Genomic DNA, 57,671 nt, shown 5'->3' on the forward strand with positions numbered 1-57,671 from the left:
TTTTCTTCAAAATGGTTGTCATTGTTGCCCTTCAGCTTTTTCGATAGTGTTTTTTGAGGAAACTCCAGTTATAAAAAAGGCTTATTTAAAATGATTCAAGGTTGTGCTTTTTAGAAATTTAAACCGGAAATGCATATTAGTGATTTGTTTATAGTAGTAAACGTTGTTTAAACATACCCGACCCAAGGCTTGTTCACAGTCTTTCATTAAAACCATCCCTGGGATGACGTTTAAGTTTTTGGTATGATAGCTTGCTCCGATTTATTGGGGGAACTTGCATGAATGATTTTATGCATTTACTTTTCTGACCATATTTGTTATTGTCCGTTTCAGAAAAATTCATTTCTTCTGTCTTCTACCTGTATAGCTTACCACCTTCCTATTCTTACTATCACCCTTCTTACCTTTCTACCTCTGGCCCGTGCTCTCTGCTCTCTGCCCTCTGCTTTATCGTTATTGTCTGCGTGATTTGTTAAAACCGTCGATGGCCTTTTTAACAGAGCCATAACGGATGAGCAGGTCCTGGGCAGTTTCCTGGTCCAGATTAAGCTCTTCCATGAGCATGTGGGTTCCGCGTTTGATGAGCTTCTGGTTGTTGAGCTGCATATTGACCATCTTGTTCCCCTTCACTTTCCCGAGTTTGATCATCAGTGTAGTCGTAATCATGTTAAGGATCATTTTCTGGGCGGTACCGGCTTTAAGACGAGTACTTCCGGTAATGAATTCCGGCCCTACTATTGCCTCGATGGGAAATTCGGCAACCTTAGCAATATCGGAATCCGGGTTGCAGGTTATACAACCTGTGAGGATGCCGTTTTTTCTGGCTTTGCGTATCCCGCCGATGACATAGGGCGTCGTTCCTGAAGCAGCTATGCCTATTACTGTATCGAGTTTGCTGATGTTGTATTTTTTCAATTCTTCCCACGCCATGTGGGGATCGTCTTCTGCATCTTCTACGGCTTTTCTGAGAGCAACGTCGCCTCCTGCAATGAGTCCGATAACCAACGTATCGGGGACCCCGAAAGTAGGCGGTAATTCCGAAGCATCGAGGACCCCGAGACGACCACTGGTTCCTGCTCCAAGATAGAAAAGGCGTCCTCCCTGCTTCATCCTGTCTATGATGCGTACTATTAATTGTTCGATTTGAGGAAGTGCCTCCCTTACTGCGATATGCACTTTGGCATCCTCTTCATTCATGCTTCTTATCAGGTCGGCTACTTCCATTTTTTCCAGGTCTTTGAATCTTGACGGTGATTCAGTAATGTTAAGCGTGAATTTGTTCTTATCAGACATTTTATTGTTGTTTTATTAAAGTCAAAAATTGTACTTTGGCCCTATTGCCGGACGTGATAATCTATCAGGCCGGGCATCGGATCTTTAATGATCTTTCCGGGTGTAAGGTTTCTGAATTTCAGACTTTCTTTCAATATCTTATGAAAGTAAAAGGCAATACTTCCGGTGAAATGTACCGGCAGGGACCGGGCTTTTTTATATTGTAAAACATTTCGTACCAGGAATTCATCAAAAGCATTCCTAACCAGTGCATAGAGAGAGGGATGTGAGATGTGATCGGAAATGAATTTGGTAAAGCCGGCCGCGTACCGGTTAGGGAAAGGTTGTTTGTATATATGATCCAGAATTTCGGTAGCACTGGTCTTAAAAGTGTCAAAGAACAGCTGGGTTATATCGCCTGGAAGTTGATTCTTCAGGATATCTGACAGCAACTTTTTCCCGATTACTGCTCCGCTGCCTTCATCTCCGAGGATGAATCCCAGGGGCGGTACACTTTCTATAATACGTGTGCCATCATAATGACAAGAATTGGAACCGGTGCCCAGAATACACGCTATTCCTTCGTTGTCCGCGCAAAGCGCGTGGGCGGCAGCCATCAGGTCACTCTGCACTTCGGGATGACCGGTTTCAAAAAACCGGACTAATGCATTACGGGCTGTCTTGTTGATCTCGGGGTTGGCACAACCCGCGCTGTAAAAGAAGATTGAATCAAACTTACGTCGGTTATCATTAAATTCTTCCTTTAATGTTCTGATTATGGTCTCTTCGTCTTGATAATACGGGTTGATCCCCCTGGTTTGGATAAATTTCTTTTCTCCATTCTCCTTGTCGAGAAGACACCACGTGGTTTTTGTCGATCCGCTGTCGGCAATTAGTATCATAATGCGAAAGATATATTATACTTTTGAATGGCAAAGGTACTAAAAAATGTTTAGTTTTTCATATCATATAAGATGTATTACAAATTTTTGTTTCTTTAAAAATTGTTTCTAATTTTGAACTCCGATTAAAGATCTAATTTAACCTGATATATTCATAAATTTTCGTAATGCGCAACGTAATAGAAATTTCATGAATAGACCGGGGTAGTCTTTTTTAAAAAAGAATCAGGCATGCGAAGTGGTTTAGTTTCTAAAGTGTTGTTGATGTTTTTTGTTTTCTTCCCTGGAATTGAAAACATTGCTTTTTCACAATTGAACCCAAAGGAGAAGAGAATGGCCGAAAAGGTGATGGAGGACATTTCTCCCTCCTCCGATTTGTTTAGAGGATGGAACTATCTGGGCCGAATGGAGGTTGATTCTGTTGCGGTTGACCAGGACAATGAACGTGTGGAGATTTATTTCTCGCCGCATGTTGTAAGAATTCCGGTCAGGCATGTCTGGCTTAACCATCTTAAGTATAACATACGGAACAATCTGAGAAGGCGTTTCAGGGATTACAGCATTGAATTTTATTGCAACGGGCGTCCCATGGAAGATTATATCCCGTTGTATTATTATAATGGTGTCCCCGACTCGTTGCGGATGAAATCACACTCTCTTCGCCAGCCTCTGGCAGAGAAAATATCAGAACCGGATTTTCCGGCAGGACTGAGCAACAATAACATTGCTTTGTGGGCCAGCCATGGTTATTATTACGAGGCCAAACTCGACCGCTGGGAATGGCAACGGGCCCGTTTGTTCGGAACGGTCGAAGATATTTATCCTTTTATGTTTACAAGGAATTTTCTTGTCCCAATGCTTGAAGATGCGGGCGCTACTGTTTTTCTTTCCCGTGAGCGTGATATACAGGTGAATGAAGTAATTGTTGATAATGACCGCTCTACGGGTGACAGTGAATTAGTGGTGAACGATGGAAATGGTCAATGGATTGAGAGCGACCGAACGGGGTTTGCTCCAAAGGATACACTCTTTCCCGGGGAAAATCCTTTTACCTCGGGCGCTTACCTGAAAATGGAGGTATCGCGCGAGGCAAGTGGAACTTTGCAATATATCCCCGAAATTCCTGAAAAGGGTGAATATGCCGTTTATATTTCCTGGGGAAAAGAAGCAAACGCTCTGACCAATGTTCCCTGTATTGTGAATCATTCCGGCGGACAGACCCGTTTTTCTTTGAATCAACAGATGGGATACGCCACCTGGGTCTATCTGGGTACATTTCATTTTCAGGCCGGAAGGAATCCCGGTCGGGGTTCTGTAACAATCGTTACGCCTAAAAACTCCATAGGTGTGGTTTCGGCCGATGCTGTTCGTTTTGGTGGAGGCATGGGCAATGTAGCCCGCCGGCCTGCAGGGGCTTATATTCCGAGGCAGTGGTCGCTGAAAGACGGACAAACCGATTCTCACAGGGTTGAGATTAAAGACTTCGTAAGATATACATACAAATTGAGCGGCAAGCCCCGCTGGATGGAAGCCGGCCGATATCAGCTTCAGTACGCGGGAATGCCCGACTCCATTGTTTATAGTCTTAACGACAATGAAAACGACTACAACGATGATTACCAATCACGTGGCGAATGGGTCAACTACCTGATGGGGCGTCCCAATGGCCCTACTGGTACAGGAGAAGAAGTAGAGGGTCTGAATATTCCCGTTGATCTGGCTTTTGCCTTTCATACCGATGCAGGCACTACACCAGGTGACTCTGTTATTGGTACCCTCGGAATATACAGTAGTGAACGCGATGACGGAATGTTTCCGGATGGCACTTCCAGACTCGCCAGCCGCGATCTGACCGATATGATTCAGTCACAAATTGTATCCGACGTCAGGCTGGGTTTTAAGGCCGACTGGACCCGACGTGCCATGTGGGACAGACAATATTCGGAGGCGTGGCGACCCAATGTTCCAACTATGTTGCTGGAACTCTTGTCGCATCAAAATCCGGCCGATATGAAATACGGTCTTGACCCGCGTTTTCAGTTTGCCGTTGCCAGAGCCATCTATAAGGGTATGGCTCGTTTTCTGGCAGCACGAGAGGGCAGACAGGTGATTATAAAACCGCTTCCGCCCGATAATATGGCACTGGAAATTGTGGATGGCAAAAAAATTAAAATCAGCTGGAGTCCGGTCAAAGACCCATTGGAGCCTTCGGCTGTCCCAAGCGGATACAAAGTTTACCAAAGAATTGACAACAACGGCTTTGATAATGGTATTTATACTACCGATACATCACTGGTAATAGAGGTGGATGAATATGAAACCATTTACAGTTTTAAAGTAAGCGCTTTGAATGAAGGTGGTCAGAGCTTCCCCGGCGAAACCCTTGCTGTTTCTTTAAACCAGAATTCCGATGATCCGGTTCTTATTGTCAATGGTTTCGACAGGGTGGCACCTCCTGCATTTGCCGATGGTAATATAACAGGTGTTGCCTGGTGGGAAGACGAAGGTGTGCCCTGGCACAGGGATATGAGTCATGTTGGCCGGCAATACGACTACGACCGTTCCTCTCCATGGCTCGACGATGACAGCCCCGGCAATGGTGCCAGCTATGCTGATATGGAAGGTAAAGTTATTCCCGGAAATAATTTTGATTTTGTTTTTTGTCACGGACAAGCCATCCGGGATGCCGGATATTCTTTCGTTTCCGTTAGCGATGAGGTGTTCGCCAAAAGCGACTTTAATGTTACTCCCTATTTTGCAGTCGATTTGATCTATGGTGAAGAACGAGGAACGCCGGCCTTGTTTAACCGGCAGCATAAAGATTACCGGGTCTTAACTCCCGGTGTTCAGGAAAATCTGGAAAGGTTTGTCTCCAAAGGTGGGAACGTTCTGATTTCGGGTGCTTACATCGGTACCGACGCGGTTGAAAACAACGATACTGTGGCCATCGGTTTTGCCGAAGCATATCTGCATTACCGCTGGATGACCAATCATGCCGACAATACAGGTGAACTGATGGTGACAGACAAAGCCTCAGCTCTTTTCATGCCATCTCTCAGCTATAATGCCGGATATCATCCTCATATTTACAAGGTGGAAGCACCAGATGGCATTGAACCGGCGGGCGATGGTGCATTCCGGATATTCAGGTATACCGCCGGTAAAGTAAGTGCCGGTGTGGCTTATTCGGGAAGCTACCGGAGCGTTGCCCTGGGGTTCCCGTTTGAGGCAGTGCCCGACAAAGAAGAACGAAACAAATTGATGAAGGATATATTGAAATTTTTCCAAAGGGATTAATTCGTGCCTGTCTGTAAAGTCGGGAAAAGTTGTATCAAATCTGTCTGTTCAGAAAGTACCGGTTGCATGGCTTGCGCGGGAAGATAGGTTTAAGCGGACCAGACCTTTTTGGTTCTTTTTGGGGCAATGCCAAAAAGAACAATGGAAAATAAATTTGAAACCGGCTGCTGACTTTTTCAGCAGCCACTACTTTTATCGTAAATGAGTATTTTGGCGGTAACCGTAACACAGCAAATGGTATTTTATGGACAGACACTAATGCACAACAGATTGTTAGACGGCAATTGGCTGGTCGGTCGATTGGTCCTTTTTCAGAGTTCGTAAGTACTACCCGACATTTTGATTGATAAAAAAAACAACCAGATTATATGAGCAAAATTGCATGTTTTTTACCGGTGGCCGAAAAGGCTGATCTGAAACAAACCATTAATGAACTGAAAGCTTCTGATGAGGTTTCGGAAATTAATGTAATGATAACTCCCGAAAACCGTGAAGTTGTTCTGCCTGACGGGGTGAAGTCCATTGAAATACCCGCCCTTAATTCGACTGCCATGGTAGGGGAGATTGCAGGCCACAGCAATAATGCAGATTTTATTTTATTGTACACCAAATCTTTACCCCTGAAAATTGGCGATTTTTCGTTGGCACGCATGGTTCAGGCAGCTGAATATACCCGGGCCGGGATGGTTTATTCCGACTATTATGCGCTGAAAGAGGGAAAAATGATCAATCACCCTGTGATTGATTATCAGGATGGGAGTTTACGCGATGATTTCAATTTCGGCTCTCTTCTTCTTTTTTCTGCTCCGGCGGTCAAAGAAGCAGTCGGGAGGATGAACGAAGACTTTAGATTTGCCGGTCTTTATGACCTGCGGCTGAAAATATCACAAAATCATAAACTCTTCCGTTTGCCGGAATTTTTGTATACCGAAATGGAAACCGATACCCGCCGTTCCGGTGAAAAGATTTTTGATTACGTGGACCCCAAAAACAGGGAAGTCCAGGTAGAGATGGAGAAAGCCTGTACGCTGCACCTGAAGGAGATTGGCGGATACCTTGAACCTCGGTTTGAAGCGGTGAAATTCGAAGAAGCTGATTTCCCGGTCGAGGCCTCGGTGATTATTCCCGTGCGAAACAGGGCGAAAACCATTGAGGACGCGGTTCGATCTGTTTTCAGGCAAAAAGCTGCCTTCAGCTTTAACTTAATTATTGTGGATAACCATTCGGACGACGGGACTACCGATATCCTCAAAAAGCTCTCAGGAGAGGACGCCCGTTTGTTACATCTGATTCCGGAAAGTAAAGACCTTGGTATCGGTGGATGCTGGAATATGGCGATTATGCATGAATCGTGCGGTAAATTTGCCATCCAGCTCGACAGTGATGACCTTTATGCCGATGATAAAGTAATACAAACCATTGTGGATGCCTTTTATGAGCAAAACTGTGCAATGGTGATCGGGTCTTACCAAATGGTTAACTTCAAGCTGGAAGAGATACCTCCCGGACTTATCGACCATAAGGAATGGACGCCCGAAAACGGACGTAACAATGCGCTGCGAATTAACGGACTGGGAGCGCCCCGGGCCTTTTATACACCCGTATTGCGAAAGATAAAAGTGCCTAATGTAAGCTATGGGGAAGATTATGCAGTGGGTCTGGCAGTGTCGCGCGATTATCAGATTGGACGAATATACAAAACGCTTTACTTATGTCGGCGCTGGGAAGATAATTCCGATGCATCACTTGATATTGTAAAGATGAATAATCACAATTTTTATAAAGACAGAGTGAGAACAATGGAATTGTGGGCGCGAATAGAAAAAACCAAAAACGAACATGATCAACCAAATAACTGAAAACAAGACGTTACAGGAAAAGGTAAATGATTTGATTGATGATCAGCTTGTTAACTGGCCGTTGGCTCGTGACAATTATGCCGGTTTAAAGGAGGTAAAAACCCGGACGCTGCACATGCGTCCTTCAACGGAAATGCGGGTACAGTTCAATCCGGGACGTATCCGATCTTCGGCGGCTAAAGTGGATCCAAAATCAATCAAAGAACGGAAATGTTTTTTATGTTCCGGAAATTTGCCTGCCGAACAAAAAGGCGTTGATGTCGGGGATTATAAGGTTCTGGTTAATCCTTACCCTATTTTTTCGAGGCATCTGACCATCCCTCACAGGGAACATATTGACCAGCGAATTGAAGGACGACTTGGTGATATGTTGATAATTGCCCGTGAGCTTCCAGACTTTGTGCTGTTTTACAATGGACCGAGGTGCGGAGCGAGTGCCCCTGATCACCTTCATTTTCAGGCCGGCAATAAAGGGTTCCTTCCCATTGAAGAGGAATATCGTTTGCACCCCGGGAAATCGTTGCTGTTGGACAGAAAAGACATTAAAGTACACAGCGTGGAGAATTATTTCAGAAAGACGCTTGTTATTGAAAGCAACAATGAAAAACTGCTGGAAAACTGGTTTTTGAGAGTTTTCCGCTTTTTAGGGAAACTTCAAAAATATGAACAGGAACCTATGCTGAACATTCTTTGCTCATGGGAACATGATTTTTGGAGGGTTATTGTTTTCCCGCGCAGAGAACATCGTCCCCGTCAGTTTTATGCCAAAGGCGCAGAACAGGTATTGTTAAGTCCGGCATCAGTCGATTTTGGAGGCGTACTGATCACTCCACGAGAAGAAGATTTTGAAAAACTGAATAACGATTTAGTCGCCGATATTTTCCATCAGGTTACGCTGGATGAGGAGTCGTGGCACCTGGTGAAACTCATTTTTAATACCTGATACTATGCAACCAAATATTGAAGTAGGGGTGTTGTTTGCCCCCGAATTTTCGTTTCAGCTTGAAGGCCCGTTCCGTTTAAGGGCTTCCGGTGAAATATATGAAGGTAAAGGTCATGCTTCCTGCCACAACGGGGAGCTCAGGATTTTGATCAACAACCGGAATATCAGCGCCGAACTACCTGTTGAACTGGAACCTGTTGATTACGAAAAGAGCAGTTTCGAACTGAAGGATGTGGTCATAGGCATTAATTTCCATTGGGAGCGTAAAGAAGACCAGCGTTTTAAAGGAACATTGCGCATCATCAGAGAAGAGGGTCATCTCACAGCCGTTAATCGCCTGCCTTTGGAAGATTATCTGGTGAGTGTCATATCTTCCGAGATGAGTGCAACTTCGTCGCCTCAGTTGCTGAGAGCCCACGCGGTAATATCGCGCAGCTGGCTGATAGCGCAGAAAGAGAAGGAACAAAAGCTGAAAGAAACGGGCAATTATGAAACTGTTATGGAGAGTCCGGGTGAGCGGATAAAATGGTACGACCGTGAAGACCATCTTAACTTTGATGTGTGTGCCGACGATCATTGTCAGCGCTATCAGGGCATTACACGGGCATCGACCAAAGAAGTGGAGGCGGCTGTTGCCGATACTTTTGGTGAAGTGCTGGTTTACAATAACGCAATATGTGATGCCCGGTTCTCCAAGGCCTGTGGCGGTATTTCCGAATTGTTCGAAAATGTGTGGGAACCGGTAAATCATCCGTATCTGACCAAAGTGATTGACAATGATGTGCCCCCGGAAGGTTACAAACTCGATTTGAAGGATGAAGAAGCTGCGCGGGAGTGGATTACCGGTAACCCGCCTGCATTCTGTAATACCCGGGACAAAGATGTGCTTTCTCAGGTGTTGAACGATTACGACCAGGAAACGGCCGATTTTTACAGGTGGAAGGTGACGCTTACTCAGCAAAAGGTAAGGGAATTACTGAAGAAGAAAGCGAATATTGACCTTGGGGAAATTCTTAACATGGTGCCTGTTGAACGTGGTGAATCGGGACGTCTTATCCGCCTTAAAATTGTCGGAACAGAAGGAGAACTAACCATTGGTAAAGAGCTGGAGATACGTAAGGCGCTTTCGGAGTCTCACTTGTACAGCTCTGCTTTTATCGTTGAGAAGGAAGGCGAAGAAGGGCAGGTTCCGTCGTCATTCACACTCATCGGAGCAGGCTGGGGACATGGTGTTGGTCTCTGTCAGATTGGCGCCGCCGTTATGGGTGCTAAGGGGTATTCCTATCAGGAAATATTGAAGCATTATTTCAGGGGTGCTCAACTGGAAAAACGTTATTAATTCTACCTGATATGCAAGATAAAAGGTTGAATATGAGGAAACGGAGGGGCTGAACAGCGCTTTGTTATTGTTACATCCCGGCAGGAAAGATAAATTTTACAGCCGCCTTGCTGAAATAATTGACGAACTTCGCAAGCGTGGTTATTGTTTTGAGAAATTATAGAGATGTCGTTTCATCCGTATATAATTTATCTTTTAAGGTCGGATGGAACTCGCATGCAAGAGTTTTATACATGTTCTTTTGTGACAAACTTTGTCATGCTCGTTTCATTCTTTTCTCCCAATGTTGAATTCTAATATCTAATATCTAATCGTCTAATAATCTAATATATGGGTTCAAAAAACCGTTCACCCTGGAGTTGGGTACCGACACTGTACTTTGCAGAAGGCATTCCGTACGTTATTGTGATGACCGTTTCGGTTATTATGTATAAGCGGCTTGGAATATCCAATGCCGATATCGCGCTCTACACCAGTTGGCTCTATTTGCCATGGGTCATAAAGCCACTGTGGAGCCCCGTGGTCGACCTGTTAAAGACCAAACGTTGGTGGATCATAATGATGCAATTGTTGGTTGGTGCCGGTCTGGCAGGTGTCGCTTTCACCATTCCTGTACCCGATTTTTTTCAGTACACCCTGGCATTTTTCTGGTTGCTGGCTTTTAGTTCGGCTACGCATGATATCGCTGCCGATGGATTTTATATGCTGGCGCTCGACGAGCACAAGCAGGCTTACTTTATTGGTATCAGGAGCACTTTTTATCGTGTGGCTATGATTACGGGTCAGGGGTTGCTCATTATTCTGGCAGGCTTTTTCGAAACCTATACCGGTCTCGATCCTGTTGAGTTTAACGTCTATGCACGTCCCGATCTTCCAGCGAAGATAGAGATTCCCGAATTCAAAAGGTCCGTGGAATCCGATGAAATGGCTTTTGTGCTAACAAACGAAGAGATTCATATTCCGACTCAAAAGGTCTCTCCCGAAATAATTGACAGCATTAAACAATGGGCTGTGAATCAAAACCTGAAAAACGGCTTCGTGATTCCCGAAGCAAAGAAAGAGACGAAAGCGGAGACCGGATGGTTTGCAACCCACGTATCAGGGCCTTTGAAAGAAAAGTTGAGGGCAGCCTTTGGGCGCGATGATGTGGTGGAAACATCACTCCGTCCGGGAAATATAGGGCTTGTTGGAGTCCGTCTAACCAGGTCACCTGAGGAAGAAGAGGAAGTTGCTTTGAATACGGGAATCAGAAGAGGTGATGAAAGTATTAAACTGATAGAGGGGGAGCGCATTGTAGTAGATAAATCGAACTGGCAGAAGACAGCCTGGATCGTTATTCAGCTCGATCCAAAACTGGAAGAGCATTCTTCGGCTTATTATGAAGGCCGGTCGGGTAATATTCCGCTGGCCTGGATGATCACCTTTTTTATTCTGGCCGGTTTGTTTCTCATTTTCTTTGTCTACCACCGGTTCATTTTGCCGCGTCCCGACTCCGACAAGGCAGTTGTTCAGGGTGATGGAGAGAATATGTTTACAGAGTTCTTCGCTACTTTTAAATCCTTTTTCGTGAAAGAAAATATAGGTCCGGCACTGGCATTCTTGCTGTTGTTCAGGCTTGGGGAGTCGCAGATAGTGAAGCTGGCCTCGCCATTTATGCTGGATCCCCGCGAAATAGGAGGCCTGGGACTCACAACAGGCGATGTGGGGCTGATTTACGGGACAATAGGCATTCTCGCATTGACGCTGGGCGGAATTTTAGGCGGATTATTGGCTTCAAAACACGGCCTTAAATACTGGATTTGGCCCATGGCTTTTGCCATGAATATTCCCAATGTAGTATTTGTATATCTTTCGTATGTTACCCCCCAAAGTATGTGGCTCATTTCAGGAGCGGTGGCCCTTGAACAGTTTGGCTACGGGTTTGGGTTTACCGCATATATGCTGTATATGATTTACTTTTCCGACGGTAGTCATAAGACAGCTCATTATGCCATTTGTACCGGCTTGATGGCCCTGGGAATGATGATCCCCGGAATGATTTCAGGATGGATTCAGGAAATTGTTGGCTACCAGAATTTCTTTATCTGGGTGTTGATTTGTACCATTCCAGGGTTTATTATTATTAAGTTTCTGAAGATCGATCCTACTTTCGGCATTAAGAAAAAAAATGAAGAGCAATAGAGATTGAGGTTGAGGCTGAGGTTGAGGCTGAGGCTAAGGTTGAGAGGTACCACAGATATGACAAACAAGTATTTAATCATATCTTACTCGGTGAAAACCTGCGCCACTCGGCTCTGTCGCTTGCTTATAAGAATCCGGGGTGAACCTCAATCTCAACCTCAACCTCAACCTCAACCTTTACCTTAGCCTCAACCTCAGCCTCAGCCTCAGCCTTAGCTTTAACTTCAGTCTCAAAAATTAATTGTATGTTACGAAAAATATCCATACTTTCAATTCTGATGCTTCTTGCTGTTTCGATACAGGCAAGAGAGTATCCCAAGCGTGAAATGCGCGCCATCTGGATTGCCACTGTTGCCAATATTGACTGGCCTTCAAAACCCGGTCTGTCGGTGGCTATGCAGCAAGATGAACTGACCGGACTTTTCGACCTGGCCAAAGAGTATAACCTGAACACGGTGATTTTTCAGGTTCGACCGGCCACGGATGCATTTTTCCCTTCTGATTTGGAACCCTGGTCGCAATGGCTGACAGGTGAACAGGGGAAAGCACCCGATCCGTTCTACGATCCTTTGCAATTTGCCATTGATGAGTGTCGCAAGCGGGGCTTGGAACTTCATCTGTGGCTCAATCCTTACCGGGCAGTAGTTGATACAGCCACGGCTTCCATTTCCGATGGTCACCCCGTTAACAAGCATCCCGAATGGTTCGTGACGTACGGCAAAGCCCGTTATTTCAATCCAGGTCTCCCCGAAACAAGAAATCATGTGGCCACTGTAGTGGCTGATCTCCTGAAACGTTATGATGTGGATGCCCTGCATTTCGACGATTATTTTTATCCCTACCGGATTGCTGGTGAGGAATTCCCCGACCAGGAGGCTTTTGAGAAATATCCGCGTGGTTTCGCCGCAGATGAAAAGGACGACTGGCGACGTGAAAATGTCGATATGATCATTAAACAATTGCATGATACCATTGAGGCCGTAAGACCAGCCGTAGCTTTTGGTATCAGTCCTTTTGGCGTCTGGCGTAACCAGTCTGATGATCCGAGCGGATCGGCAACCAGAGCCGGGCAAACCAACTACGACGATTTGTATGCCAATATTCTGAAATGGCAGGAAGAGGGTTGGATTGATTACATTACGCCACAAATTTACTGGCACATCGGGAAGGAAGTAGCCGATTATGCCGTCATTGCCGAGTGGTGGAGTAAAAATGTACTGGGCTGCCGGCTTTATGTCGGTCAGGGTTTTTATCGTATCAGCCGCGATTCAAACGACCGGGAATGGCGGTCATCAAGGCAGATTATTAAGCAAATTAAGCTGAACCGTACCTATCCGAATATTGATGGCAGCATGTTCTTCAGCGGAAAATCTCTCAGTAACAATCCCCGGCGCTTGAAAGAGAAACTGCTCAGGCGTCCCTTCCGTTATGAGGCACTGGCGCCGGTTAATCCGAGAGTCGAACAGATCATGCCCGGTGTGCCCCGGAATCCCGTGATTGAGCTCGATCGAGACTCGATTCGAATGAATTGGGAATCAGGAAGAAATAATGAGGTTTTTGTAATCTACAAATTTAAATATGGTAAAGTTGCCAGTACCGAAAATGCTGAAAATATTTTTGCCGTTACCGGAGAGAACGCACTGACGGTCGAAGTCACCCGTAAAACCAATCCGCGTAAGTATTATTTTGTAATTTCGGCGCTGAGTCCGACCAATATCGAATCGGTGGTTGAATATTTTAAAGATATCAGCCTGGCAGAATGAGGCAGAGGCAGAGGCAGAGGCAGAGGTAAAGGTTGAGGTTGAGGTTGAGGATGAGGTAAAGGTTGAGGTTGAGGCTGAGGCTAAGGTTGAGAGGTACCACAGATATGACAAACAAGTATTTAATCATATCTTACTCGGTGAAAACCTGCGCCACTCGGCTCTGTTGCTTGCTTACAAGAATCCGTGGTGAACCTCAATCTCAACCTCAACCTCAGCCTTAACCTCAACCTTAGCCTCAGCCTTAGCCTCAGCCTTAGCCTTAGCCTCAGCCTCAACCTCAACCTTAATCTTAGCCTCAATCTTTCAGCATGTTCCAAAAAGAAAAATACAGATGAGCACAACTCTTGTATTATTCGTTATTCTCGGTTTTTTTACCGCGCTTTTTCTTATTTCGTGGTTTTCATCACGCAACAGCGACAGCGAAACATTTTTTACCGGCAACCGTCAATCGCCGTGGTACCTGGTGGCGTTCGGGATGATTGGTGCCACAATATCCGGTGTTACATTTATTTCAGTTCCCGGAGAGGTCGGGAACAGCGCATGGAGTTATTTCCAGTTTATTTTGGGAAATTTTGTCGGCTACTGGATTATTGCACTGGTTTTGTTGCCTCTTTATTACAAGCGAAACCTGGTATCCATTTATACTTATCTTGATCAGAGGTTTGGTCTTCGTTCGTACAAAACTGGTTCTTTTTTCTTCATACTTTCCCAGACAATCGGGGCTTCTTTCCGGCTTTACCTCGTTGCCGGGGTACTGCAAATATCATTTTTCGATGCGCTGGGCGTTCCTTTCTGGGTTACCGTGCTTACCACCATAACACTTATATGGCTGTATACTTTTAAAGCAGGAATTAAAACCGTGGTATGGACCGATACTTTGCAGACATTGTTTATACTTGTTTCAGTAATTGTGACGATAGTGGTTGTACTTAACCAGTTGGATATGGGATTTGGCGAGATGGTTGCAACCATTGGCAATCATCCGTATAGTAAAGTGTTCGACTGGGACTGGCAATCGGGAACTAATTTCTTCAAACAGTTTATTGCAGGTATTGGGATCACGATAGTGATGACAGGTCTGGATCAGAACATGATGCAGAAAAATTTGACCTGTAAGAACCAGAAAGAAGCTCAGAAGAATCTTTTTTGGTTTAGTTTCTCTTTTGTAGCTACTAATTTGTTGTTTTTGGGATTAGGTGTATTGCTCTATTATTATGCCGAACAAATGGGAATAAGTATACCGGAACGGTCGGATGACCTGTTCCCGTTGCTGGCCATCAAATATTTCGGAACTGCTGTTGGTGTTACTTTTCTGCTGGGGATCACGGCTGCCGCTTATTCCAGTGCCGATTCGGCATTGACGGCACTGACCACAGCTTTTTGTATCGATTTTCTGAAGGTTGATCCCAAACTGCCTTCCACTGAGAAGACCCGGATAAAGGTGCATATCACTTTTTCTTTCATCATGTTTCTGGTGATTGTTTTGTTCCGCATCATTAATGATGAGAGTGTTGTAAACTCTGTTTTTACTGCGGCGGGTTACACTTACGGCCCCTTGCTGGGGTTGTTCACTTTCGGAATTTTGACAAAGAGAAGCACCCGCGACCGGTACGTTCCTTACATCAGTGTTTTGTCACCGGTTTTGTGTTATATTATCAGCAGCAACTCCGAAAGATGGCTCGGTGGTTACCAGTTTGGATTTGAATTATTACTTTTAAATGGTTTTTTGGTGTTTATGGGATTGTGGGCTTTCTCTAAGAAAAAGGACTAAACGCGGAGTCGCAAAGACGTAGCGATGAGTTTTAATTGATTGTTGAGAAAAAGCTTTTTTCAGAGATGCAGATTTCTCAATCTCACAATCGGGGAGAGTTGGTAAAAGTTAGGATTCAAGGGGTCGATAATAGTACGAGAGTACCGACAGAGTCCGTGATCCCGTATTTTTGTCCGTTTCCGTTTTGTATATTAAATGCAGTATATCAGGATTGTATGAATAATCTTAAATCTAGAAATCTAACGATCTATTAATTGATTTGATTTATGAAAAAATCTGAAAGATACCTGGCACTTGACGTCCTTCGGGGTATGACCATCGCTTTGATGATAACGGTAAATACGCCGGGCAGCTGGCAGTATGTTTATGCACCGCTTCGCCATTCCAGCTGGCACGGGTGCACACCTACCGATCTGGTTTTTCCTTTCTTTCTTTTTGTGGTTGGTGTTTCCATGTTTTTCTCTTTTGCCAAATACGGCAATACGCTCAATAAAGCATCTTTTAACCGTCTGGGAAGACGGACTTTGCTGATTTTTGCCATCGGACTTTTTCTGAATTCATTTCCGCAATGGATGACTGATTACAGTTCGCTCCGTATTATGGGGGTGCTTCAAAGAATAGCCCTGGCTTATGGATTTGCTTCACTGATAGTGCTTTCCATGAAAAGAAAGTACATCCCGTATCTGGGATTAGCCATTTTGCTGGTTTACTGGGGAATTTTGGCCTGGTTTGGCGGCGACGATCCTTATAGTCTGGAAGGCAATGTCACTATTCCGTTCGATGCAGCCATTCTGGGAGAACAGCATCTCTACACCGGATTTGGTATCCCGTTTGACCCGGAGGGACTGCTGAGTACTATCCCCGCCGTTGTTACCGTTTTGCTGGGATATCTGACGGGCGTTTTTATCAGTAATACCGAAAAAGCCAAATTACCTGCAAGGCTTGCATTGTATGGTGTTCTGGTTACCATTATAGGCCGGCTCTGGGGATTTGTATTTCCAATCAATAAGCCGCTCTGGACAAGCTCTTATGTTCTTTATACTGCCGGACTGGCCGCTTTGGTTTTTGCTTTGTTGATATTCATTATCGATGTTAAAGGGTACAAAAAGTGGACGTCCTTCTTTGTGGTTTTCGGGATGAACCCGCTGTTTATTTATGCCCTGTCAGGACTGTGGGCGCGTACATTGGGCATGCTCATTAAATTTGAAACCGCCGACGGTACGGTGGTAAGAGGCAGTACCTGGCTCTACCAGCATATTTTTGTCCCCCTGGCAGGTAATATGAACGGTTCATTGCTGTATGCCTTGACGCATGTCTTTTTCTTCTGGCTCATTGGATATATCCTGTATAAAAAACGAATCTTCATTAAAGTATAAATGAAACGAGCATGGCAAGGTTTGCTACAAAAAAACTTGTATAAAACTCATTGCCTAATACAAAAACCCAAACAACCACAACGGTATCTTATGCAAGTGCCCGATTTCTATTTCATCGGCTGCGACAAAGGCGTTTTCAAGATGCTTAACCTGTTTATTTGTTTTTCCACGACCACCTATCTCAAATACATAATCGGCAAATGCGAAATCGCCTTTGGAAGTATATTTAATAGGGCCCAAAATTCCCAGCTGATTAATAAAAAAGCTCTCTCTGACATTTCCGATATTGGGGTTTTCATCAGCTAAAGCATATTGCAGATTGGGGTGGTGCATATAGATTTTCTCTGGCTTTTGCAATGCTCCGATGCCTTTGGTATTTGCATACAGGCATTTGATGACACGGATGTCTTCCAGGTAACGAATGAAATGCACCAGACTGTTCCGACTAATGCCAATGCGTTCACTCAATTTGGAAATATTGGGTTTGAAGGGAGCCGATTCCGATATAATATGTAGCAGCAATCGGATATTCTCCACACTGCCAAAACTGATATCATACGATGAAGGCAAATCAATGTTTAATGCCAGAGAAATGGTTTCGGACAACTTTTGCGGGTAAAGAGTAGGCGCTTCTTTGAAATAGGGGTAGTAACCATGTTCCAGAAACTTCCGGAAATGTGCAAGGGGACGGATAGAATCAGCAATTTCCAGGGCATATCGGGTATGCGAATCAATCAATGCTTTAAAATCGATCGGTTCAAATGTTGTTCCCTGTGTGAAATTCAGAAATTCCCGGTAGGATAAACCGTAAAGCTCATACATCACAGCCCGCCGGCTTAGATCTCCTTTGGCCTGATTCAAATGAACAAGTGATGAGCCGGTAAAAATGATCTTCAAATCGGGCTGATCATCATAAATGTTTTTCAATTCCTGCGACCAGTTTTGATAGCGGTGGACTTCATCCAAAAGCAGATACTTCCCGCCTTGAATGACAAATTGCTCTGCAAAGTCGACAAGGTTGTTTTCCGTAAAAAACAAATCATCCAGGCTCACATAAAGCGTTTGATTGTCCTGGGGGAGATGTTCTTTGGCATATTGAAGCAATAGCGTGGTTTTTCCGGCTCCACGGGCCCCTTTTATGCCGATCAGGCGACTGTTCCAGTCAATTTTTTCAGCAAGGTACCGCTTGAATTGAGTTGGTACCTGATGCAGTTTCTGATATGATTTTTGAAAAAGCTTTTCCAATTTTTTTGCTCTAATTGCTCAACAAATATAATAAATTTTGCTTTCTATAAAAAGCATATAGAGGTTGATGGTTTTTTACTATTTAATTCTTTTCAAAATTTCAGAGAATCCAATTTCCGAAACTCTTCATAAATGAGTACGGTATAAAAAGCATATTTTTTTCAAAATCATGGCGTTTTAAATTTTTGTATCAGAGTTAACTTATTGTTAATGAGGATTCATTCGTATAAAATTTATTTATTAAGGTCGAATGGAACTCGCATGATTAATTTTATACATGTTCTTTTGTGACAACCCTTGTCATGCTCGTTTCATCAGTATAAAAAAAGTCTAAGTCATTGGTCTGATTGAACTCGCTATGAATCGCGGGATCGGCGTCAGCCAATTTCATTCATGTCTTTTTGAAAATTTGGTCATCCAAAATCCATGTTCGTTTCAAAAATTTAAAACGGAACTTCCTATCTTAAAGAAAATAAATATCCCTTAAACCCCTTTTCTGTCAAGGGATGCGCCATATTATCAGGCTGATTCCTTCTTAGCTACATTTAGTTTTATATCCAGTGCATCCAATATTTCTTTTTGATGATTCGATAAGTTATGTGGGCGTACTTTTATTTTGGTTCCTTTAAAATCATATTCTATATATTGTATTTTATCAAGGCTTTCAATAGCAAATTTTCGGGTATAGTTTAAACTGGCTATTTTATCTGAAATATATTTGGTTATCATATACGCCAGCATCACAACAAATACGTGGCCCTTTGTCCTATCCTCTTTTCTTACAAATATTGGTCTAAGCTCTTCAATTGTGGTCTTCATGGTCCTAAATGCAAATTCAACCAATCCTAAATCTTTGTATCTATCATGGGCCTCTTTTGTGTTTAGTTCTTCTTTTGGGACTCCCGTTTTAACCACATAACAGCCATCTAACTCCCCTTGTTTTTCTTTTGCTTCCTCATCTATAGATATAGAGAACCCTCTTTCGTTCACATCTACCGTGACGATGTTTTTTAGTTTTAATTTTACCAGCTCATTGTTTATATCTCTTTGCGCAACATTAATTTGTGCTTTTGGATGTTCTTTTAAGTATTTGTTTTTATTAGTCACAAAATCCATCAACCTTTTAATTCGGTCTTCTCTATTTCGTTTTAATTCTATTGCCCTATACTTGTTTTTCCGCAATATGTACCTCACATTATTTTCGCCAGCTACTTCTACCAATTCGTCTTCAAATAAAGATAGCTGCAATACCCCTTTATTTATTAATGATTTAATCTGCTCTTTGGTAATTGTTGTGAGATAATCCCATTTATACTGGTTTGATATGATTTCATCAATCTGGCTTGATTTTATCATTCCTTTATCCCCAACAAAAATAACTCGCTCTACACCAAATACTTCTTTGAGTTTTTTAAGTTGTGACGAAACTGTTTTTGTGTCACCGGTATTCCCTTTGAATACCTCTATGGTAATTGGGTATCCATAGCTGTCGAGCATCAGCCCTACAACTATTTGCATCTTGCCTTTTTTCTTGTCCCTATTATATCCGTATGTGGCCAGTTCGTTTTTTGTCCCCTCCAAATAGGATGAAGTTACATCGTATAAAAATATATTCTTTATTTTTTCTGTTTGATAACGGTGTCTGAAAATTTTCTTTTCTATTTTTTCCTGATTAGCGCTTAACCAATCCAGGTTATCGTATAAGCTATCTTCATTGAAACTGGACACATTGTAAACATTCTCAATATCCTGATTAATCACCCATTCGTTGGCAATGTAATTCCTTGACTGTTGCGTAATTATACGCCCTGCAATTTGCACCATTGCCAGTTTTGCTTGTTTAGAACTGCCTAAGGCCTGATATATTCCCAGTCGGTTGGCCACTTGTTTGATTACTTCAATTGCACCGAATGATTTGCCATTAGAAAGATTCAAGTCCTCTATTGCCGTAATAGCTTTACCTTTAATTAATTTTTCCAAATCATTTACAAGATGTTCTGGCCATTTTGTTAAAGAGGTAATGCTTCTATGTTTAACTTTTTCACCCTCCCTATAATTTTCCATCAGAACAACTGATTGGTAAACCTTATTTTTTGTCTTACGGTATGTTCTTTGAATAAACATATAGCTAAATTTATGTCTTAGCCACAAATATAATAATTTAAAAAATTATATGCAAATGTTTTATAGAATTTTTGTATTAATTCTTTCTTAGCCACACATATTTGAGCAAAAAAAACTCTTAAACTTAGCCTGGCAGTGGGAGTGCTGTGATTTGCCGATAAAATTAGACAGGAAGTTCCGGTAAAAAGGCCAATTTACTGTTTCAGGGGATTTCCTCCAAAATGGAAGATTTCCGGGCCCGTCGTATTACGGCTTTTTTAGATATGTTGGATACGGGTGTCCGATCTCGTATCGAAAATATGAAAAATTCCCTTTCGCGCAAAAGCGATGAAATTGACCACTATTTTGATTTGTTGCCTGAAACTTCTACGGCCCGGCAAACTTATTTTTATCTGAAAGAAAATGCCAATTTTCGTGATTTGAAAAAGTGGGTAAACGACAATTTGTATCCCGGTCATATTGATGTCAATATTATGACCAAACTCGATAAAGAGAATTTTGCCGGCGGAGAGCAGTTGCCCGTTGAATTTAACGATGCCCATGCGGCCTTACGGGGATTTGCTAAAAGTAAATTGCAATCATCACTGGTTTTATCGGCAGGGATGAACACAAGGCTGTTTTCTTACCTGGAAAATTGGGACGATTTTTATCCCGATTCTGAAGGGAATCTGAAGAAGAAAATTACCATAAAAGTTAGCGATTACCGGTCGGCCGTAGTTCAGGGAAAACTGCTGGCCAAAAAGGGTATCTGGGTATCGGAATTCCGCATCGAATCGGGACTTAATTGCGGCGGTCATGCTTTTGCTTCGCAAGGGAACCTAATAGGGCCTGTCCTTGAAGAATTTAAAAATAACAGGGGAAAGCTAATTGCCGATCAGTTTGAGGTGTTTCAGACTGCCTTGAATCAAAAAGGACGCGTTTATCCATCAGAAGCTCCAACGGTTAGAATTTCTGCGCAGGGAGGGATAGGCACTGCTGCAGAGCATGACTTTTTGCTTAATTATTATCAGCTTGACTCAGTTGGTTGGGGGACTCCTTTTCTGCTTGTGCCGGAAGCTGTAAGCATTGACGATGACACCATTTATCGCCTTTCGATGGCACGAGAGAATGATTTGTATTTAAGCAATATTTCTCCATTGGGTGTTCCCTTCAATAATTTGAGAAATAATACCAAAGATGCTGAAAGAGACCTGAAAATCAATCAAAATAAACCGGGGAGTGGCTGTGTTAAACAATATTGCTCCCTTAGCAAAGAATTTGAAGGTCGTCCTCAATGTACTGCTTCTCGTAGTTATCAGAGAAAAAAAATCCTGACTTTGGAGGCGTCTTCAAATGATCGTGATTCTCTTAAAAAAGCCATTGCCGATGTAACAGAGAAATCGTGCATTTGTACTGGTCTTGGAACTTCCGCTTTGTTGGCTAACGATATTTCCACCGAAGCAGAAGGCCCAGGCGTTTCTGTTTGTCCCGGACCCAATATGGCTTATTTCAGCAAAAAATCCTCCCTTAAAGAGATGATTGGACATATTTATGGCCAAAACAATCTAATGGAACGGAACGACAGGCCCGATTTATTTGTTAAAGAGTTGTCCTTAAATCTGGATTACTATATTAAGGAAACAGAAACTTCAACGGTTGGCAATGAAAGAGCCGAAAATCAAAACAAAAAAATTCATGCTGCTCTCGAAAAAGGAATTGAATATTATCGTCAGCTTTTTTCATTGCACCATCAACAATTAAAAATTTCATTGAACGACTCTCTTAATCAGCTCGATAAGCTGGAAAATCGACTAAATGTGGGGAGTTTTGTTTGATGTAATAATAAGGATGTTTCCAACTCTGCCCGTTTTTCACTTTTCAGACACCCTCCGTGTCTTCATAAAAACATAAAAATCTTTGTGCCTTTGCGTCTCCGCGTTTAAGTATTCCTTAATACAAAAAGCTCTTTTCAGCCTTTTTTCTGAACGCTTCAACATCTTTTGTCCAGATACCGATCATATCATCTACGCGGAAATTTTGGCTGAAAGCCTTTCGTACCTTGTCGGTTCCGCAAACTTTATCGAACATATCCAGCCGGTCAGGATTACACAATTCAAACACATTTTTGTCTGGATTCATCCGGTAAGCCTCCTGCAGAACGTAAAACTGAATTAACGAAAGTGGTGCTTTTTCAATGTCGGTCAGGTGAACCTGAACCCCTTCAATTTCTTCGCCTTTGTAAGTGCTGTAGTATGGCTTAAAAAAAACCGGCCGGAAGATGACACCCGGCAGTTCGAGTTTGTTCAGGTGCTTTGCCAGTTGGTCTGCGTTGAGCCAGTCGGTCCCGAATAGCTGAAACGGTAAAGTATATCCAACACCTATATTATAAACATACAATTCGCCCAGGATACCGGACACCGGGTAGTAGTAGGCCGAATGTGCATGAGGAATATGAGGTGACGACGGAACCCAGGGCAGTCCGGTTTCTTCAAAGTTCATGTCGCGCTTCCAGCCTTCCATCTTAACCACGGATAGCTCGCATTGCAGTCCGCCGGGCAGCAGATTATTGTTGTTGATGTAAGTGGCCAGCTCACCAACGGTGAAGCCATGAACATAAGTAATGGGAAACTGACTGACAAATGATGTGAATTCCGGCTCGGTCAGAGGGCCTTCAAATTTATTACCTCCCAGAGGATTTGGGCGATCCAGAACGACCAATTCAGTGTTGTTTTCGGCAGCAGCTTCCATGGCCAGCCCGAGCGTGCTAATGTAGGTATAGGAACGGGAGCCTATATCCTGAATGTCATATACCAGCACATCAATGTCTTTCAGCATTTCCGGGGTTGGTTTTCTTGTTTTTCCGTACAGGCTGAAAACCGGTATTCCTGTTGCCGGGTCGGTCAGATTATCAATCTTTTCTCCGGCAGCCACATTGCCTCTCACGCCGTGTTCGGGGCCGTACAGGGCCACCAGATCAACCTGAGGTGCATTAAAGAGAATGTCAATGGTAGAGTTGAGCCGGGCATCCACTCCTGTCGGGTTTGTGATCAGTCCGACCTTCTTTCCGGCCAATGATTCGAAATTTTGATTTTTTAAAACTTCAATACCTGTTTTTACCTGGGCATGGGTGATTGAAAACAGGGTTACAAAAATAATTAGTGTTATTTTTTTCATTGTTGATATCTTTTTGCAGGGGGTGATTTGCAAAAAAATGAATTTTTACTCAAAAATGATGTTAAAAATACCCCCTTTGTTTAATTTGATGTTGTGTTTGTAAAAAACGAATTGTAAGTTTGTAAGATGTAATACAAGAACAAATGTAAACAAGTTTTTATAAAATATCATTTTTTGTCGGATGATAATATGTAATATAATTGAGTGCAGTCTAAAAAGCATCTCTGTTGTCAAAATCAAGGCGTTTTAAATTTTTTGTACCGGAGTTAACTTGTTGTTAATGAGGATTCAAAGATCTAAAACAACAACGAGTTTGGCAACAAAGATGCTTTTTAGACTGGGCTCATAATTAAAAAGGTAAGTTACTGGGGACTATTTCTTATGGTGTGTGTTTCATGCAATAATAATAAAAAATCTGATGAAGTGCTAATCTGCCATCTAAGCAGATTATATAATGCCCGTGAATTTTCGGAACTCAAGGAAGCGATTGCGCAAGTCAGAGAGAGCCTGTTGCGCCGGAGATCAGATATTTTGTTGGCAGTCTGATAGATTACATGAGACGATGCCAAAGCGAGTATTTCCCTGCCAAGAATGATATTGCTGAAAGGCTTGAGCGTGAAGGTATTCCCCGCACGCTGGCAAAGCGTATGGATGCTGCATCCCGGACATGTAAACCTGCACGACTGGGGCCAGGTATGGTACGACGCAGTAGGATGGGTGCTCGTGGATGTTTCTTTTAAGCTGCAAAAAAGCGATGATCAGCGTATCAGGAAATTTTACATATCAGGAATTGATGCATACCGGTTTATCAGATTACGGCCTCCGGTTTTGTTGCCTGAAACGATGGTACCGGAGCGAACCATGGGACTTTCAGAGAGGCGAGGCAGAGTGGAAAAACGGAAACCTGTACTTTGGTGTCTGGACATACAATATGGATGTTAAAGGTTTGTAAGTAGGCGATTTGATTTTTAGTCAAAAAAAGGAGCATGGGGCAAAGGGAGAGAATTTGGTTAATAGTCGGGTAGTAATATAGCCGCGGAGCTGCAACAGTGTTCCTCATCTGAAAGAGGTTATTAGAACGTAGCCTGAAAGGCGCCTGTATTTATAGCATATATGCACAAAATAAACATTGACGCCGAAGGTGACGCACATTATTAATTAAAGGCGTAAAATACAGAATTATAGAATCGATCAATTGTATCCGGGAGAATCAATATTTGTATCTGTGGATTGTAAAAAAAATATTTTTTTTCTCGCCATTTAAAATTTAACATTTACAATTAAATATCTGTAAAATAGCTTTTTAATATGATTGTTTTTTCAATTTTCACATGTAATACATGTTATATGATATAAAACAATTAAAAAATGTTTGTGCTTTAAAAATTTAACATTAATTTTGAACTCGGTAAGATGTAATACAAAAATACGCTTGTTATTAAAAAAATAGTATGAAGGCATTCATTTTTGGCATAATAATCTCTTTGTCAGTGCTTTTTTTGGGGTGTGCAGGCGACCGGAAGATAGATGAAGTTATTTCCCGGTTTCAGGATGAAAATGTGGGAGACTTACGGGAGAATGTTTTTGATATTTCCTTCGAACGTGTTGGAGGTAAAACATTTATCCTGTCAGGGGAAATTGATGACCGGACCCTGAAATCAGCGTTGATGGACACTTTGATTGCAAACGGATTTTATATACAGGACAGTGTCGTGGTTTTGCCACATAATGTATCTGCACCCTTTGGTATTATCGATCTGAGTGTGGCCACCATGCGCTCATCAGCTTCTCATACAGCCTCCATGGTAAGCCAGGCTTTGATGGGAATGCCGGTCAGAGTGCTTAAAGAAAAAGGAGGGTGGGTCTACATTCAGACCCCCGACCGGTACCTGGGATGGTGCGAAAGGGCAGCCGTTCAGTTTACCGATTCGGCCGGATGGAAGGCCTGGAAAAAAGTTCCGAAAGTAATGGTAACAAGTCGTTGTTCGGTCATCAGAGATAAAGCGACCGGTGATGTTGTTGGTGATCTGGTTGCCGGCTGTCTGATCGACGCGACCGGCCGGAAAAATGATAAGGTTTTTGTAGCAACGCCTGCCGGTACTACAGGTTTTGTCAATGCATCGGATATTGTACCGTTTGATGAGGTGCATTTTCCCGATTCGGCAGATGTTCAGAAACTAAAAAAAAGGGCATTAAGTCTTCTTAGAACCCCTTATTTATGGGGAGGGATATCTGTTCGTGCCCTTGATTGCAGCGGATTTACCAAAACGGTTTACCGGCTTCAGGGAATTGTTCTGGCAAGGGACGCATCGCTGCAGGCCCGGTATGGAGAAGAAATACCTGTTGATCATGGCCTTGAGGTGTTCAAAACAGGCGATTTGCTCTTTTTTGTTCCCCGCAAAGGAAGTGACCGGATTACGCACGTGGGATTATACATTGGCAATTCGGAGTTTATACATGAGGCCGGAAAAGTGAAGATAAACAGTCTTGACAGTACCAGATTGAATTATAGCCGCTACAGGGCAAACACACTGGTGAAAGCCAGACGGATCAACGGCTGTCGGGAAGCTGAAGGTATCGTTCACTTATTGAAGCATCCCTGGTATGCAGAACCATAAAATTACTGATTATGGGGAAAAACAAGAACAGACGTGATTTTTTGAAAACAGCCGGATTCATCGCCGGGTCTGCATTTCTGGCTACCGGAATGAACGGGTGCAATAGTTTCGGCAACAGAAAAAAAACAACGGTGGGCAAGAAAATGATATTAAAATTCAAACCATACGAATTACAGCTTAAACACGCTTTTACTCTTGCTGCGGGCAGCAGAACCACTACGCCGGTGATGCTTACCGAAATCGAATATGACGGAATAACGGGCTACGGTGAGGCATCTATGCCACCATATCTTGGAGAGAGTCACGAGTCGGTGCGGAAATTCCTCTCGAAAGCAGACCTCAGCCGGTTTAATGACCCCTTCCTGATTGCCGACATTCTCGAATATATAGATGGTTTGGCTCCCGGCAATTATGCTGCCAAAGCATCGGTGGATATTGCTCTGCATGATTTAGTCGGTAAGCTGATGCAACAGCCCTGGTACCGCATTTGGGGATTCAACCCCGAAAATACACCGGATACCTCTTTTACGATAGGCATTGATAAACCTGATGTTGTCAAAGAAAAAACCCGTGAGGCGGCTGCTTATAATATACTGAAGGTAAAACTGGGCGGCGGTAACGATCGCGAAATGATTGAAAATGTGCGGGCTGTTACCGATAAACCAATTTGTGTGGATGTGAATCAGGGATGGAAAGACCGTGAGGAAGCTCTCGAAATGATACACTGGCTCAAGGAGCAAGGTGTTGTGTTTGTGGAGCAACCAATGCCGAAAACGGCAGTTGACGACATTGCCCGGCTTACCCGGGATAGTCCGCTGCCCGTTATTGCCGACGAGGCGGTTCAAACCGTGGACGATATCAGTAAAGTATTCGGCATTTACAGTGGCGTTAATATCAAACTGATGAAATGCGGCGGAATGCGTGCTGCTCATCAAATGGCACTTACCGCTAAAGGACTTGGCATGAAAGTAATGTTTGGCTGTATGACCGAAACATCCTGTGCCGTGACTGCCGCAGCACAGCTTTCACCCCTGGCCGACTGGGCCGATCTGGACGGAAATCTCCTGATCAGCAACGATGTGTTCGACGGGCTGAAAGTGGTCGACGGACGCGTTGTACTGCCCGACAGACCCGGAATAGGGGTGGTGAAGGAGAAAGGGGTGGTAGATATGAAAAAGAAAATAAAGCAATAATAATTTTTAAATGAAATTTTAAATAATTGTGACGAGTCCGGTATAAAAAGCATATTTTTGATAAAATCAAGGCGTTTTAAATTTTTTATGAGGAGTTAACCCGTTGTTAATGAGAATTCAACGTTACAAAATTTGTCTAAATTATTGGTCTGATTGAACTCCCGATGAGATGAATTGTAAGAACGGCGTTAGCCAATTTTGTTCATGCCTTTTTGAAAATTTGGTTTTCCAAAATTCATGTTCGTTAAAAAAAATAAAAACAAAAATGAGTTTAGCAACAAAGATGTTTTTTAGATCGGGCTCTATGACCTTAATAAATAATTGTTTGTCAGTGGTTAAATCAAATTTTTTTTGAGATGAAAGAAAAGCTAAAAAGAATTTCAAGAATGAAAACGATGAATTGGTTTTCGTTGATTTTGTTATTCTGTCTTTTGGGATTTTTTACTCAAGTTCGGGCAGAATCAGCGTTTAATGAGTCGACGATAAAAGAATCATCCGGAAACACGTTGTCGGAAGATTTTTATCGTTTTTCTCAACCTCAAACTATTCAGGTAACAGGAACGGTTACCGATTCCAAAGGAGAGAGCCTTCCTGGTGTGAATATTGTGGAAAAAGGAACCACCAATGGTGTAATAACAGACATGGACGGGAGGTATAGTATAGAGGTTGGCCCCCAGTCTGTATTGGTTTTTTCCTTTATTGGTTTTGCTTCCAAGGAGGTGGAGGTGAATGGCCAGCGGGAAATTAACGTTGTTTTGGAAGAAGAGGCCCTGTTTATTGATGAGGTTGTTGTTACGGCAATGGGTGTGCGGTCCGAGAAAAAACGACTGAATTTTGCTGTACAATCCGTCAATTCAGATGAAATCATCAATGAGCATCAGGCTAGTTTTGTGGATGCTCTTGAAGGAAAAATTTCAGGGTTGAGTGTTTCTTCTACGGGAGGTTCACCTTCTGCTTCATCTCAAATGCTAATCCGTGGGATCTCCTCCATTAATCCGGCGCAAAACAATGAACCTATCTTTATTCTAAACGGGATGCATGTTTCCGGTGGTGCTTCACAAGCATCGGACTTAAATCCCAATGATATTGAAAATATTACTGTGCTAAAGGGAGCTGCAGCTGCAGCACTTTACGGACAGGAAGCTGCCAACGGTGCTATCATCGTCACCACAAAATCAGGGGAAAAAGGTGATGTGAGTGTCACGTTTAGTACCACACTTCAGATGGATGAAGCTGCCAACGTTCCTGAAATCCAGAATATGTATCTTCGAGGGGGACTGGGCGTTTATCGTGAAGAAGCTCTTGGTGGCTGGGGACCTTTAGCTCCCGAAGGAACTACCACCTATGATAATGTGGGAAATTTTCTGCAGACAGGATTTTATCAAAAATATGACTTGTCAGTCTCAGGGGGGAGTGACAAGCTAACAGCCTATGGTTCGGTCACCTATTCAGATCATGAAGGTGTGATTCCCGATGATTACCTGGATAAATGGGGGGTGTTGTTTAAAACTGATTACAACGTAACGGAATCTTTGAAATTGTCCTTTATGGCTGATCTTGTTCAGAGAGAATCAAGAGGGCCAGGATCATCATCTATGTCAAGAGCCTATCAGTGGCCAATTGATGATGATATGTCCAATTATAAAAACCCCGATGGGTCGATCCGATGGTTATATGTTGATTCGAATAACCGCTACAATTCTCCAATGAATCCGTATTGGTGGAGATATGAAGATTCAGGAGTCAGTAAATCTAACAGAAGTTTATTACAGGGAACAGTATCCTGGAATCCATTGGATGGTTTGGAACTAACCGGGCGCGTGGGCTATGATCTCACAAACTCAGAGAGCCAGAGTATTTCTACCCCAAGATGGGAACTTGAAGACGGAAAGCAGCCTACATCTGAGGATTATCCTTACTTAGGTTCTTTTTTCTACAATGATGGAAAAAGTACCGTTCTCAATGGTGGTATAATGGCCCGATATGAAGTAGATTTGTCTGAAGATTTTGGTCTGGCGGCTTTGGCAGGAGCAGATCTGAAAACAGAAGAAGGCAGATCTGTTGGAATGGGGGGATATAATTTTATTGTTCCTGAATTTTATAGCATCAACAACCTTGAGGACATTCGACGTGAGAATGTAACCATGCAGCGACGTGAAAAAAATATTTTTGGTTTTTATGGTGAGTTGAATTTCGATTATAAAAATTTGGCTTATTTGTCCGTAACAGGGCGTAACGACCATTCGTCCACATTACCAAAAGATAATCGTTCATACTTTTATCCCTCTGTTAGTGGTGGATTAATCTTTTCAGAGCTGTTTGGATTAACTTCTTCGACGCTTAATTATGGTAAGCTTCGTGGAAACTGGGCTAAGGTTGGTAAAGATGCACCATTGTACAGATTGAATAAATGGTTTGTCCAAAAACCATTTCCTGATGGAGGATATGGGGTAGATCCTACCCGAAGCAGCAATCCGGAACTTGAACCTGAATTTACAACTTCATGGGAGATTGGTGCCGATGTCAGATTGTTTAATGACATAACGCGTCTGGATGTTGCTTTTTATGGGACAACTGTCGAGAACCAGATTGTAGAGGTTCGGGTTTCTCCTGCCTCCGGAAATATTCTTCAAACCAGAAACGAGGGGACCATCACCAATAAGGGAATTGAAGTATCCTGGGATCAGACATTGATTGAAAGAGGTGGCTTCTCATGGAACATGATTACCAATTTCGGTCGAAATAAAGGAACCGTTGATGATCTGCCAGATGAGTTAGTGGAGGTTTATCATTATGCCGGTCAGGTTGGTGACATCCGTCCAACTGCTTATTTAAATGGGTCTACTATGGCTTTGTCGGGTAAAGATTATTTACGGAATGATGAGGGGAAAATCATTGTTGATGAAGATGGTTTGCCAAAGATCAATGCTTCAAGCTCTCTTCTTATTGGAAACAGGGAACCTGATTTTACAATTGGTTGGCGTCATCAATTTTCATATAAAAATTGGTCTTTTTCGGCTATGCTCAATTTCCGCAAAGGAGGAGATGTTGTTAACGGCACACTGCGAAGTTTGATTAGTGGAGGGCAGGCCGAAATGTTGGAAGATTATCGGAATCGTTTGGTGCTGATTGATGGTGTTGTGGAGCAAACGGATGGTTCTTTTAGAAAAAATGATCAGCCTGTTGTTTTTGACCAGCAATTTTACAACAACTATGTAGGGCCTGTTGGTTCTAATTTTGTTGAAGATGGGTCATTTTTCCGGTTAGGATATGTAACCCTGGGTTATGACATGAGTGATATTGTAAAAAACGTTGGAATTAAAGGGCTTAGATTTTCGTTGACAGGAAGGAATTTGTTTTTGATTTCCAATTATTCAGGATCGGATCCTGTTGTTAATTATACCGGAACTTCTGGCGGAACAGGCACCTATGGTATTGATTATTTGAATGTGCCAAATACACGTTCATTTTCATTCAACCTGACTGCTGATTTTTAGAAAATAACTTTTAAGTTTTCAATTTGATATTAGGAAAGAAAAAAATAATCTCATGAAAAGTATAAAACATATTTTATTGGTAGTTATGCTTTTGAGCTTGCTTCCTGGATGTGAGGATTATCTTAGCGATAATCGTGATCCGGACGCGGTGGATGTAGTACCTCCGGATCAGATAATGCCTGTTGTATTATTTTATTCTGCGCTTCAAAATTATGACCATAGTGAATACGGAACTTATCTGAGTCAGAATATTACAACTGCAGGTAGAAGTCAAACAGGTGCTTATGCTTATAGAAGTGGATGGGAATTTCTGGGTATGAACAGACATCCTCAATGGAGGCGTCATTATTATGACATCGGTTCCAATGCCAATGAACTCATTTCGCTGGCAAAGGAAGAAAATTCTGTTAATTATGTTGCGGTTACCAGATTGATTCGTCTGTTGTCCACTCAAATGACAACCGATGTTTTTGGTGACATGCCTCGCACTGAAGCCTATAAGTCATCTTCTCCAAAATACGATACCCAGGAAAGTATCTATGAATGGATGAATACAGAAGTAGATGACCTTATTGAACTTTTCAACTCGGAGGAGGTTTCTCAGCCAACCAACAGGAATATGGATTTTAGTGTAGACCGGATTTTTGGTGGGGATATGGAGCGTTGGAAACAAGTGGCCTATGCTCTCAAAGCCCGGATTTTGCTTAGACAGATTCCTAATATTACTCAGGAAGCCGGAGTGGCACAAGAAATTTTGAATGCAGCGGAAACTGCCCTTAGCGGATGGCATGATCCGATTTATAATTTCGAAGGGGGGTCAAGTGTTGAAAAAAATTGTATGTGGGGAAGAACAAACAGTCCTATTAATGGCTGGGAAAGTAGAGCAAACGATTTGGGTGGTGCAATTCCTACAAAATTTTTCCTTGAAGAGGTGATGGATTACGATGCTGAAACGGATACATGTCCGGATCCCCGCTTGCCATTTCTGATGGAAAAGAGAGGTGAAGCTTCAGTTGATGAGGTTGATGAGTGGAAAACTCGATACGAAAACCCGGAAAACCCCGAGGACGCTATTGACTATGCTACCTTCAAAACTCTGATTGACGGGGTAGAGGAATGGACTTATATGTCTCTTGAGAGCAATATCGGAATGCCCGCCACTCACAAGATTGAATGGTATCCTAATTTGTATGATAATGTATTGACAACGGATACATCTTCAATTATTTTGATTACTAAAGGAGAACTTCATTTTATTGCTTCTGAGGCTGCCTTTTGGGCTGGCCAAAAACCTCTGGCTGTAACGCACATGAAAGAGGGAATAAGATACCATATGAACCGGATGGGTGTTCCGGCAGATCGGATTCAGGCTTATTTGAATAATCCGAATGTTGTGCCGGGGGATGCTAATATAACATTGAGTGATATCATGATCGAAAAGTATAAGGCCTTGTTTTTACAGCCTGAGTTGTGGAATGATATGAGAAGGTATGGATATAGTAATGATTTAAATAACAGGCGGTATAAGAATACGGTTATTTATCCCGGACTTAGAAGACCCCATAATCTTTATGATGCCTATTGGAGTCAGGAAGGAGAGTGGATTCAAAGGTTAAACTATGATCCTGAAACGGAGGAAAAATATAATCGTGATGAATTGATCCGGTTAGGGGCATTCAGAAATCCTGAGTGGTTAAAGCAACCAATGATCTGGGCACCCCAGAACTAACTTGCTGTTTGTAATAAAAAAGATTGAGATGAAACGAGCATAGCAATGATTGCCACAACAAAAATATGTATAAACCCTTGCATGCGAGTTCCGTTCGAGCTTAATAAATAAATTTTATACGAATGAAAAAGAAAATATTATATAACTTGATCGTCTTGGGTGGAATTATAGGGGCTACTACCTCCTGTGAGACTTATGATTTGGTCGATGAAATCGCTCAAACCGGCCACATTGCACCCAATGTTTATATGGAAGTACCTACCGGAAATGTTACGGCTGGCGATTCTGCCGACTTTTCGGTGCAATATTGGTCCGTGGATCGCTCCTTTACGGATCTTTCCCTTTGGTATGCACTGGATGTTAATTTTAAATTTGAATTGACTTCTGTTTATAATCAGGAGTACTCATTTGTACTGGACTCTGCTGAGCGTGTGAGAGATTTTTATAAAGTATTAACTTATGAACATTCTCAAAGCTACTATGACACCGAGAAGAAAGCCTATGAAATAAATGGGAAAATTCCTGTTAGTTATACTTTATCTTCAAATGAAATCAATTATCCTGATTCTTACGATCAGGAATTGATAGAAAGTCTTATTCCGGCATCTGTTTTTGCCCGGTTTTACGAAGGACTTTTTGAAACTCTGGAATATGAAACATTAAAGGAAATCCTGGTTGTTGATTTTGCTATTTTAGATCAGGAGACTTTTGACTCGTATTTTATTATTACTGTTATAGAACCGGAGGAAGAGGAGGGTGAACCCGAATATATTTATGAAATGAAGGAGGAAACCGCTACTGAATTATTGAGTTACCTTAAGCAGGTGCCTGTTTCTGACTTGATTTTTAATGAAGCAGTTCCGGAATATGGCATAAAGTATTCTAAAGGATATAAAATTACCTCGAAGTTCAGAGTGATAAACGGAGAGGGTATTGAAAATTATTCAGAAGAGAAAATAATAACAGTATTGTAAAAAAAGGAACCATGAATAATACAAAAGTTTTAATAACAGTACTTTGGGGACTTTTTCTTTTGGTCTCTCTTCCCGGTTGTGAAAGTGACGATATTGAGGCGGTTGATTTTGCCCCCGAAGCGGTTGACTTTGTTTACGAGTCACCATCAGTTATTCACTATGTTGTAGGCGAAGAAATTTCGTTCATCAACAAATCTATAGTAGAAGGTCAATGGCATTGGGATTTTGGTGATGGAAGCACTTCTACTGAAAGAGATCCGGTACATAAATACAGTGAACCCGGAACTTACACCGTGATATTATCGGTAAATGAAGGCGAGTTTGTTGTTTCTAAGAAGCTAATGATCAGTGACATTGTGCCTGTTGTTTCTTATTCTTCAGAAGATTCGGTCATTGTCTATCAGCAATCCGAAGTGAAATTTGATGTTTTATTGGAAAATCCCGAGGATAAAGAAGTTTCTTATAAATGGAACTTCCCGTCAGGTGCTTTCGGTGAAGGGATTGATGAAAATGGTGTTTCAACCTTGGCTGAACCAACTGCAACTTTTGGAACCATTGGCAGCCAAAATGTAACTCTGACTATTACTCTTGGGGATAAAACCCTTGCTCCTAAAAGTGTTAATGTTAAAGTTCATTACGATAAACCAGCCAAGACTCTTTACTATGCAGTAAAAGATGGGAATATAATGGCCAAAAAACTGGTTGGGCCTGAGGTTGATCCTTCCATTAACGGGGCTTTTGATCTCGGCTACCGGTCCGGGAAACATCCACTGACTATGGACTTTGTAGGGGACTTACTGTATGTATTTGATGCCGGAACCAGAACTGGTTATGTAGCAGAGTATCAAACTGCAGGTGATGGTGAGATATTTGTCGTTTCGCATGACGGAAGTAGAAGAGAATCGGTTGTAGAAAACTTTGGCGGCGATACATTCCTTGATTTCTATTATGGTTTTGTAGATGAAGAGGAAGGCAATATTTATTGGGCTGATAGAAGAGAAGGAATATTTAAGACTTCAATTGATACCCGAAATCGTAAGTTCTCTCTGGATGAGTTCGATTATTTTGTAAGGAACAGCTGGCTTGGCTATTATGGTAAAGGCATTAGTTGGGGCGCAACAAACGGTCCTATTGCAAAAGTAAATGACATCTTTTGGTGGGCTAAAAACTCAACCAGTTCCGGTTTGTATCGATTTGTGGAAGGAGATATTAATCCGGAGGCTACTCCGGACCAGGAACCGGCTGCCGGATCTTTGTTAAATTCTTATAAGATCAGAGGTATGGCTATTGATGAGGTGAACGGTCATATTTATGTTGCAGAACAAAACTATAAAATGATACTGCAATTTGATATGGAAGGAACTCTTATTGCCGCAGTAGACAGACCTCGTACAGATGACGGAGAAGGTGGAGAGGCTGAATCTTTGTTTGTTACCGGAATGGATATAGATGTTGATGAAAATGGCGATGGCTATTTGTACTGGGCTTATCGGAATAATCCCGGTGAGGAACCTGCCTCCGGAATAAAAAGATTTAAACTCAATGACCCGGCTGCAGAGGCCGAATACTTTATTGAAGGTGTTCAGGCTTATGGTGTAGCTGTTGACAGTTCTTTAAGATAGTGCTTCTCATTTGATGCCCGGGCATACTGATTTTTCAGATGTCCGGGTGTTTTTAACTTACCGATATGAGAAAAATATACACCTTAATTTTTGTATTTTTTGCTTGCCACTTTGCGCTTAGTGCTCAGGATAGTCTGCTTATCCAGGGTGTTAAATACAAAGTTGATACTACAGTTAGCAGGCATGATATTGGATTGGGAGCTTTGTTTACCAAATTTGAGCTTCCCGATTTTCCTTTAAAAGTATCGGTACTCAAAGCGGACCTTGGTAATCCCTATCTTAAGGTGATGACTGTTTTGAGTAACGACTCTTTAAGAGGGTTGGAACAACCTTCTAAAATGGCGCTTCGAAAATCTAATTCAGAACAAACTGTAATTGCCGGAATTAATGGTGACTTCTATATTACCTCCGGTTATGATAAAGGATTGCCTGTAAACGGACAGGTTTTGGAAGGTCAATTGGCCAAAGTTCCCGCTCCCAGTCGTCCTTTAATTGCTTTTGATAATAATAAAAATCCTTTTATGGGTTTAATGACTTATCAGGGAACGCTGACCATTGGTCAGAATTCTTATCCAATTGATGGAGTTAACGTATCCCGGGGAACTGACGATCTAATATTGTTTAATCAATTTCACGGTACTACAACCCGAACCAACCAATATGGTACTGAGGTTATTTTGAGTCTTACAGAAGGGCAGTGGGTGACTAACAGCACCCTGACTTGTGTGGTTGAAGATATTCAATCCGGTGAAGGAAGTGCATGGATTGAACCCGGTAAAATTATCCTCTCAGGACATGGATCATCTGCTCAGTTGCTTAACGGGCTAATGATAGGTGACAATATTCAACTGGAGATAAATGTTTCTATAAATGATGGGGCACTACAACCGGAAATAGTGGAAATGATAGGAGGTGACCGGATCATTTTGAGTGAAGGGCAGGTTCAAAATAATAACTGGCCAGAGCAGCATCCACGGACAGTAATTGGTTTTTCACAGGATAGGGATTCTCTTATTCTTGCCGTTGTTGATGGAAGAAGTGAAGAATCTGCCGGAGTGAGTACCAAACAGCTTGCCGACCTGATGAAGCTCTCAGGTTCGTGGTGGGCACTCAACCTCGATGGCGGGGGTTCTTCTGTAATGATTGTAAATCAGCAAATAATGAATGACCCTTCGGATGGCTATGAGAGAAGCGTTGCCAATGGGTTTTTTCTGGCTTCAACAGCTCCCGCAGGATCCCCTGTCACCTTTAAGCTCAACGCTGACAGTTTTAAAATTCCATTTGGTAAAAAAGTATCTGTAAAGGCAAGTACTTTTGATGAATATGGTGATGTGGTCGATTATTTGACAGCATCAGGTGTCAGTTATCAGGTTGTTGGAGGAATTGGAAGTATTGATGAAAATGGCTTGTTTTCAGCCACCAGCCAAGGCTCAGGAATGATTATTGGAACCTGGGAAGGCCAAAATGACACTGTTTTTGTGGAGGTGGAACCTACTCTGGATTTGGTTCTGACTATACAGGAACTGACTATTGACCATTTGAATACCTACCAGTTAGAAGTGTATGGTAAAGGTCCCGACGATAGTTATTATCTTTTAGATAATAGTCTGTTAGATTTTTCTACTTCTGATTCTGATATTGGGGAGGTAGATGCCAATGGTATCTTTTCAGGTAAATCTGACGGGACAGTTACGGTTACAGCATTTATAGAAGGTACAGAACTACAGGATCAATGTATTATCCATGTGGAGATAGGAAGAGATTATCAGTTACTTGATGATTTTTCGGATCCTTCCTCCTGGTCTGTAACGAAAAGTTTTGTGGATCAGGTTGATATTTCACTTGATGTTTTTCCCGGAACCAATTATGAAGTAATGAGAGTAGATTATTCTATGACTTATGCCGGCCGAACCGGGAATATTATTTTAAGCAAAGCTATCGATATTTATGGTATGCCGGATTCATTGCTGATTGAAGCAGCAGGAAGTGAATACAACAACTCTTTTATTTTAGCTATTGATCACCCTCAGGGGCTTTGTGTTGTTCCCACATTCCAAAATACCGAAATGAGGACTTATTTGGCATCAATAAATACTGATCTGATAAAGCAGGAAGATTATCCGCTTTCATTCAAGAGTTTAAGAATTAGTTTGGGTGCTGATCCATCGTACATAGAAGGGGAGACTTATCAGGGCACAATTTTTCTTAAGTCCCTGAAAGCTGTTTATCCTGAAAAATCTGTTCCTGATTATATAAAAAGTCCTGTAGCAGATGAAAAGGTATGTGAAGTATACCCCAATCCTGCCAGGCAATATTTTTATCTGCGCTTTGGGGAGAAAGTAGTGAGCAGGCTCCAAATTTCAATTACATCCATGTCAGGTAATGTTTTGAAAAAGATTTGGCTTAATGATTTATCAGAAGGAAAGGTATTTCCTGTTTCTTTATCATCCATTCCGAAAGGGATGGTTATTTTAAATGTAAGGGATGATAGGGGAATGCTTTTACAATCAGAAAAAATACTTATTCAGGAATGAGAGATTTTGAGAATTATGTTTCACTAATGTTTGATACGTTGTGATGAAAAACAGGAGATTGATTACAGTTTTAGTTTTGTTGTTTTTATACTTAACTAATGGTTTTGGACAGGAAATTCCCAAAAGGGAGATGCGCGCTGCCTGGGTAGCCACAGTTTGGGGATTGGACTGGCCTGCAGTGAAGATTAATACCACTGGCAGTCCTTACTATATACAGGCGCAAAAAGATGAGTTTATTGGATTATTAGACCAGTTAAAAGCTGCCAATATGAATGCTGTCTTTTTTCAGGTAAGATCGGAATGTGATGCGATGTATCAATCTTCCTATGAGCCATGGTCTGCTTATCTTGTTGCCGAAAGAGGGATGGAACCGGGTTATGATCCGCTTCAGTTTATTGTTGAGGAGTGCCATAAAAGAGGGATGGAGATACATGCCTGGTTAAATCCATATAGATTTGAGTCTGTTGCCGGGAAATATGATGGTCAACCCGGTGATTATCGTCTGACCCATCCGGAATGGGTTCTTGAATATCCTGATGGTGGCCCGGCAATTTTGGATCCCGGAAATCCTGCTGTACGTCAGCTGATTGCAGATATTGTTGGCGAAATTATTACCAATTACGATGTTGACGGAATTGTTTTCGATGATTATTTCTATGCATATGGAGGAACATCATCTTTACTGGATGCCTATTCTCAGAGTAATTATAAACCTTCCGATATGAGTCTTGATGACTGGAGAAGGTGGAATATAAACCAAATGGTAAATGGGGTATATGAAAAAATTAATTCGATAAAGCCGTGGATTACTTTTGGTATTTCTCCTTTTGGCATTTGGACTACAGATCCCAATGTCGCAGAGTCCGCAGGACTTGAGTTGCCTTCAGGCATTACGGGAATGAATGCATACAGTACAATTTACTGCGATCCGGTTGCCTGGTTACAGGAAGGGACGGTAGACTATATTTCTCCTCAGCTTTACTGGCCTACTACCAGCACTGGTCAGGACTATGATGTGCTGGCTCCCTGGTGGTCGGATGTTTGTAACTTATTTGGAAAGCACTTGTATGTTAGTCATTCCCTTTCTGATCTTACGGATTCCAATTATGCTCCGGTTTTTGATGATAGTAACCTGAAGTCGGGAGAGGCCGATTCACTAACCGTTGATCTTAAAGGGCTTTCTATGCTTGAGTATTATTCCCGGATGGATGAATATATGCTTAAAGCCAGTTTAGATCCTTCCGAGTTTGGTAATCAGGTTCAGGTAAATCGCACGGCCGATAAAAACGGAGCTCCCGGAAGTGTCTTTTTCCGGGCAGCGATGTTCTATAAAGCCGGGTTTGTTAATTATTTGTCGGATTATGAATTTGCCAATCTTTCATTGCCGCCGGCTATTAACTGGAAGCCTCATCAGGAAAGAGGAATCCCCTATAATGTTGCTGTTAACTCGAATCTTCTGAGTTGGGATAGTGATGAAAGTAATGTGCGTTATGCCGTTTATGCAGTGCCCAATGCCATGTTGGGTGAACCGGGGGTCTTTTCTTCTTCTGATTATTTGATAGGGATTTCTTATGATAAGTCTTTTGATATTACAGATTTTTCAGACTTGACAGATACGCATAGTTTTGCTGTGAGTGTGTTGGATCGGTTTGGGAATGAGTTTCCTCCAGCGGTAATGGGCTATACTCCAGGCGCTAATCAGGCAGCTACGTTGTCTTTCCCGGGGAATGGGGATAATGTATTTAAGCCGTTCTCTTTCCTGTGGAATGCTGTGAGTGGTGCTGATTCTTATGTTATTGAAGTCGCTCAGGATGATTTGTTTGCCAATGTGGTTTATTCACGGCAGGTAGATGGAACAGAGTTTTCTGCGGAAAATATTTCAATGAATACAGGGCAAACTTATTACTGGAGAATACGAACCCGGATGGCAGGTGTTGAAGATGCTGTCTCATCGGTGTTTACATTTAACTTAATTCCACAACCAAGTCCGGAAATACTGAGCCCGCTGAATAATGCCACAGGCGTGGCGTTGACTCCTGTCATTGAGTGGGCCGACTTTGGTGACGGATTTACCTACAATTTGCAAATCTCTCGAAATAATGATTTCTCTTCAATTGTTTTTTCAGAGGATCAAATTAATGGCGTTTCAATACAGGTTCCTGAGAAAACGTTGACGGCCTGGTCAGATTACTATGTAAGGGTAAGAGCTGAAAATGGCGAAACTGTTTCTGCCTGGTCGCCTGTTGTGATGTTTTCGACGTTAGAGCAGGTTCCGGGAATTCCGGAAATTATTTCTCCCACCCAAGGAAGTTCTGTTGGAGTGGATAATGTGCTTATACAAATAGCGGATGAACCTTATGCTAATGGATTCACCGTTCACGTATCCTCACAATCCACCTTCCCCTGGACCGACCGCTCAGTTTATGTTATGGATGCATTTCAAACTGAGTTGTTGATCGACAACATCGGAGAAGGTCCGCGCTTTATCAGGGTAAGGGCTGAATATTCAAATGGCTTATATACCGATTGGTCAGAAACTGTTTCTTTTAATGTGGTTCCAACTTCGATTTCTGATGTTAATAAAGAAGATTTACAACTGGTATGTGAGAATCCTATGGTATCAGAAAGAGTTGCGTTGAATCTTGTATTACCTGAAAGTGGAAATGTTTCAATTTCGTTGTCGGATATTACAGGTCGTGTTGTTAAAGTAGTTAAGAAGGGATTTTTAAGCCGGGGTGAACATACTATATATATGAATACCGCCGATTTAAAGCCGGGGTTATATTTTCTTTCAGTACAAACAGAGAATGCCAGGAAAATCCTGAAGCTGATAAAATAAGTTTTAATTAGTGCCCGCCTGTAAAGTCGGGATAAGTTGTACCAAATCATGTGTCTGTTCAGAAAGTGTCGGTTGCAAAGCATGCGAAGCCGCCAAAAACGGAGTTTACTTTTCATCAGTATAAAATTAGTCTAAGTTATTGGTCTGATGGAACTCGCATGAATGAGTTTATACATGTCCTTTTGTGACAACCTTTGTCATGCTCGTTTCATCCGTATAAAATTTATTTATTAAGGTCGGATGGAACTCGCATGCAAGAACTTATACATATTCTGATTGTGGCAAAATTTGCCATGATCGTTTCGTAAATGAGTATCTTGGCGGCAAGCATAACACTGCAAATGGTACTTTCTGGAGAGATACTAAATATACTTTGCCATGTTATTAAAAAAATTTGTTATTGCCATATTTTTATTTTCCATTTCTATCGTGGAAGGTGTTTCTCAGATCATTGAGTTCGATTCGGTCCATAAAATCGATATTCCGGGTGACAGAGGTTATTTTTTTCCTGTTTTAAGCCCTGATGGAGATAAAATTGCTGTAACGTCTTCCAACAAAAGTGGATTATGGCTATTTGATATAAATTCCCGAACTCTCGATGAAATATCTAAAGCGGCAGGAGCCGGAAAGGGTGTGGTTTTTTCTCCTGACGGGTCTGCGATTTTTTATTCAGAAGATTTCTATGTGAATCACCGGCGTCAATCGGTATTAATGTACTATGACTTGCTTCAGGGCATCTGTCAGCCTGTTGTTTCCTTCTCTGTTGTTAATCCCTCCTTATGGGGTCAATCAGAAAGTGAAAAAAGAGGTTTTTCCACAAAAGGTGTACCCTCATTTGGTGGATTGAATATTGAAGCCTTGTTGCTGGGATTTTGGGATTTTCCATTTGCCTACAGCCAGGGGGGAAAACTGTTTTTAAGAACCTTTAAACAGAGGAAAGAGCTGACGCCTTTGGGTGAGAGCCGGTATATATGGGGTTCGCTTTCTCCTGATCAAAAAAAAGTTTTAGGATATGCCATCGGACAGGGCAGTTTTATTTGCGATTTGAAAGAAAACATCATTTATCAGGATCAAAAGGTAGAAGCGCCGGTATGGATGGCCGATGAGATTGTCCTCGCAAATGAGATATCTGAGGATGGTCATATTTTAAAAGATGTGAAAACCTGGGTAATTAATGTTACAACCGGCAAAAAGGAGGTTTGCACTGGCCTTATGAATGGAATTATGTATCCACATGTGTTGATTTCTAAAAGGTTGATTTGCGGACATTTATCTGATGGTGGTATTGTTATTGCCAGATTTCGCGATTGATTATTTCGAATATATTCCTCCTCTTCAATCGATTTTTAACGCCGGGAAGGGGAAATTTTAATTAGTGCTCGTCTATAAACTCGCAAAAGTTTTCACAATATGTGTGTCTGTTCAGAAAGTGCCGGTTGCAAGGCTTGCGAAGCCGCCAAAAACGGAGTTTACTTTAAGTAAATGTGTATTTTGGCGGCAAGCGTAACACAGCAAATGGTACTTAATGGACAGACACTAATTACAAAAGTCTCATTTAAAAATTATTCTCTATGAAAAAAATTACACTTTTCGCACTGTTTTTAAGTATGGGAGGCTCCCTTTTGGCACAGCCAAAAGCTGCAGGTTCACCAGAAAAAATCATTTTTGAGGAAGGTAAGTTTTATATGAATCCTGAGTGGTCTCCTATGGGTGACAGAATAGCTTTCTCTTCTGAGAAGTTTAATGGATTATGGGTATCTGATGCTTCCGGGCAAAATGTGAAGCAAGTTACATTAGATGCCGGAGCAGGCTTCGGTTTTAGATGGTCCTCTGATGGTAACACCATATTGGCACGACCTGTTGTTTTAGAAAATGGAAGAACGTTCCATCAGGTAAAACTATATGATTTGAATTCCGGTGAAGAAAATGTGCTGGTTCATAAAACCCGCTCTTTGCAAGGTCTGCCAGTCTGGACTAACGGCGACCAGAAGATTGCTGTAAAGGTGGGTGACAGGAGGGAAGAGTTTCTTACCGGAAAGCGGAACCTGAAAGGAGTTTCGAGCCGGGAAAAAACAGTTGATTTTGGGGGTACTCTAAGCAGTGTTTCGGCCGAAGATCAGTCCCTTGAAAATGTTTCCTTTCCTGAGTTTGAAGGGCGTTATATTTTTAATAAAACCGTTTCTCCAAATGGAGAAAAAATTGTTTTTGAGGTTAGCGGTAAGGGACTTTATGTTTCAAATGTTGATGGTTCAGATTTGAAACATATCGGAAAAGGAGAGCATCCGTCATGGATGCCTGATAACCGATATGTGGTTGTAGTCAAAGTGAAAGATGACGGGTATGTTATTACGCAGGGTGATTTGTTTGTCGTTGATACTTACACAGGCGAATATTCCCCTCTTTATTCTCAGAGCGATGTTATTGCCTTAAAACCTTCTGTTTCCCCCGATGGAACCAAAGTGTTGTTTAATAACCCTAAAGATGGATCGATTTATCTTCTGGAAATAAAAAATTAAAATCCTCAGATCAAAGAACTTGAAAAAACTACAGTCATGAATAAGAAAAAAATATACCCTGTTTCCATCTTACTGATTCTTTTTTTACTTGTAAGCGGTTATGTCTCTGCTCAAGTTACGGGACTTTCAGGATGGAAGTTATTTATTGATCCCGGTCACTCCCAAACAGAAAATATGGGTCTGTACAATTACTCTGAAGCTGAAAAAAACCTCAGGGTGGCTTTAGCGTTGAAAAATATACTGGAAAGTCAAACCGATATTGGAGAAATCTATTTGAGTCGAACTACTGATGAAGACTATATTTCGCTGGAGGGCAGGACTACCCTGGCCAATGAGATGGGGGTTGATTTTTATTATTCCATACACAGTGATGCTGGTTCTCCTTCAGTCAATAGTGTGCTTACGCTATATGGGGGTTGGCGAAGCAACGGGGTAACGGTTGAAAAAACACCTGAAGGAGGAGCTGCTTTTGGAGATATTCTGAATGTAGATCTTTCAGGGGCTATGAGGATACCCACACGGGGAAACTGGGCTGATCGAAACTTTTATGATGGAATTGTAGATAACCACACCAATCAATGGCCTTACCTTTATGTTAACAGGACCACAAATATGGCATCTCTTTTGAGTGAAGCCGGTTTTCATACCAATCCCGGGCAACAGCAATTGAACCTGAATGCTGAATGGAAAAAACTTGAAGCTTTCTCTGCCTTTCGTTCTTTGCTTGAGTTCCTTGAAATCGACCGGCCGGACATTGCTGTTATTACCGGTATTATCAGCGATTCGGAAACAGGATTACCGGCAAATGGTGTGAACGTTACCATTGGAGATAAACAATATACGACCGATTCTTATGAATCTTTATTCAATCAATATTCTGCTGACCCTGATGAGTTACACAACGGATTCTATTGGATTGAAGGATTAACCCCTGGAGAAGAGGTGAATATTATGGTAAATTCTGATGAATTTCAATCCAAAACCGTTACCCATACAGTTTCAACCAATCCTAATGGAAGAACTTCTGAGAACCTGAATTTTGTGGATATTGAACTGGTAAGTGTAGTTCCTGCTGTAATAACTGGCATCGAGCCTTCAGACCAGCTAAATGCTTTGATTCCGGGAACGGATGTCGTTTTGGAGTTTAGCCGGAAAATGGATCAAACTTCCGTCGAACAGTCCGTTTCGATTTCTCCCGGGGTGAATCTTTCTTTCACCTGGCCTGATGAGTTTACACTTGTCGTAAATACAGATAACCTTGAGTTTGATACTCAGTATAGCGTTACCCTTGACGGAGAGGTGGCCATGAACTCTGTCACCGGTCAGCTTTTTGATGGAGATGCCGATGGTATTGCAGGCGGTAACTATCAATTTGATATAAAAACCTCTCCAGCCGATGTTACACCGCCTCAACTTGTTGATTATTCTCCTTCTGCGGGTAGCCCTGCCGAATCTACTAATCCCTTTATCAGACTTGTTTTTGATGAAGAGCTGAAAGAGAGTTCTGTTGATGCAGTTGACCTGAATTTAACTGTCGATGGAAGTGATGAACTCATACCCGGAACGGTTAAGCATTGTGTCGTAAAAGAGCAGAGTGTAATTCATTTCTTCCCGACTGACAATTTAATGGATAACACTGATTATACGCTACAGGTAGGTGCCGGACTGCAGGATATTTTTGGAAACACTGCTGAAGCATTTACGGTTAACTTTTCGGTAAGTGCGAAGAATATTTCATCTTCTACGATGATTGATAGTTTTGATTCCGGAATTTTTGAATGGTGGAATCCGCAGTCTTCAGGGTCCACCTCAGGTATTAACACAGAACTTACCAGCCGTACCCATGAGGTTGAAAGAGTTGTGCTTACAGAAGGAAGCACTGGTAGTATGAAGTTAAGTTACGGATGGGATGAATTTGCTACCAATCCGTATATAAGACTTTACCTGCCTCCGGGCTCTTCTCAAAACACTAACCGTTTTGGACCGGATGATGTCCTTGAAGTCTTCCTGTTTGGAGATGGATCCGGTAACGAATTCCGCTTTATGATAAAAGACGGAAACAGTACCTATGAAGCCAGTCCATGGTACACCGTTGACTGGAAAGGTTGGAAGAAGGTTTCATGGGATCTGGCCAATGATCCTGCAATTGCCTGGGTAAACGGGAATGGCGTGATTGATGGAGATGGCGGTTTCTATCTTGATGGTTTTCATTTCCGCCGTGGTAGTAATGGTGATTTGGAGGGTACTTTCTTTTTTGATGAATTAAAGTTTGTGAAATATGGTGAAGCTACCGGATTGGAAAACCTCAAAGAAACCGGCGAAGTGGTTGTTTTTCCTAATCCGGTTAAAAATGAATTACACATCAAGGCCCCGTGGGATATCACTGAAGTTCAGATATTCAGCCTTAACGGACAGCTTGTTGAAATGTGGAACGTAAAAGGACAAACAGTATCAGAAGATTTGAGCAATTTGACTCCCGGATATTATATAATTAAAGTATCCGGAAAGCATACCTCACATGTGCAAAAGATTGTTGTCATACAATAATAACAAAGGAGAACTGTCCTGATTTTTTAACATTGGACAGTTCTCCTTTTTCTATTCATCACAATATCAGTATTTATTATTTTTTTAATAAATAAAGACAATTTGACTTGATATTTGTGTTTTTATTTTGTAATTTTCGTTGATGTAATGTTGTCATACAACAATACGTGTGTTCAATAATTTATTTGTTAAGCTTAAAATTTATAACTATGAAAAGGTTTACTACATTAATGATGGTTTTGTTTTTCTTTACTGCAGCTTTTGCTCAGACAGAAGTTGTGGTTGAAGAACTTTGGAATGACTCTAAATACGCCAATGGCGGAGAGGATCCTCTCCTAGGTGTATGGGCGGATGGGGATGCACCATCCTGGATGGGGAGTACAACTGAGCGGGGAATGGCTCAGATTGATGATAAGATTTACATCCCTTCACGTAATGGAGGAAGTTTTATTGTTGTGCTTGATGCTCTTACAGGAAGCCAGTTGGGGACAATTACGTTACCGACAGATCCCGTTTCAGGAGGTACTTTTCCAATCAATTCTATTGCCAAAACCGCCTCAGGTAATTTGTTGATTTGTAATTTGGCTGCAAATACACAGGCGGTTGAGGATCCTGAAGCTGATCCGGTTGTGCCAACCGGGCAATTTAAAGTATATCATATTGAGTTGAATGCTGCCGGAGATAATTATACTAATATCACCACTGTGGTGAACTGGCACAATTATGGGGATACTGAGCATCCGGCTTTCCGACTTGGTGACGGCATTGCTTTTTATGGTGATGTAGCCGATGGTTCAAAGGGATATCTTATTACTGCTGCCGCTAGTAGTGACTTTGTTCTGCGCTGGGATGTTACCAATGGTACTTTCGAAACTGATCCAACTATTTTCCAGTTGGCCGATTCCAATCCTCCGCCTGCAGACGGTGATCCTGTGAATTTGGGTACTGCACCTCAGTGTTTCGCGTATTCTGATAACCTGGTCATTATTGATGGGAAAGATCTTTTTCCTGCCGTTTATGATATGACGGGTCAGATGATTGCTACTTTCGGTGAGCAGACTCCTATACAGGGTAATGGAAATGGTGTGGCTTATTTTACGCTCGAAGGTCGTTCTTTTGTGGTTTGTTCAAGTACGGTTTGGACAACTACTCCTAGTAATGCGTTCCAGCTTTTTGAATTGGTGAATGGCAACTGGGAGGAGGCTGTTTCAATTGCTATGCTACCGGCAGAAGGATTATCATCTTCAGGAGTTAGTAATTCATCTTTCATTTATCCTGTGGCTGTTGATGTAGTTGGTTCCGAGGCTTATGTTTATGTTATGGCTGCTAATTCCGGAATAGCTGGTTTTAAAGTTACATTAGCTGAAGGTACTGCTATTGGTGACAAACCAATGAGTGATATTTCTTTGTATCCAAATCCCGCAACAGAGGTTATTCATTTTTCTGAGGAAATGGTTTCTGTCAAGGTTTACGATATGACAGGAAAATTGGTTAAAGAGGTCTTGAATACCAATCGTTTGGAAGTTTCCGAACTGAAGGGAATTTATTTAATTAATGCCGTAGATAATAAGGGTAATATCCTTCGTAATAAGGTAGTAATTCAATAAGAAGTAATTCTTCTTTTATTGTGTAAGAGGGGCGTTCTGAGGAATGCCCCTTTTTTGTAATGGTTGGTGTTATGTGATATTCGCAGTGTTTTTAATCATTATTATGTTGTGGAAGCTTTTAGTTAGTGCCTGTCCATAAAGGTTTTTAACCCAACAAAAGACAAATGCTGGATTCCGTTTCTGGCGCGTTTGCACACCAGCAATGATATCGGGGCAGGCATTGCATCTGACACCTCTGATGAGGCACATGATTGATTTGTTACAACTTTTTCTGACTTTACAGACGGCTGGTTAGTTTTTGGGGTGCATTTTTATGAGTATTGTCTTTGTGGATGGAGAATAAATACAATATTCCCTTTTTTGTGATGTATAATAATGTTTCTATGATTATTTTTATGTTTTTAAACCAGCTTGGATCATTAAGGTACAAGAGATCATATTTAAGTCTTTCTTTCATCTCTTCAATATTGCTTGCATAACCATATTTAATCATTCCAAGGGAAGTAAGCCCGGGTTTTGTGGTTAGTAAAATATTATATTCGGGAGCTTCTTTTCTGAGTTTTTCTGCAAAATAAGGTCTTTCTGGTCGTGGTCCAACAAGAGACATGTCCCCTTTCAATACATTCCAGAACTGGGGTAGTTCATCCAGATGCAGGTGCCTCAAAATATGCCCTGCTTTTGTGATTCGATCGTCCGTTGCATGTGAAAGTGTAGGACCGTTTTTTTCAGCATGCTGGATCATGGTCCTGAATTTGTAGAGTATGAAGGGCTTTCCATTTTTTCCAAGTCTCGTTTGTTTATAAATGATTGGTCCCTTTGAACTGTGTTTAATTAATATTGAAATGAGAGGCAATAACAGTACTGTTATTGACAGCCCGATTATCGCTCCAACTTTATCAAGTAAGAAATTCGAAGCTTTCCATATAATTGACCTTTTGTGAGTTTCTTGAATTGCTGACATTTTAAAGTACCTGGATTTAAGTTCTTTAAAGAGCCGGTCTAAAAAGCATCATTGTTGTTTTAAATTTTTGAAACGAACATGAATTTTGGATGACCAAATTTTCAAAAAGGCATAAACAAAATTGGCTGATGCCGATCTTCTGATTCATCGTGCGTTCCATCAGACCAATAATTTATACAAATTTTGTGCTGATGAATCCTCATTAACAATGGGTTAACTCCGGAACAATAATTTTAAACGCCTTGATTTTGACAAAAATATGCTTCTTATGCCACGCTCTTTAATAAATATTTTCATAAACTATCTTGAAGGAATTTATGTGCTTTGTTGGTAAATGTTCTTGGAACCTGAATTAGGAGGGTTTTACAAACATGCAAACAAATCTCTTTCTCTTTTTTACTTTTATTTTGTAAAATTCATAACTTGTTGTATCTCTCGAAAGATAACATGTATTACAAACATACAACATATTGGTTCCAATTACAAAAAATGCTGCATAAAACAGCACTTCCCTATGTTAATACCTCTATTGATCGATTGGTAATAAAAAACAAAAATATGCTTTTTATATCATATTTTAAATAAAACAGAATAGTCTTTCTCTTTTTAGATGTAATGCATCTTATATGATGTAAAATAATTAAAAGATGTTTGTGCTTTTAAAATTTAACATTAATTTTGAATTCTGTAATATGTAATACAAAAATATGCTTTTTATATCGCACTCACTAATGAAATGAGCATGACATGGTTTCTCCCAATAAGAATATGTATAAACACCATCTAACCTCTAATCATCAAAGAAACCAAAAACAGTGAACAGATTCTTTGTCGTTACCTCCTCAGAATGACATTAGACAGTCTGTCATTCTGAGCGGAGCGAAAAATCTCATAAGTGGCAAAGAGTCTTTGAATGATAAAAAACGACGAAAGGAACGTGTTGTAACAAGAGAAAGATTCTTCGTCGTGCCTCCTCAGAATGACACTGAGCGCTCTGTCATTCTGAGCGGAGTTAAGAATCTAACATCAATTAAAGTATGATAAATTGCATCAGACCAATAACTTATGCTAATTTTATACGGATAAAAATGTTAGGATTGTTAGGATTGTTAAATTGTTAGTTAATGTAATAAAACTTAGAGCAGTCTAACAACTAACACATTAACAACTAACACATTAACAATATTAACAACTTTAACAATTCTAACAGCCGTAACAATTTATTAAAAGTAAGATAAAACAAGCATGACAACGTTTTGCCACAACAAGAAGATGTATAAAATCAAGCATGCGAGTTCCATCAGACCAATAACTTAGACTAATTTTATACTGATGAAAGTAAAACCCATAAATAAATTACAAAAGTCAATGAGAGAACTGTTTTCTTTCTTATTATTTATTGCCATAGCTTTTTCAGCCTGCAATTCTGATTCTGAAACGTTGCGAATTGCTCATCTTACCGACATTCACGTATCTCCAGGGTCGGAGGCAGAGAAAAATCTTGATCTGGTAGTGGATGATATTAATGCACTGCAACCTGACTTTGTAGTGGTAACCGGTGATTTGACCAATACCGGTTCCAATGCGGAGCTTCTGGCTGTAAAAAAAGTGTTGGACAGGCTTACTGTGCCTTATTATACAATACCTGGAAATCATGAAACCAATTGGTCGGAATCGGCCGGATTGATGTTTAATGAGCTCTGGAGGAAGGACAGATTTGTTTTCAGCACCGATGATTACTTGTTTGTTGGATTCAATACCGGTCCTTACATGAAGATGGGCGACGGACATGTGAAACAGGAAGACCTGAAATGGCTTGAAAGAGTGCTCAATAGTGATGAGAACAAGGATAAAGTTCTGATTGCTATGGCACATTATCCGTTGGCCGATGGTTTGGACAATTGGCCTGATGTTGTGGATATTCTTAAAAAACATGATTGTAAACTTGATTTATGTGGCCATGGGCACAGACTTAAACTCTTGAACTTTGAGGGAATTCCCGGCATTATGGGACGCTCTCTCGTTACTTCTCAATTCGACGATCCCGGATTCACCTTGTTAGAACTATGGAATGACAGTGTTTTTGTTTTTAATAAAGAGCCTGGGGAAAGTAAAAGAGAGCCCTTTTTCGCTTTCAACTTGTTATCTCCCGATACATTGGAGACAATTCCCGTGTCAACACGTCCCGATTATTCTGTTAATTCAAAATATCCTGATGTACAAGTAGAATTTGAATTAAAAGATACCGCTTCCATCTTCACCGGGCCCTGTCTGATTAATGACTCAATACTGGTTTATGGCAACTCCCTTGGATATATCAAAGGTTTAAGAATTGCTGATAAAAAGGTGATTTGGGAGCACCGATACAGCGGCGCACTTTATTCGACGCCGGTTACCAATGGTGAAGTGGTGGCTTTCGGGAATGTCGAAGGCGAGATTGTCGGGCTGAACGTATCTGATGGTAGCGAAGTATGGAGCGTTAATGCAGGGACTCCTGTACTTGCCGAAGGTATTGTTGAAAACGATGCGCTTTATATCGGAGGTGGTCATTCCGGGTTCTTCAAAATAGATATATCGGATGGTTCTGTTCTCTGGAAATACAACGATATAGACGGACTGGTACAGGGTAAACCGGCACTGGGCAACAAGGAAGTGGTGTTTGGCGCCTGGGACAGGCATCTTTACAGCCTCGATAAAGAAACAGGGTCGTTGAGATGGAAATGGAACAATGGCACTTCCGTGAAACTTTATTCTCCCGGCAATATAAATCCTGTTATTTCTAACGGGAAAGTTTTCATTGTTGCCCCCGACCGGTACATGACGGCCATCGATCTGGAAACAGGGAAGCAGTTATGGCGAACAAACGAGCATCAGGTACGAGAGTCCATGGGTATTAGTTCCGACGGAACGCAGGTTTATGCCAAACTGATGAACGATTCCATCATAGCCGTGTCCTCCCTGACAGCTATTCCAAAGACATTGTGGACCATCGACGCGGGTATTGGCTACGACCATAATCCGTGTCCGCTTGTCGCCGGCCACAAGTGGGTTGCCGGGGCTACCAAAAACGGACTGGTCACGGTTGTCTCGTCCGATGGAGAACAGGTTTTATGGAAATACAAAGCCGGCAATTCTTCGATAAACAAAATAGTGACTGACGATGAGGGGAACCTCTGGATAACCTTAATGGAAGGCAAGGTCATGAAACTTCGACATCCCATGAATATGAGATAGAGAGAGTTAATTTATTTTTAAAAAACAGTTAAATTATGACATACTGAGAGAAATAAATGGATATAATTACTGAGCCCAGTCTAAAAAGCATCTTTGTTGCCAAACTCGTTGGTGTCTTAAATTTTTTCATCCTCATTAACAATACGTTAACTCCGGCACAAAAATTTAAAACGCCTGGATTTTGACAAAAGCATGCTTTTTATACTACACTCATTACTAAAGCAGAATTTCGGATGGAAATCAGAATAGTATCATTCAGTACTATTTTTATTATTATCGCAAAAGGCCTCTTCGGTTGACCTTTTTGTGATTTTTGTCGTTTGTATTTGTAAATTACTAAGATGAAACGAGCATGACAAGGTTTGTCACAACATAAAATATGTACAAATTCTCGAATTAAAATATTGAGCTATGAGCAATATTAAAATGATTTTGGTAATGATTCTTTTTCTGGGTTGTACTACCTCCCACGCCCAAAAAGTAATCGTGGGAGCCGAGCGCACATCGGAATATTTTCCGCTTTTGGAAAATCAACGGATTGCTGTGTTTTCCAATCATACCGGACTGGTTGGAGATAAACACCTGGTCGATTTTTTGTTGGAAAACAATTTTGATGTCATTGGTATATTTGCTCCCGAACATGGTTTTAGGGGGACGGCAGATGCCGGTGAACATGTGGCCAATTCGGTGGATGAAAAAACGGGCCTTCCCATTTTTTCACTGTATGGCGGAAACAAAGAAGGAATTGATGCGAAAATTCTGAATGGTTTTGATGTTTTGCTGGTCGATATTCAGGATGTGGGCGTGAGGTTTTATACTTATTATATTACCATGGTTAAGTTGATGGATGTTTGTGCACTGAATGATAAGAAGATGATCATTCTTGACCGCCCGAATCCCAACGGGCATTACGTCGACGGGCCGATACTTGATATGAAACATAAGTCGGGGGTCGGCTGGCTTCCTATTCCGGTTGTTCACGGTATGACGCTTGGTGAACTGGCAAATATGGTGAACGGTGAAGGATGGCTGCCGGATGGTCGGAAATGCGATCTTGAGGTCATTACCTGTGATAATTATGCACACCAGACATTGTATACTGTTCCTGTACCGCCCTCACCCAATCTTCCGAACATGAAGTCGATCTACCTCTATCCCTCAACCTGTTATTTCGAGGCTACCCCGGTAAGTCTCGGACGAGGAACCTCAAAGCCTTTCCAGGTTTACGGGCATCCCAATATGAAAGGCTATGATTTTAGCTTTACCCCAAGGAGTATGCCGGGCGCCAAAAATCCGCCTCAACTGAATAAAAAATGTTACGGTGTTGATCTTTCTGATATTCCAAATGAGAAGATTTTTGAAGAAGGCATTGACTTGTCTTATGTGATTGATGCATACAATAATTTAAATATGGGAAATCATTTTTTCCGGCCATTCTTTGAAAAACTGATCGGTGTCGATTATGTCCGTGAAATGATTATTCAGGGTAAACCGGCCGAAGAGATAGAAGCCATGTGGATTGATGATGTTGAGAAGTTTAAGAAACAAAGAAGACCTTATTTACTTTATGAGGAATAGAAGCTGATGGCTTGAAATTTTGAATGGATTAATAATTGAGAAAAAAAGAGTGCGGGACAAGTTGTGACAACCTTTGTCATGCTCGTTTCATCAGTATAAAATTAGTCTGAGTTATTGGTCTGATGGAACTCGCATGATTGATTATATACATGAGTGCAGTATAAAAAGCCTTCAAACTGCTGATTTTTACCATTTTTACCCTGACCCCTAAAGGGGAACTGCTAAAAATCAGCAGTTTAAAAAAGTCCCCTTTAGGGGATTTAGGGGTCAAAAGGCTTTTTAGACTGCACTCATACATGTTCTTTTGTGCTAAACCTTTCATTCATCAAATTTTTTCTTTGTGTTTATAGCACTTCTTTAATGTTGCGTTCTCAGCGTAGAATAAAAATTGACAAAACTCATAACACCTCGAAGTCGTATTTAAACGCATTCTCCCTCAGCTTTAAATCCAAAAAATAAAGGCTTATATTTGTATAATACGTCAGAAGTATTATATCTTTGAATATTGAATGTTATTCAATTTATAAAAATGGAATACAGAAAAAACATCACTCAAGAATTCAAAAAGGACATAAAAAAGATATTACCGCAGTCCCGCATTTATACCGATCCTCTTTACACGCTTACCAAAGGTACCGATGCCGGGTTTTACCGCCTGGTGCCCCAAATGGTTTTGCGGGTAGAGACAGAGAATGAGATGAGAGAGGTTTTAAAGGTTTGTCATCGGCATAAGACGCCGGTTACATTCAAAGCCGGAGGGACAAGCCTTAGCGGCCAGACCATAACCGATTCTGTCCTGATTGAAACAGGTGCGGGTTTCTCGGATTTTAGTATATCGGGAGACGGAGAGCTGGCGACCTTTCAAAGTGGAATTACAGGAGGATTGGCCAATGTACGTTTGGCCCCCTATGGCCGTAAGTTAGGCCCCAGTCCTGCCTCTGTCAATTCAGCACGTATTGGAGGCATCGTCTCCAATAATGCCAGTGGTTCCAGCTACGGGATACGGCATAATAGTTACAATACCATTGAGGGAATGCGTATGATTCTCAGCGATGGCACTGTGCTCGATACGCGTGACGAAGCCTCAAGGGAGGCATTTCGCCAAAGCCACTCCGAAATGGTCGGACAACTTTCCGGTCTGGCCGGGCAGGTTAAGGAATCTGAAAGGGTAAGAACTAAAATCAACCACAAATTTGAGCTGAAAAATACCTGCGGATACGGGGTTAATTCACTGGTCGATTTTGAGGATCCTGTTGATATTCTTCAGCACCTGATGGTGGGTTCTGAGGGAACGTTGGGGTTCATTTCAGAGGTCACTTTCCGGACTGTAACAGATTATCGGCTTAAGGCCACATCTATGGCTTTCTTTCATGACATAAAATCGGCCTGCGATGCTATTATTCCGTTGCGCGAGTGCGACGTGAGTGCGGCCGAACTGATGGACCGCAATGCTCTTCGTTCCGTTGAGAATAAGCCTGGAATGCCACCCGTGTTAAAAGAGTTGGACAATGATGTGGTAGCATTATTAATCGAAACATCTGCGGACGATGACAAGACACTGACGGCCAGGACAGAAGCCATTGAGTTCGCTCTTGCCGGATTCAATACGGTTTACCCGGTCGTTTTTACAACAAATTCTGATGAGTATAACCGGCTTTGGCGTGTGCGAAAAGGTTTGTTTACCTCTGCCGCTGCTTCCCGTCCTAAAGGAACGGCCTGTATTATAGAGGATATCGCTTTCAGGGCAGAGGTGCTGGGCGATGCACTGGTTGAACTCAAAAAATTACTTGAGGCCTATAGCTACGACGGGTATGTGATTTGGGGGCATTTGCTGGATGGTAATATCCATTTTGTTATAATGCCCGATTTTAATGATTCCTCAGGGCTTGATAAATACCGCAGGTTTATGGACGATCTCGTTCAACTTGTGATTGATCGGTTTGACGGCAGCCTGAAAGCCGAGCATGGCACCGGTCGCAACATGGCTCCGTTTGTCCGAAAAGAGTGGGGAGCCGAAATTTATGATGTCATGAAAAGGATCAAAGATATTGTTGATCCTTTACATTTGCTTAATCCAGGTGTTATTATAAACGATGATCCACAGGTTCATCTGAAAAACCTGAAACCATTGCCGGTTGCGCACGATCTTATTGATTCCTGCATTGAATGCGGGTTCTGTGAGATTAATTGTCCCTCGCGCGACATTACGCTCACACCACGCCAGCGCATTGTTGCTTACAGAGAGATGTATCGCCTTTCTGCAAAAGGGAACGATGTTAAACGATTGACGCAGTTAAAGCAAGCGTACAATTACCATGGCGAAGCAACCTGCGCTACCGACGGACTGTGCGAGCTCGCCTGCCCGGTTGATATAAATACCGGCAAACTCATTAAGGATTTGCGTTTCAATATGCATTCGCCAGCAGGTAACAAAGTAGCATGGTGGGTAGCAAGAAATATGGTTTTCGTTACAAAGGGTGCACGGATTGCCTTGAATGTTGTAGCATTCATGCACAGGTTGGCAGGCACAAAGACCATGTCAGCCTTATCAACACTTTTATTTAAGGCTACAGGCGGTCGCATTCCTCTTTGGAATCCCCGAATGCCTCATGGCGGACCCCCGGAGAAAAGTTATGTCAGCAACCAGATGGATGATCAGCGTGATACTGTTGTCTATTTTCCAACCTGCATCAATCGCACGATGGGGAAATCTGCCGATTACGGCAGGGAAATGACAGTGGTAGAAAAAACAAGGTCGTTGCTCGAAAAAGCAGGTTTCAGAGTTGTTTTTCCCGAGGGATTAAAAAATTTATGTTGCGGCATGGCCTTCGACAGCAAGGGATTTAAAGAACAGGGGATGCGTAAGGCTCGGGAGTTGGACCAGGCGCTTCAAAAGGCTTCGCTCAACGGAAAATATCCTGTCTATTGTGACATGAGTCCCTGCCTGCTGAGGATGAGAGAAACACTCTCTTCTAATCTCAAATTATATGAACCTGTGGAATTTATTTTGGAATATTTCCCCGGCAGGCTTCAGTTTAATCCGGTCGATCGCAGGGTTACCATTCATACCACCTGTAGCAGCACCAAAATGGAATTGGGCGATAAGTTCAGGCAGCTGGCCGAAATGTGCGCCGCCGAAGTGATTGTTCCCGATGAGGTAGGCTGTTGCGGCTGGGCCGGCGATCGCGGGTTTACTCATCCCGAACTGAATGCATCGGCCCTGAAACCTTTAAAGAGGCAGCTCCCCGAAGATGTCCGTGAGGGTTACAGCACCAGTCGTACCTGCGAGATAGGCCTCTCCCTTCACAGCGGTATTACCTACAAATCTATCGTTTATCTGGTGGATGAGGCAACCGTTTAAATACACTTTTCCGGCCATCAAAAATTTTAGATAAAAAAATTTAAAAATAAATCCCTAAGAATTAAAAAATTTAATTTTAACAATAAAACTAAAGAAACCTGACTTGCATTTTTTTAAGCAGGTCGGGTTTTTGTTTATAAATATTGTATTCATTGTTTTCTGCCGGGTTATCTGCTCCTGTTGGTTTGTTGAAATTTCGACAGTGTATATTCAGGTTCATCAAGAAAAAACGAAAATCATTGTATCTTGTGAGATTTTTTATGCTTGACAGGGCATTATCAGTTGTTTTAAAATATCCATGTAAAAAAACTTTAAAAAAATTTGTTATTAAAAATTTTTAGAAATAGATTTGCATTAAGAAAATAAAATAATAAACAAGTCAATGAATTTTTGAAATATGGTAACCAACATTTTTAATGGATCAAACATTTCAATATTCTTTAATCAGTTTTGTTGAACAGCACAATTAAAAAATTTTATCATGAAAAAGCTGTATTTGTATTGTTGTTTTTTAATGCTCTTTTCTTTGCTTGGTGCTCAGGGGCTGGCAGGCCAGCATCAGGTTTCGGGAAAGGTAGTTGACACAAAAAATGAACCGTTAATAGGTGTCAACATTGTCGAAAAAGGTACCTCGAACGGGGTAATTACTGATATTGATGGTAATTACTCAATCGAAGTAACAGATGGAAATGCCGTACTGGTATTCTCCTTCATTGGATTTGATAATAAAGAGATTCCTGTCAATGGTCAACGTTCCATCAACGTTACGCTTGAAGAATCGTTGGCAGAACTAGACGAAGTGGTTGTAGTCGGGTATGGAACACAGAAAAAAGCAAGTGTTACCGGTGCTGTATCACAAATAGACGGAGAGATGCTACTTAAAGCTCCCGTTGGTAATATTACAAGTAAACTGGGTGGTGTTGTTCCCGGCGTTATCTCTCTGCAACAATCCGGTCAGCCCGGGGCAGATGCTGCCAGTTTGCTGGTACGTGGATCATCTGCCAAATATATTGTTGACGGAATTGAAAGGGATTTTTCTGAAATAGACCCCAATGAAATTGAATCTGTTTCTGTGTTAAAAGATGCTTCTTCAGCCGCGATTTACGGGATGGACGCCAATGCTGTTATTATTGTAACAACAAAAAGAGGTCAGGAAGGGGATTCACAAATTACATTTAATGCGGGATATGGTATTAGTGAAAATACTCAAATGCTGGATTTACTGAACGGCCCTGAATATGCTTACTGGTATAATAAAGCCCGCGAAATGGATGGTGACCAGCCGGTATTTTCGTCGGAGCATGTTGAAATGATGCAAAATGATGACCCGACGGATGGATGGGGAAATACCAACTGGTATGATAAAACTTTTGATATTGGTACCAATAGGAATTTCAATGTCAATGCATCCGGAGGAAATGAAAACATTAAGTATTTTACGTCACTGGGATATTTCGACCAGGAAGGTAATGTCAGCGGATTTAATTTCGACCGGATTAATTTACGTTCCAATATCGATGCCGTGATTGCCGAGAATCTTGATCTGCGGTTTGACATTTCGGCACGTGTTGAAGACAGAAAGCGCCCTGGTTTTTCTGCTAATCCGGGTGATTGGAACAATATACCACAACAGGCC

Annotated in this window: 34 protein-coding genes and 1 pseudogene (1 of these 35 running past the window's edge); 27 read left to right on the forward strand and 8 right to left on the reverse strand. The window is 41.7% G+C overall.

What is annotated here, in order from left to right:
- Positions 1-453: 453 nt before the first annotated feature.
- Together murQ and ATH1_RS0102780 are read right to left on the reverse strand one after the other, a co-directional pair.
- Positions 454-1,293, reverse strand: coding sequence for an N-acetylmuramic acid 6-phosphate etherase (murQ, locus tag ATH1_RS0102775; RefSeq protein ID WP_010417212.1), 840 nt, complete (start codon positions 1,291-1,293; stop codon positions 454-456).
- Between the two features lie 41 nt (positions 1,294-1,334).
- Positions 1,335-2,174, reverse strand: coding sequence for a BadF/BadG/BcrA/BcrD ATPase family protein (locus ATH1_RS0102780; protein WP_010417215.1), 840 nt, complete (start codon positions 2,172-2,174; stop codon positions 1,335-1,337).
- Between the two features lie 231 nt (positions 2,175-2,405).
- On the opposite strand from ATH1_RS0102780, the gene ATH1_RS0102785 reads away from it, so the two are divergent.
- The 5 genes from ATH1_RS0102785 (at position 2,406) to ATH1_RS0102805 (ending at position 11,793) form a co-directional block, all read left to right on the forward strand.
- The gene (locus ATH1_RS0102785; RefSeq protein WP_010417217.1) at positions 2,406-5,471 is read left to right on the forward strand and encodes a golvesin C-terminal-like domain-containing protein; all 3,066 of its coding nucleotides are present in this window, start codon (positions 2,406-2,408) and stop codon (positions 5,469-5,471) included.
- A 368-nt stretch (positions 5,472-5,839) separates the two neighbouring features.
- Positions 5,840-7,330 (forward strand): glycosyltransferase family 2 protein, encoded by a 1,491-nt coding sequence (locus ATH1_RS18805; protein WP_010417220.1) that lies wholly within the window; start codon positions 5,840-5,842, stop codon positions 7,328-7,330.
- Positions 7,311-8,273, forward strand: coding sequence for a DUF4922 domain-containing protein (locus ATH1_RS0102795; RefSeq protein WP_010417221.1), 963 nt, complete (start codon positions 7,311-7,313; stop codon positions 8,271-8,273). The genes ATH1_RS18805 and ATH1_RS0102795 overlap by 20 nt, the downstream gene beginning before the upstream one ends.
- Positions 8,274-8,277: 4 nt before the next feature.
- The gene (locus ATH1_RS0102800; RefSeq protein ID WP_010417224.1) at positions 8,278-9,612 is read left to right on the forward strand and encodes a SpoIID/LytB domain-containing protein; all 1,335 of its coding nucleotides are present in this window, start codon (positions 8,278-8,280) and stop codon (positions 9,610-9,612) included.
- Positions 9,613-9,942: 330 nt separating this feature from the next.
- Positions 9,943-11,793: an MFS transporter gene (locus ATH1_RS0102805; protein WP_010417226.1), complete on the forward strand. Its 1,851-nt coding sequence runs from the start codon at positions 9,943-9,945 to the stop codon at positions 11,791-11,793.
- A gap of 124 nt (positions 11,794-11,917) precedes the next feature.
- Here the strand turns inward: ATH1_RS0102805 and ATH1_RS21810 are convergent, their stop codons facing one another.
- Entirely contained in the window at positions 11,918-12,058 is a 141-nt protein-coding gene (locus ATH1_RS21810) for a hypothetical protein (protein WP_010417228.1), read from the reverse strand.
- Here ATH1_RS21810 and ATH1_RS0102820 point away from each other — a divergent pair.
- From ATH1_RS0102820 to ATH1_RS0102835, 4 genes are all read left to right on the forward strand, one after another.
- Positions 12,039-13,556 carry a glycoside hydrolase family 10-like protein gene (locus ATH1_RS0102820; protein WP_029163931.1) on the forward strand — a complete coding sequence of 506 codons (1,518 nt, stop codon included), beginning with the start codon at positions 12,039-12,041 and terminating at the stop codon, positions 13,554-13,556. The two genes, ATH1_RS21810 and ATH1_RS0102820, sit on opposite strands and share 20 nt — an antisense overlap.
- On the forward strand, positions 13,522-13,746 hold the full coding sequence (locus ATH1_RS21365) for a hypothetical protein (protein ID WP_010417231.1): 225 nt from the start codon (positions 13,522-13,524) through the stop codon (positions 13,744-13,746). The genes ATH1_RS0102820 and ATH1_RS21365 overlap by 35 nt, the downstream gene beginning before the upstream one ends.
- Positions 13,747-13,887: 141 nt before the next feature.
- Positions 13,888-15,327, forward strand: coding sequence for a sodium:solute symporter (locus ATH1_RS0102830; RefSeq protein WP_010417233.1), 1,440 nt, complete (start codon positions 13,888-13,890; stop codon positions 15,325-15,327).
- 266 nt (positions 15,328-15,593) lie between these two features.
- On the forward strand, positions 15,594-16,703 hold the full coding sequence (locus ATH1_RS0102835; protein ID WP_010417235.1) for an acyltransferase family protein: 1,110 nt from the start codon (positions 15,594-15,596) through the stop codon (positions 16,701-16,703).
- 54 nt (positions 16,704-16,757) lie between these two features.
- Here ATH1_RS0102835 and ATH1_RS0102840 read toward each other — a convergent pair whose 3' ends face one another.
- Positions 16,758-17,948, reverse strand: coding sequence for an ATP-binding protein (locus ATH1_RS0102840; protein WP_010417238.1), 1,191 nt, complete (start codon positions 17,946-17,948; stop codon positions 16,758-16,760).
- A gap of 519 nt (positions 17,949-18,467) precedes the next feature.
- Positions 18,468-20,072: an IS1634 family transposase gene (locus ATH1_RS0102850; RefSeq protein ID WP_010416888.1), complete on the reverse strand. Its 1,605-nt coding sequence runs from the start codon at positions 20,070-20,072 to the stop codon at positions 18,468-18,470.
- A gap of 221 nt (positions 20,073-20,293) precedes the next feature.
- On the opposite strand from ATH1_RS0102850, the gene ATH1_RS18815 reads away from it, so the two are divergent.
- Positions 20,294-21,886: a hypothetical protein gene (locus tag ATH1_RS18815; RefSeq protein WP_010417241.1), complete on the forward strand. Its 1,593-nt coding sequence runs from the start codon at positions 20,294-20,296 to the stop codon at positions 21,884-21,886.
- A 115-nt stretch (positions 21,887-22,001) separates the two neighbouring features.
- Here ATH1_RS18815 and ATH1_RS0102860 read toward each other — a convergent pair whose 3' ends face one another.
- The gene (locus ATH1_RS0102860) at positions 22,002-23,225 is read right to left on the reverse strand and encodes an exo-beta-N-acetylmuramidase NamZ family protein (protein ID WP_010417243.1); all 1,224 of its coding nucleotides are present in this window, start codon (positions 23,223-23,225) and stop codon (positions 22,002-22,004) included.
- Positions 23,226-23,840: 615 nt separating this feature from the next.
- Between ATH1_RS0102860 and ATH1_RS0102870 the strand changes: the two genes are divergently transcribed.
- From ATH1_RS0102870 to ATH1_RS0102940, 13 genes are all read left to right on the forward strand, one after another.
- Positions 23,841-24,167: a hypothetical protein gene (locus ATH1_RS0102870; protein WP_139035227.1), complete on the forward strand. Its 327-nt coding sequence runs from the start codon at positions 23,841-23,843 to the stop codon at positions 24,165-24,167.
- Positions 24,168-24,676: 509 nt separating this feature from the next.
- Entirely contained in the window at positions 24,677-25,843 is a 1,167-nt protein-coding gene (locus ATH1_RS0102880) for a C40 family peptidase (protein ID WP_010417249.1), read from the forward strand.
- Positions 25,844-25,854: 11 nt separating this feature from the next.
- A complete protein-coding gene (locus tag ATH1_RS0102885; protein WP_010417252.1) occupies positions 25,855-27,036 on the forward strand; it encodes a dipeptide epimerase in 1,182 nt (393 codons plus the stop codon).
- A gap of 386 nt (positions 27,037-27,422) precedes the next feature.
- Positions 27,423-30,533, forward strand: a complete 3,111-nt coding sequence (locus ATH1_RS0102895; RefSeq protein ID WP_052306296.1) for a SusC/RagA family TonB-linked outer membrane protein — start codon at positions 27,423-27,425, stop codon at positions 30,531-30,533.
- Between the two features lie 52 nt (positions 30,534-30,585).
- A complete protein-coding gene (locus tag ATH1_RS0102900) occupies positions 30,586-32,262 on the forward strand; it encodes a SusD/RagB family nutrient-binding outer membrane lipoprotein (RefSeq protein ID WP_010417258.1) in 1,677 nt (558 codons plus the stop codon).
- Between the two features lie 122 nt (positions 32,263-32,384).
- A complete protein-coding gene (locus ATH1_RS0102905) occupies positions 32,385-33,236 on the forward strand; it encodes a hypothetical protein (protein ID WP_010417260.1) in 852 nt (283 codons plus the stop codon).
- 11 nt (positions 33,237-33,247) lie between these two features.
- A complete protein-coding gene (locus ATH1_RS0102910; RefSeq protein WP_010417262.1) occupies positions 33,248-34,858 on the forward strand; it encodes a PKD domain-containing protein in 1,611 nt (536 codons plus the stop codon).
- A gap of 65 nt (positions 34,859-34,923) precedes the next feature.
- Positions 34,924-37,392, forward strand: a complete 2,469-nt coding sequence (locus tag ATH1_RS0102915; RefSeq protein WP_010417264.1) for a phosphodiester glycosidase family protein — start codon at positions 34,924-34,926, stop codon at positions 37,390-37,392.
- Positions 37,393-37,450: 58 nt separating this feature from the next.
- Positions 37,451-40,231, forward strand: coding sequence for a family 10 glycosylhydrolase (locus tag ATH1_RS18820; RefSeq protein WP_211208058.1), 2,781 nt, complete (start codon positions 37,451-37,453; stop codon positions 40,229-40,231).
- A gap of 378 nt (positions 40,232-40,609) precedes the next feature.
- Positions 40,610-41,542 (forward strand): TolB family protein, encoded by a 933-nt coding sequence (locus ATH1_RS0102925; protein ID WP_010417267.1) that lies wholly within the window; start codon positions 40,610-40,612, stop codon positions 41,540-41,542.
- 260 nt (positions 41,543-41,802) lie between these two features.
- Entirely contained in the window at positions 41,803-42,747 is a 945-nt protein-coding gene (locus ATH1_RS0102930) for a PD40 domain-containing protein (RefSeq protein WP_010417269.1), read from the forward strand.
- Between the two features lie 36 nt (positions 42,748-42,783).
- Positions 42,784-45,294 carry an Ig-like domain-containing protein gene (locus tag ATH1_RS20025; RefSeq protein ID WP_010417271.1) on the forward strand — a complete coding sequence of 837 codons (2,511 nt, stop codon included), beginning with the start codon at positions 42,784-42,786 and terminating at the stop codon, positions 45,292-45,294.
- A gap of 209 nt (positions 45,295-45,503) precedes the next feature.
- Entirely contained in the window at positions 45,504-46,901 is a 1,398-nt protein-coding gene (locus ATH1_RS0102940) for a T9SS type A sorting domain-containing protein (protein WP_010417273.1), read from the forward strand.
- Positions 46,902-47,178: 277 nt separating this feature from the next.
- Here the strand turns inward: ATH1_RS0102940 and ATH1_RS18830 are convergent, their stop codons facing one another.
- Positions 47,179-47,862 (reverse strand): sugar transferase, encoded by a 684-nt coding sequence (locus tag ATH1_RS18830; RefSeq protein ID WP_010417275.1) that lies wholly within the window; start codon positions 47,860-47,862, stop codon positions 47,179-47,181.
- Positions 47,863-49,230: 1,368 nt separating this feature from the next.
- On the opposite strand from ATH1_RS18830, the gene ATH1_RS0102950 reads away from it, so the two are divergent.
- Complete coding sequence (locus ATH1_RS0102950; protein WP_010417277.1) at positions 49,231-51,096, forward strand: outer membrane protein assembly factor BamB family protein; 1,866 nt, start codon at positions 49,231-49,233, stop codon at positions 51,094-51,096.
- 411 nt (positions 51,097-51,507) lie between these two features.
- Positions 51,508-52,674: an exo-beta-N-acetylmuramidase NamZ family protein gene (locus ATH1_RS0102960; protein WP_010417280.1), complete on the forward strand. Its 1,167-nt coding sequence runs from the start codon at positions 51,508-51,510 to the stop codon at positions 52,672-52,674.
- 101 nt (positions 52,675-52,775) lie between these two features.
- Here the strand turns inward: ATH1_RS0102960 and ATH1_RS22715 are convergent.
- Positions 52,776-52,996, reverse strand: a pseudogene (locus ATH1_RS22715) (hypothetical protein).
- A 207-nt stretch (positions 52,997-53,203) separates the two neighbouring features.
- Between ATH1_RS22715 and ATH1_RS0102970 the strand changes: the two are divergent.
- Both ATH1_RS0102970 and ATH1_RS0102980 read left to right on the forward strand, forming a co-directional pair.
- Positions 53,204-56,035, forward strand: coding sequence for an FAD-binding and (Fe-S)-binding domain-containing protein (locus tag ATH1_RS0102970; protein ID WP_010417284.1), 2,832 nt, complete (start codon positions 53,204-53,206; stop codon positions 56,033-56,035).
- Positions 56,036-56,516: 481 nt separating this feature from the next.
- Positions 56,517-57,671, forward strand: the beginning of a protein-coding gene (locus ATH1_RS0102980) for a SusC/RagA family TonB-linked outer membrane protein (protein WP_010417288.1). 1,941 nt of this gene lie beyond the right edge of the window; 1,155 of the gene's 3,096 nt are visible here — the first part of the coding sequence; the start codon lies at positions 56,517-56,519; the stop codon falls past the right edge of the window.

The sequence above is a fragment of the Anaerophaga thermohalophila DSM 12881 genome (assembly GCF_000191885.1).
Lineage (GTDB): Bacteria > Bacteroidota > Bacteroidia > Bacteroidales > Marinilabiliaceae > Anaerophaga > Anaerophaga thermohalophila.

Excerpts from the sequence above, each read along its gene's own strand:
- murQ (WP_010417212.1), bottom strand. The coding sequence starts at position 1,293 with ATGTCTGATAAGAACAAATTCACGCTTAACATTACTGAATCACCGTCA.
- ATH1_RS0102780 (WP_010417215.1), bottom strand. The coding sequence starts at position 2,174 with ATGATACTAATTGCCGACAGCGGATCGACAAAAACCACGTGGTGTCTT.
- ATH1_RS0102785 (WP_010417217.1), top strand. The coding sequence starts at position 2,406 with ATGCGAAGTGGTTTAGTTTCTAAAGTGTTGTTGATGTTTTTTGTTTTC.
- ATH1_RS18805 (WP_010417220.1), top strand. The coding sequence starts at position 5,840 with ATGAGCAAAATTGCATGTTTTTTACCGGTGGCCGAAAAGGCTGATCTG.
- ATH1_RS0102795 (WP_010417221.1), top strand. The coding sequence starts at position 7,311 with ATGATCAACCAAATAACTGAAAACAAGACGTTACAGGAAAAGGTAAAT.
- ATH1_RS0102800 (WP_010417224.1), top strand. The coding sequence starts at position 8,278 with ATGCAACCAAATATTGAAGTAGGGGTGTTGTTTGCCCCCGAATTTTCG.
- ATH1_RS0102805 (WP_010417226.1), top strand. The coding sequence starts at position 9,943 with ATGGGTTCAAAAAACCGTTCACCCTGGAGTTGGGTACCGACACTGTAC.
- ATH1_RS0102820 (WP_029163931.1), top strand. The coding sequence starts at position 12,039 with ATGTTACGAAAAATATCCATACTTTCAATTCTGATGCTTCTTGCTGTT.
- ATH1_RS21810 (WP_010417228.1), bottom strand. The coding sequence starts at position 12,058 with ATGGATATTTTTCGTAACATACAATTAATTTTTGAGACTGAAGTTAAA.
- ATH1_RS0102830 (WP_010417233.1), top strand. The coding sequence starts at position 13,888 with ATGAGCACAACTCTTGTATTATTCGTTATTCTCGGTTTTTTTACCGCG.
- ATH1_RS0102835 (WP_010417235.1), top strand. The coding sequence starts at position 15,594 with ATGAAAAAATCTGAAAGATACCTGGCACTTGACGTCCTTCGGGGTATG.
- ATH1_RS0102850 (WP_010416888.1), bottom strand. The coding sequence starts at position 20,072 with ATGTTTATTCAAAGAACATACCGTAAGACAAAAAATAAGGTTTACCAA.
- ATH1_RS18815 (WP_010417241.1), top strand. The coding sequence starts at position 20,294 with ATGGAAGATTTCCGGGCCCGTCGTATTACGGCTTTTTTAGATATGTTG.
- ATH1_RS0102860 (WP_010417243.1), bottom strand. The coding sequence starts at position 23,225 with ATGAAAAAAATAACACTAATTATTTTTGTAACCCTGTTTTCAATCACC.
- ATH1_RS0102880 (WP_010417249.1), top strand. The coding sequence starts at position 24,677 with ATGAAGGCATTCATTTTTGGCATAATAATCTCTTTGTCAGTGCTTTTT.
- ATH1_RS0102885 (WP_010417252.1), top strand. The coding sequence starts at position 25,855 with ATGGGGAAAAACAAGAACAGACGTGATTTTTTGAAAACAGCCGGATTC.
- ATH1_RS0102895 (WP_052306296.1), top strand. The coding sequence starts at position 27,423 with ATGAAAACGATGAATTGGTTTTCGTTGATTTTGTTATTCTGTCTTTTG.
- ATH1_RS0102900 (WP_010417258.1), top strand. The coding sequence starts at position 30,586 with ATGAAAAGTATAAAACATATTTTATTGGTAGTTATGCTTTTGAGCTTG.
- ATH1_RS0102905 (WP_010417260.1), top strand. The coding sequence starts at position 32,385 with ATGAAAAAGAAAATATTATATAACTTGATCGTCTTGGGTGGAATTATA.
- ATH1_RS0102910 (WP_010417262.1), top strand. The coding sequence starts at position 33,248 with ATGAATAATACAAAAGTTTTAATAACAGTACTTTGGGGACTTTTTCTT.
- ATH1_RS0102915 (WP_010417264.1), top strand. The coding sequence starts at position 34,924 with ATGAGAAAAATATACACCTTAATTTTTGTATTTTTTGCTTGCCACTTT.
- ATH1_RS0102925 (WP_010417267.1), top strand. The coding sequence starts at position 40,610 with ATGTTATTAAAAAAATTTGTTATTGCCATATTTTTATTTTCCATTTCT.
- ATH1_RS0102930 (WP_010417269.1), top strand. The coding sequence starts at position 41,803 with ATGAAAAAAATTACACTTTTCGCACTGTTTTTAAGTATGGGAGGCTCC.
- ATH1_RS20025 (WP_010417271.1), top strand. The coding sequence starts at position 42,784 with ATGAATAAGAAAAAAATATACCCTGTTTCCATCTTACTGATTCTTTTT.
- ATH1_RS0102940 (WP_010417273.1), top strand. The coding sequence starts at position 45,504 with ATGAAAAGGTTTACTACATTAATGATGGTTTTGTTTTTCTTTACTGCA.
- ATH1_RS18830 (WP_010417275.1), bottom strand. The coding sequence starts at position 47,862 with ATGTCAGCAATTCAAGAAACTCACAAAAGGTCAATTATATGGAAAGCT.
- ATH1_RS0102950 (WP_010417277.1), top strand. The coding sequence starts at position 49,231 with ATGAGAGAACTGTTTTCTTTCTTATTATTTATTGCCATAGCTTTTTCA.
- ATH1_RS0102960 (WP_010417280.1), top strand. The coding sequence starts at position 51,508 with ATGAGCAATATTAAAATGATTTTGGTAATGATTCTTTTTCTGGGTTGT.
- ATH1_RS0102970 (WP_010417284.1), top strand. The coding sequence starts at position 53,204 with ATGGAATACAGAAAAAACATCACTCAAGAATTCAAAAAGGACATAAAA.